General features: G+C 62.2%; 34 protein-coding genes and 2 tRNA genes (1 of these 36 cut by a window edge). 4 read left to right on the top strand and 32 right to left on the bottom strand.

Annotated features, from left to right (window positions below; genetic code table 11):
- Nucleotides 1–610: 610 nt before the first annotated feature.
- A complete protein-coding gene (locus ASD07_RS15265; RefSeq protein ID WP_156398000.1) occupies nucleotides 611–1,270 on the bottom strand; it encodes a hypothetical protein in 660 nt (219 codons plus the stop codon).
- A 537-nt stretch (nucleotides 1,271–1,807) separates the two neighbouring features.
- Between ASD07_RS15265 and ASD07_RS15255 the strand changes: the two genes are divergently transcribed.
- Nucleotides 1,808–2,665 carry a hypothetical protein gene (locus ASD07_RS15255; protein WP_055931705.1) on the top strand — a complete coding sequence of 286 codons (858 nt, stop codon included), beginning with the start codon at nucleotides 1,808–1,810 and terminating at the stop codon, nucleotides 2,663–2,665.
- Between the two features lie 156 nt (nucleotides 2,666–2,821).
- Here ASD07_RS15255 and ASD07_RS15250 read toward each other — a convergent pair.
- The 3 genes from ASD07_RS15250 to ASD07_RS15240 form a co-directional block, all read right to left on the bottom strand.
- Nucleotides 2,822–2,897, bottom strand: a tRNA-Asn gene (locus ASD07_RS15250).
- 52 nt (nucleotides 2,898–2,949) lie between these two features.
- On the bottom strand, nucleotides 2,950–3,645 hold the full coding sequence (locus tag ASD07_RS15245; RefSeq protein ID WP_055931701.1) for a DUF3334 family protein: 696 nt from the start codon (nucleotides 3,643–3,645) through the stop codon (nucleotides 2,950–2,952).
- Between the two features lie 102 nt (nucleotides 3,646–3,747).
- Nucleotides 3,748–4,797, bottom strand: a complete 1,050-nt coding sequence (locus ASD07_RS15240) for a polysaccharide lyase family 1 protein (protein ID WP_055931698.1) — start codon at nucleotides 4,795–4,797, stop codon at nucleotides 3,748–3,750.
- Between the two features lie 167 nt (nucleotides 4,798–4,964).
- Here ASD07_RS15240 and ASD07_RS15235 point away from each other — a divergent pair, with 167 nt between their 5' ends.
- Nucleotides 4,965–6,419 (top strand): serine hydrolase, encoded by a 1,455-nt coding sequence (locus ASD07_RS15235; RefSeq protein WP_055931695.1) that lies wholly within the window; start codon nucleotides 4,965–4,967, stop codon nucleotides 6,417–6,419.
- Between the two features lie 6 nt (nucleotides 6,420–6,425).
- Here the strand turns inward: ASD07_RS15235 and ASD07_RS15230 are convergent, their stop codons facing one another.
- The 5 genes from ASD07_RS15230 to ASD07_RS15210 form a co-directional block, all read right to left on the bottom strand.
- Complete coding sequence (locus ASD07_RS15230; RefSeq protein ID WP_055931692.1) at nucleotides 6,426–6,890, bottom strand: hypothetical protein; 465 nt, start codon at nucleotides 6,888–6,890, stop codon at nucleotides 6,426–6,428.
- 10 nt (nucleotides 6,891–6,900) lie between these two features.
- Nucleotides 6,901–9,150 (bottom strand): M23 family metallopeptidase, encoded by a 2,250-nt coding sequence (locus ASD07_RS15225; protein ID WP_055931689.1) that lies wholly within the window; start codon nucleotides 9,148–9,150, stop codon nucleotides 6,901–6,903.
- A gap of 181 nt (nucleotides 9,151–9,331) precedes the next feature.
- Nucleotides 9,332–9,709 (bottom strand): hypothetical protein, encoded by a 378-nt coding sequence (locus ASD07_RS15220; RefSeq protein ID WP_055931686.1) that lies wholly within the window; start codon nucleotides 9,707–9,709, stop codon nucleotides 9,332–9,334.
- Between the two features lie 209 nt (nucleotides 9,710–9,918).
- Nucleotides 9,919–9,994 (bottom strand) — tRNA-Asn (locus ASD07_RS15215).
- 37 nt (nucleotides 9,995–10,031) lie between these two features.
- On the bottom strand, nucleotides 10,032–11,234 hold the full coding sequence (locus ASD07_RS15210; protein ID WP_055931683.1) for an amino acid aminotransferase: 1,203 nt from the start codon (nucleotides 11,232–11,234) through the stop codon (nucleotides 10,032–10,034).
- 110 nt (nucleotides 11,235–11,344) lie between these two features.
- On the opposite strand from ASD07_RS15210, the gene uvrB reads away from it, so the two are divergent.
- Nucleotides 11,345–13,411, top strand: a complete 2,067-nt coding sequence (gene uvrB / locus ASD07_RS15205; RefSeq protein WP_055931680.1) for an excinuclease ABC subunit UvrB — start codon at nucleotides 11,345–11,347, stop codon at nucleotides 13,409–13,411.
- A 74-nt stretch (nucleotides 13,412–13,485) separates the two neighbouring features.
- Here uvrB and ASD07_RS15200 read toward each other — a convergent pair whose 3' ends face one another.
- From ASD07_RS15200 to ASD07_RS15155, 10 genes are all read right to left on the bottom strand, one after another.
- Entirely contained in the window at nucleotides 13,486–14,145 is a 660-nt protein-coding gene (locus ASD07_RS15200; RefSeq protein WP_055931677.1) for a peroxiredoxin, read from the bottom strand.
- A 71-nt stretch (nucleotides 14,146–14,216) separates the two neighbouring features.
- Nucleotides 14,217–14,468: a hypothetical protein gene (locus ASD07_RS15195; protein WP_055931672.1), complete on the bottom strand. Its 252-nt coding sequence runs from the start codon at nucleotides 14,466–14,468 to the stop codon at nucleotides 14,217–14,219.
- Nucleotides 14,469–14,527: 59 nt separating this feature from the next.
- A complete protein-coding gene (locus tag ASD07_RS15190; protein ID WP_055931669.1) occupies nucleotides 14,528–15,823 on the bottom strand; it encodes a hypothetical protein in 1,296 nt (431 codons plus the stop codon).
- A 195-nt stretch (nucleotides 15,824–16,018) separates the two neighbouring features.
- Nucleotides 16,019–17,014, bottom strand: coding sequence for a hypothetical protein (locus tag ASD07_RS15185; RefSeq protein ID WP_055931666.1), 996 nt, complete (start codon nucleotides 17,012–17,014; stop codon nucleotides 16,019–16,021).
- Between the two features lie 7 nt (nucleotides 17,015–17,021).
- Nucleotides 17,022–25,121: an RHS repeat-associated core domain-containing protein gene (locus tag ASD07_RS15180; protein ID WP_055931662.1), complete on the bottom strand. Its 8,100-nt coding sequence runs from the start codon at nucleotides 25,119–25,121 to the stop codon at nucleotides 17,022–17,024.
- A 33-nt stretch (nucleotides 25,122–25,154) separates the two neighbouring features.
- Complete coding sequence (locus ASD07_RS15175; RefSeq protein ID WP_162246560.1) at nucleotides 25,155–34,199, bottom strand: carboxypeptidase regulatory-like domain-containing protein; 9,045 nt, start codon at nucleotides 34,197–34,199, stop codon at nucleotides 25,155–25,157.
- A 203-nt stretch (nucleotides 34,200–34,402) separates the two neighbouring features.
- Nucleotides 34,403–35,320 (bottom strand): PD40 domain-containing protein, encoded by a 918-nt coding sequence (locus tag ASD07_RS15170; protein WP_055931639.1) that lies wholly within the window; start codon nucleotides 35,318–35,320, stop codon nucleotides 34,403–34,405.
- The gene (locus tag ASD07_RS15165; RefSeq protein ID WP_082507325.1) at nucleotides 35,317–36,621 is read right to left on the bottom strand and encodes an MFS transporter; all 1,305 of its coding nucleotides are present in this window, start codon (nucleotides 36,619–36,621) and stop codon (nucleotides 35,317–35,319) included. The genes ASD07_RS15170 and ASD07_RS15165 overlap by 4 nt, the downstream gene beginning before the upstream one ends.
- A gap of 113 nt (nucleotides 36,622–36,734) precedes the next feature.
- Entirely contained in the window at nucleotides 36,735–37,331 is a 597-nt protein-coding gene (locus tag ASD07_RS15160; protein ID WP_055931634.1) for a MarC family protein, read from the bottom strand.
- Nucleotides 37,328–38,323 carry a hypothetical protein gene (locus tag ASD07_RS15155; RefSeq protein ID WP_055931630.1) on the bottom strand — a complete coding sequence of 332 codons (996 nt, stop codon included), beginning with the start codon at nucleotides 38,321–38,323 and terminating at the stop codon, nucleotides 37,328–37,330. Before ASD07_RS15155 ends, ASD07_RS15160 begins: the two co-directional genes overlap by 4 nt.
- A 150-nt stretch (nucleotides 38,324–38,473) precedes the next feature.
- On the opposite strand from ASD07_RS15155, the gene ASD07_RS15150 reads away from it, so the two are divergent.
- Nucleotides 38,474–38,926 carry an FKBP-type peptidyl-prolyl cis-trans isomerase gene (locus tag ASD07_RS15150; protein ID WP_055931627.1) on the top strand — a complete coding sequence of 151 codons (453 nt, stop codon included), beginning with the start codon at nucleotides 38,474–38,476 and terminating at the stop codon, nucleotides 38,924–38,926.
- A gap of 55 nt (nucleotides 38,927–38,981) precedes the next feature.
- On the opposite strand, the gene ASD07_RS15145 is transcribed toward ASD07_RS15150, so the two are convergent.
- The 13 genes from ASD07_RS15145 to ASD07_RS32160 form a co-directional block, all read right to left on the bottom strand.
- Nucleotides 38,982–39,527 carry a phosphoribosyltransferase gene (locus ASD07_RS15145; protein ID WP_055931624.1) on the bottom strand — a complete coding sequence of 182 codons (546 nt, stop codon included), beginning with the start codon at nucleotides 39,525–39,527 and terminating at the stop codon, nucleotides 38,982–38,984.
- Nucleotides 39,528–39,541: 14 nt separating this feature from the next.
- Entirely contained in the window at nucleotides 39,542–40,852 is a 1,311-nt protein-coding gene (locus tag ASD07_RS15140; RefSeq protein ID WP_055931621.1) for an adenylosuccinate synthase, read from the bottom strand.
- Between the two features lie 5 nt (nucleotides 40,853–40,857).
- Nucleotides 40,858–42,018 (bottom strand): ATP phosphoribosyltransferase regulatory subunit, encoded by a 1,161-nt coding sequence (locus ASD07_RS15135; RefSeq protein ID WP_055931618.1) that lies wholly within the window; start codon nucleotides 42,016–42,018, stop codon nucleotides 40,858–40,860.
- Nucleotides 42,019–42,164: 146 nt separating this feature from the next.
- Entirely contained in the window at nucleotides 42,165–43,040 is an 876-nt protein-coding gene (gene hflC, locus ASD07_RS15130) for a protease modulator HflC (RefSeq protein WP_055931615.1), read from the bottom strand.
- Entirely contained in the window at nucleotides 43,040–44,278 is a 1,239-nt protein-coding gene (gene hflK / locus ASD07_RS15125) for an FtsH protease activity modulator HflK (protein ID WP_055931612.1), read from the bottom strand. Before hflK ends, hflC begins: the two co-directional genes overlap by 1 nt.
- A 9-nt stretch (nucleotides 44,279–44,287) precedes the next feature.
- Nucleotides 44,288–45,433 (bottom strand): GTPase HflX, encoded by a 1,146-nt coding sequence (gene hflX, locus ASD07_RS15120; protein ID WP_055931609.1) that lies wholly within the window; start codon nucleotides 45,431–45,433, stop codon nucleotides 44,288–44,290.
- Nucleotides 45,434–45,443: 10 nt separating this feature from the next.
- Complete coding sequence (gene hfq, locus ASD07_RS15115) at nucleotides 45,444–45,689, bottom strand: RNA chaperone Hfq (protein WP_055931606.1); 246 nt, start codon at nucleotides 45,687–45,689, stop codon at nucleotides 45,444–45,446.
- Between the two features lie 168 nt (nucleotides 45,690–45,857).
- Nucleotides 45,858–47,204 (bottom strand): ribosome biogenesis GTPase Der, encoded by a 1,347-nt coding sequence (gene der / locus ASD07_RS15110; protein WP_055931603.1) that lies wholly within the window; start codon nucleotides 47,202–47,204, stop codon nucleotides 45,858–45,860.
- 7 nt (nucleotides 47,205–47,211) lie between these two features.
- Nucleotides 47,212–48,375: an outer membrane protein assembly factor BamB gene (gene bamB / locus ASD07_RS15105; RefSeq protein ID WP_055931600.1), complete on the bottom strand. Its 1,164-nt coding sequence runs from the start codon at nucleotides 48,373–48,375 to the stop codon at nucleotides 47,212–47,214.
- A gap of 3 nt (nucleotides 48,376–48,378) precedes the next feature.
- Entirely contained in the window at nucleotides 48,379–49,026 is a 648-nt protein-coding gene (locus tag ASD07_RS15100) for a tetratricopeptide repeat protein (RefSeq protein WP_055931597.1), read from the bottom strand.
- Nucleotides 49,027–49,050: 24 nt separating this feature from the next.
- Nucleotides 49,051–50,388: a histidine--tRNA ligase gene (hisS, locus tag ASD07_RS15095; RefSeq protein ID WP_055931593.1), complete on the bottom strand. Its 1,338-nt coding sequence runs from the start codon at nucleotides 50,386–50,388 to the stop codon at nucleotides 49,051–49,053.
- 5 nt (nucleotides 50,389–50,393) lie between these two features.
- Nucleotides 50,394–51,656: a flavodoxin-dependent (E)-4-hydroxy-3-methylbut-2-enyl-diphosphate synthase gene (gene ispG / locus ASD07_RS15090; RefSeq protein WP_055931590.1), complete on the bottom strand. Its 1,263-nt coding sequence runs from the start codon at nucleotides 51,654–51,656 to the stop codon at nucleotides 50,394–50,396.
- 15 nt (nucleotides 51,657–51,671) lie between these two features.
- On the bottom strand, nucleotides 51,672–52,012 hold the end of the coding sequence (locus ASD07_RS32160) for a helix-turn-helix domain-containing protein (protein ID WP_055931587.1). It continues 847 nt past the right edge of the window; the window shows 341 of its 1,188 coding nt (coding positions 848–1,188); its start codon lies off the right edge, out of view; its stop codon occupies nucleotides 51,672–51,674.

Genomic DNA, 52,012 nt, shown 5'->3' with positions numbered 1-52,012 from the left:
CAAATTCGCCGGCGTTTAAACTCCGCTTCCCAGCGGTGTTGGGAACATCATCGGTTAAAGTAGCGTGGCGCTCAAGACGGCGCTGCGTTGACGCTTACACCTGTGCCACGCGAGCCCAGCCCCAAGGCCACGTCATCCCCACCGCCCAACGGCGTCACCTCGGACCAATATGCGCAAATAAACGGCCCCCTGAAACGCAAAAACCCAACCGGTTTCGGGCTGGGCTCTTGGCATGCTGCTGAATTCTGACTCCCCGACCTGGACTTCACAACAACGGTCCACGCAAACCAGTTTGCGGCAGTTTAGCGAAGCACGATCCGATATGTATATTTCGTTCTCAGTCAAATTCAATCGTCATCGTCATCATCATCTTGTTGCCGAACTTGCTCAGACTGACAAGTAGAGCAAAGCTGACCATTGACTACCGAAGTATATGAAGCACCGTAGGGCAACGCATCACCATACAGTGTTGTGTAGCAACTAGCGCATTGATAAAGATAGTAAGCCATGAAACAGTTCCTTATTCGATTGTAGAAGAGCACCGCAAAGACTTATCCGATCGCCGGAGATCAAAAAAGAATGCAAATAACCCAGCAGGTTGCGACGGATACTAATCTTCGGACATTCCGTAGAAATCAGGTTCAAATTCGGGCTCAAACTCTTTTGGTGAGCCGCTTTGCGCCACAGCCAAGACGGCACCCTGCCCATAGAATCGACGACCAACTCTAGGAAATGCGACGTCAGCTCTAACGGGGATTGCAAAATAGCATCCCTCATCATTGAAGGCATGAACCTCCCCCTTGACATTAAACGTCAACTGATCAGGGAGTAGCCCAACGTTGGATGTGTCAAAGGTGACCCCACACCAGTGCCCATCCTTCGCTCCAACCATGCCCGCAATTCTGTATAAGTCCTCGTGCGCGGAATCTTCGAATGCTACATGCGCCGCCCGATGCATCTCGCATTCTGATATCAGCCATCTGTCGCCGCTTACTCCACTTGGCTTTAGACGCAAAAATGCTGCATCCCATTCTGCTCGCAAAATCGAGATGCCTAGCTCTCGGGCACGGATGACCGCCTGATCGTGCGCAACCAGAATATATTTAGCCCCGCCTGCCAGTGTTGCCAAGTCATTCGACCGCAACGACGCATAAGTATTGTGGCCAAACGCCGCCGACAATATCTCTTGAACTTGGCCCCGCTTAATTGACGGGCATTGTTTGGCGAGGATCGAATGTACGATCTTGGACCATTGCTTGAACTTGCTCATGGCGAACATCTCCCTTGAGGACGATGAGCGTTTAGCGTCCGACTAGGAAAACACCATGGAACAGTGTGTTTGGATGATTGATTTTGGATCCCGTTCAAGCCGCTCAAAACTTAGGCCGGGAAGCCTAGACGCATTAGCACCATAAGCCAATTCTGCATCGTGTTTGGAACTTTGACAAGCCAGTTATGGAAAAAGTTGTGCAGCTCCGACCAAAACAATTATGCCCGGCATCCGAGCGTCACACTAGCCACGCCGCTGCGCCCTCGAGCCCCAGCCCCAGGGGTAGCCCATCCCCACCTGCCAGCGGCCTCACCTCGGCCCACTATGCGCAAATAAACGGGCTCTGAAACGCAAAAACCCAACCGGGTTAGGGCTGGGTTTTCGAGATACTACAAATTCGTGGCTCCCCGACCTGGACTCGAACCAGGGACCTGCGGATTAACAGTTCGGTGATCCCTCAAGGCCTTCTGGAAAATTGCAAAATTATTAATTTCGTGTTGTAATTCATTGTGATTTCTCCAACCTGAGGCCGTAAATATGAAGACACCCGCGTCGCTACTCTTCGCCACCATTGCGCTGGCGGCCCCGCTGGCATCCCAAGCCGCCGGCATCGATCTGAAACAGCTCGTCAAGGACGGCGTCAAAGCTGGTTCGCAGCAGCAGGCGTCCACGTCCACCCCGGACAACGGCAACAACGCCAACCAGGCGATGCTCGAACCTGGCCAACCCGGCAATTATGCCGTTCCCAAAGTGCTGGAAACGATGGGCGTGAAAATCGGCGACACCCGTCAGCAGGTCGACAAAGTGCTGACCAGCCAGGGATACAAGCTGGACGGAACCCACAATCATTTACTCGGTAATCATCTCCCGGGAATCTTGTTGAGCACAATGTACATAAAAAAATCGGGGCAGAATTCGCCATATTGGTCCGACCCGATGATCGATGTACGCTATGGTCCGCAATCGGGCAAGGTGCTGTCCATCCGGCGCAAGGAACGTTTCAACAATCCTGTGGTGAGCGAGGAAATCAAAAAGGCGCTGACGGAAAAATATGGCGCACCGACCAGCCAGTATTCGGGTGACATGAACTGGGTCGCTTACCGGCCAGGCTATGCGTACGGAAGCAAGAATTCGGATCTGGACGAGTGCAAGGCGCGCGGCAATGTCAATCTCACCGGATCGCTTGGCACCCCGCGCTTCCAGAACTGCCGGGTTGCTGTCAGTGTCGCGCTCGGTGATTCCAACAACAACGGGAAGGAATACCTAAGCATTGAAGTGATGATCACCGACTTCGCGACCAGTGAACCCGAGTTGTTAGCAGCACATGCAACCATGAAGCGCAAAGAAGCCGAGGAAATCGAAGCGCATAGAAAGGCACCAGTGCCGAAGCTGTAGCAGAAGGTAAGTTTAGACTTCGCTGGCGATCGGGTTCGTTCTGCTGACGGCCCACGCCATGCGAAGGCGCTTTGGACCTGATCTTAGTGCCCGCCCCACTCAACGACGCCGCAAAGCAAAAAGCCCAACCGGTTAAGGCTGGGCTTCTCTGAATTCTGGCTCCCCGACCTGGACTCGAACCAGGGACCTGCGGATTAACAGTCCGTCGCTCTACCGACTGAGCTATCAGGGAAAAGAGGCAATATTATAACTGCCGTTACGGCTTTTGCAAAGCCTATTTTAAATCACATGCCGAGCGACTTCAAAAGTTCGTCTGCATCATCTGCCGCGACGGCAGCAGCCGCAGCAGGTGCGGCAGCCGCTTGCGCAGCCTGTTCGCGTTCCAGCAGTGTATCCGGATCTTCGACTTCGGTCTTCTCGAAGTCGTGCAGCTTAATAAACTCGGTACGGTCAATGGCCAACTCGAGGTAGAAGATATTGTTACGCTCGGTGAAGAAGGAGACGCGGCGCATTTCCGGACGGTCCAGCGGCGTATCCACGCTCAGCGTCACCTGCTTGTTCAGCACCAGCATCTTCGGCTGGTTCTGGGTAATGTTGGTATGCAGCTCGCCGCGCACCTTGCCGGTGAAGTCGCCGACGATCTGGTTCATCAGCTCGCCCATGATGTTCGCCACTTCGTCAGAAGTGAAGGAACTGGCCAGCTCCGACTTCGGCATTCCCATGCTGAGCATGTAGCGCTCGTAAATCTCCATCGCCGCCTCGGCCGAGAAGTTCAGCACGACCAGGCCGGTAAAGCCGCCATCGAACAATACGAAGCAGCCGATATCAGGTTTCAGGCCGACCTTGGTGATACGCTGCACCATGGCCGAGTAGGTAATCCGGCTTTGCGAAGCCAGGTTCAGGACGCGGGTGACCGATGAGCACAGGGTAGTCAGCAGGTCCTCGGTACCGTACACCACCCGTTCTTCTTTTGTAATCATTCTTCAAATGCTCCGGATTAAATCTAATAGATAACTTGAAGAATAACTGATTCCACCCCAAAAGCAAAAAAGTTGCCGCCGCAACGTGCGGCGGCACCTGTTTTACTGGGCCAGGTTGGTACGCGCCCCGGCAGTGGCAATTGCCTTGGCTTTCACGTTGGCCCCGGCAAGCGGGGTATAGGAATAGCCGGTCGGGCCATACGACTGGGTACTGCCCCAGCTGGTGGCATTGACTGCACCGCTCGGGGAATCCCAGGTAATGCCGCTGCCCACATAGTTGTCGCGCAACTCCCAATATCCGATACGGCTGCTGTCACGCGAAGTGACCGGATTTTTGACGTTCTCGAAATAGTTCGCCTCAATCAGCGAAATGCCATCCATGCGCACATTGATGCCGGACGTTTGCACATCATTGAAATAGTTATTGAAGATGTGCGTCATGCCGAAGCGCTGCAGCGGCAGGCGCGATTTAACGTGCTCAAAGCGATTGTTATGGTAGGTGGTGCGGGCATTCGCATTGGCCGTATCGCTGTCGCTGTAGCCGTTCAGCGCCACCTTCTGGTAGTTGTACACGTGGTTGTAAGACACCGTGATGTGGTGCGCCCCCTTCTTCATGTCGATGCCGCCGTCGAACGACGCATCGCCTGCGCCAGGGCAGGAAGTCAGCGACGCGAAGATGGTGTTGTGGTCGATCCAGATATTGCTTGGCTGGCCGGAGGACATGCCTTCGATCGAAATCGAATCAGCCGCCTCCCCGCCCTGCAGCAGGCCGATCATCATGTTCTGCACGATCACGTTGTGCGCATTGCCTGCAATGTGGATGCCGAAGTTGGCGCTCGAATCGCTGGCGCCGATGAGCGTGATGTTGCTCTTGTTCTTGATTTCCAGCGTCTGCGCCGGTTTTTGCCACTGCGCGCACACGTCGGTGATGGTGTTGTAATCGAATTTGCCGGTGTACCGCAGGACCAGGCCCGAATTATCGGTATAGGCGTTGATTTTCGCCTGGGCATCGGCCAGCGTGGCGACATTGACCGGCGACTTACTCCCGCCGCCAGTCGTGGCGGCGCCATATCCAATCGGCCCTGCAACTGCAGATGTGGCTGCCGCGACTGCGGCCGCCAGGAAGACTACCTTGAGCTGTGTAACTTTCATGCGCTTGTCTCCTTCGCTTTCTGGTTTGAGGAGCGCACAGGATGCATTTAATTCAATTGATCGTCAATTGGCCGGACCAAAATACAACATTCGGACTTACCGCCTTTGTTTTGGCCGGACCAATATTCAAAAAGCAAACAAACTTTGCACTGTGTTATTGTTGCCGAATGAGAAAAATCTGGATCACCCTCTTCCTGCTGGCCGCCCTGCCCGCGAAAGCCGACCGCAGCGCTGACATTGACCGCCTCGCCGCCCGCTATCACGCCCTCGGCCAGCTGGATGGATCGGTATTGGTCGCCGACCACGGCAAGGTGGTCTACCACCGCGCCTTTGGCCTCGCCAACCGCGAATGGCAGATCCCGCACACCACGGACAGCGCCTTCCGCATTGCCTCCCTGACCAAGCAATTCACCGCCACGCTGATCTTGCAACTGGCCGAGCAAGGCAAGCTGCGGCTGGAAGATCCGATCGGAAAATACGTGCCGGAACTGCGTCCCGAAATTGGCAATCGCGTCACCCTGCACCAATTGCTGAACCATACTTCCGGCATCGTCGACTACGCGAACTACCCGGGTTTCTGGGCTAAGCGACTTGGCGAAAAAGTGTCCAGGGCCGACTTCCTCGCCATCATGAACCACCCATTGGAATTCGAACCGGGCAGCCAGGGCCACTACAGCAGTTCCAGCTACACGCTGCTCGGCTGGGTGATAGAAAAGCAGACCGGCAAGACCTACAGCGAAGCCCTGGACAGCATGATCCTGCGCCCGGCCGGCATGCAGCGCACTGCTTATGACGCGCCGGACCGCATCATTCCACGCAAGGCTTCCGGCTATGTGCGGGCGCTCGGCGAGTATCGCCCTGCCGACCCGCTCTGGATACCCAATATCGGCGCCGGCGGCGGCGTAGCCAGCACCACCGGCGACTTTTTCAAGCTTGATCGCGCACTGGCCGGCGACACCCTGCTCAGGCCAGAATCGAAACGCAGGATGTTCACCGCCTACATCAAGGACGATGTGTGGGGAGACCTGGGTTACGGTTACGGTTGGCTGGTTGGGACGCGCACCATTGCCGGCAAACCGCGCCTGGTGCACGAGCATGGCGGCAACGGTAACGGCTTCCGCACGCTGGTCACACGCTACCCGGAAGACGGCAAGCTGGTCGTCATCCTGCTCAACGAAGGCAATGGCAATAAGGGGCCGGAGATTTACCAGATGCGCCGCGATTTCACCGACGCGCTGTATGGGCAAGCCGTGGCACAGCCCAAACCGGCCCTGCATGACTTGCTGGCGGAAGAAATCCGCCGCACCGGCGCAGATGCGGACGCCGCTTTAGCGCGCTTCGGCGCCTTGCTGAAGCAAAGCGGCAAACCCCAGAATGGCGACGGCCTGAATCGGCTCGCCTACCAGTATGCCGAAGCGGGCCGCCCTGCCATCGGCATCGCGATCCTGCAACGCGCAATCGAGCTGTTCCCGCAAGACGGCAACCTGTACGATTCGATGGGAGAACTGCACCTGGGCCTTGGCGACCAGGCCAAAGCCCTTACCGCCTACCAGCGCGCACTGCAGCTGGATCCAGGCAACACGAATGCTGCCGCAATCCTGAAAAAGCTCGAGTCGGAATAGCGAGGCTCAATACTTGGCCTGGCAAGTCCGATACTTGTTGTCGACGATGTAGGAATTGGTGAGCGTTTTCTTGGCCTTGTTGACGGCCAGGTTGATAAACTCATCACCGCAGCGCGGCGCCAGCGCCACAAACTTCTTCTCCTTTGGCGAGTAGACGTAGACCTGCGAAATCTCATACGTTCCCATCCCGTCATCGGTGTGGGAAATGGCGAAGTCCTTGTAACCATCGAAGTTGTAATCTTCAACCTTGATGCGCAGCTTCTTCTCGGTTTCGACGGCTATCGTTTCAGTCGCCTGCATGCCCTCGCCGTCGAGATTGAGCTGCACCTCCTGCCCCTTCACGGTCAATACGGCCTGCACTCCCTTGGCGGGAGAAAACTCGGTCCGGCCTGGATCTGCCGCTTGAGCGCAGGCATTTGCCGAGCCGGCGGCGGCAGCGATTGCCAGCATGGCGGTAATTGTCTTCATCATTCCTTGCATGTCATGTCCTTGAAAAATTCACAGTGATAGCGTTCTTTGGCGCCGGCAGGGTAATCTGGCGCGTCACGTCGACTGATACGTCTTCCGTCAGGTAGCGCATCAGGTAAGCGGCGTATGCCTGCCGCTCGTAATAGCCATTGCCGCCGCCATTGACCAGGCGATTGACGCGCCCGACAACCGTCGTTGTAAACGCAGCATCGCAGGCCCGGTTGATATTGGTGTGGCCATCGAAGTGCTTGCTGATCCAATAATACCCTCCCGAATCGCAGGCAGAATGCGGATCTTCCCCGATAAAGTCCGGATCAAAACGCGGGCTCCACGTGATCAGCGTACCGCCGTCGTTTGGGTTGGACAGGTAATGCCGGGAAGTCGCCGTAATGCGATGCGACGCAGGCGTAAGGCGCTCGACATACGCCCCCGTATGGTTCGGCAAGGCGCGGAACTCGCCATACTCCTTGTAATTGCCGGCCCAGGTAAGCTGCATGATGCCGCGGCCATAGAAGGCCGTGTAGTACTGCGTGGCCGGATTGGCCGACGAATGCTGCCCGTAATACCACTCATGCATCAGGCGGCACATATTGCCGCCGCTGCGCCATTGCGCCGTCTCCAGCGTGACCTGCGCGATGAAGATTGCCAGGCGCTTGCGGCTGCTGCCGATGTAGCGGCGAATACAGACGTTCAATGGCGTCCTGTGCGTCGCCATGCGCGTCGTTGCAGTCTGCCGCGTCAGCGTATAGGTTGCACCGGCAGTGGTAATCGCGGTGCGCGGATTACCCGTGGCGTTATAGAACATGTGCTTCGGCAGCGTCAGCGCCATTTCGGCTGCGCTCAGCCAACTGCATTGGCGCATGTGCGCGATGAATTCCTGCGGATGGAAATGCCAATGCGCGCCGCGCAGCGGCACCGGCAAGTCGGCAGCAGGAACAGTCAGTGCACTGACATGCTGCTGGAAGGTCGCCCAGTCTTCGGCGGAAAGGCCGGCATCCGGATCGGTTTGCAGCCAGCCCCAACGCGCCGCGATGGTGTCGCGATTCCATTCACTCGGGAATTTGCAAACAGTACGCGACAATGCTTTGCGCACGGCCGGCAGCGACATCTGGCGTATCAACTCGTCGCGCGTCAACCTGCCATCGGCGTTGGCTGCGTCCTCGATGCGCGCTACCAGCAGCGCGGAGTTGCTTTGGCTGTTATCGTCGACATCGTCATCGATGAACTTCCAGCCGCGCCAGTGCGGAAAATCGGCATCGCTGAACTTGAAGACGTGTTCCGCGTTCAGGTTTACCCAGCCGCTGCCGCCGGGATAATTGACCTGGCGCCAATGCGGCGTGGTGGCAGGCGTCAGCGCATCGGGACCGATGATACGGCCGAAACGAAGCAAGTCGTAAACGGCACTGATTGTTGGCCGCGCGCCCGTTGCAGGGAAAGCAGCCCTGATGGCTGTAGCGCGTATCAGCAACTCGTATTCAGCATCGGCTACCCTGATCGCCGCTGCGCCAACAGTCGCGCCATCCAGCTTGTAAGTCGTCAACGTCATATCGCCGGGATGGTTGCCATCGCCTTCACCAAAGCGTATGCCGATGATCAAAGGATCGGTCGACGTATATGCGGCCGCCCCGGCTGGCGTAGTTCGGTTTGCCGCGGGCTCATTCTGGAAAAACCCTGTCCCTGCCGGCAGGTAGTAATAAATCTCGCCATAGACCGCGTCGCGCCGTCCATGCGCCGTGACAGCCAGGTCGCCGGTGATGCGCCCGGCAAGACGGCGCAGGGCGACGTCGTCGCACAGGATTTCGACATGGACGTGATCGGCCGCACCATACACCCTGCCCGCAGCGCCAATTTCGTCCTTGCGCGAAATACGCCTTTGCGCGGGAGTCGCCGTACCATCCGCCACACGTCCGCAGGCTGCGCTGAGCGAAGACAGGTGGGCGATGAGCGAGTAATAGGTCACATCAGTCGCATTGGCGCCATCGCCAATGTCGGTGACGTGGCGGATGATGACCATGCCATTGTCCGTCCATGCCGCGGTCTCGCCGTAAGGATTGTAGTTCTGCGCATGGGCAGCATCCGCATTTGCCGCTGTCGGCCGGCGCGCGAACACAATCTCGCCGTCGGCAATGGCGCGCGCCGGCAGCACTGGCGTGGCGGTCGGCACGTGCACGTGCGTCCCGCCATGCCATCCGAGGTTCAGGCTGACGGGAAAGCTGCCTTCGGGGATCGAGGTTCCGGGGCAATTGGTTGCCGCCACGGGCATCGCGTTTTCAACGTATGTGCGATCCGAAACCGCGGCTGCGCGGGCGGGTAAGAATGGAGGGCTGATCAGCATCGTGTCGCGGCAATCTCTATTGCGGAAATGAATGATTATTTTTCTCGCAACTTTACCGCAAACAACTGTTGGTGGCGCGCACTGTTGAACTTGCGCACCACGTTTCGCACTAGAGCTGGATTTTCAACGTTCCGGTGGCCCGCGGCACCAGGTGGATCTCCTTGCCCTCAACCTGCCAGTCCAGCATGAAGCGCCCGGTTGGCGGGAACCTCAAGAACACCATCCCGCCGCGTTCCAGCATGTTCCGCACATTGTCGGGTAACGGCTTGTCAAGGCTTGCACAGCCGCCGGTATCCACCCTGCCGTCAATCGTGAGGTATTCGACGAAATCAACTCCTACTCCGCCCATGCTCCAGTACGAGCCCGGAACTAACACCTTCAACCCGTACGGCCTGAAATTTTCGTTGAGATTGCAGGCCTTCAAATAAACCGGAAGGTGCGGCAGGGTCCGGCCGCGCGCTTTTTCCTTGGCCGGGAACTGCGCCAATTGTGCTCGTCAACCAGCTCTTTGCAAATGCCTACTTCCAGGCGAGACGGTAGTTAGCAATCAATAATGGTATATAGACCACATACAGCGCGAGAGCCGGCCAGGGTATCTGATAGCCAGGCATCCGGTGCTGCATCACGAACAGAAGGAAATACAGTGCGTTGGAATGCAAAAAGCCCAACCGGTTAAGGCTGGGCTTTTCTATATTCTGGCTCCCCGACCTGGACTCGAACCAGGGACCTGCGGATTAACAGTCCGTCGCTCTACCGACTGAGCTATCAGGGATCATTCTCTGACCGCGTTGCGATCAGAGAGCAGCATATTAAAGTACCTTGGCGATGGCGTCAACTACCACATCAATATTCTTCGAGTTCAGCGCAGCCACGCAAATGCGGCCGGTGTCCACAGCGTAGATCGACTGTTCGCGCAGCTTGCCCACCTGCTCCTTGGTCAGGCCGGAGTACGAGAACATGCCAATCTGCTCACGCACGAAGTCGAAATCGTGGCCCGGAGCCTTGGCTTTCAGTTTCTGCACGAAGGTTTCGCGCATTTCCTTGATGCGCACGCGCATGCCGGCCAGTTCATCTTCCCACATCTGGCGCAGTTCCGGGGTTGCCAGGGCGGTTGCCACGACCTTGCCGCCGTGGACCGGTGGGTTGGAGTAGTTGGTGCGCACTACGCGCTTCAGTTGCGACAGCAAGCGCGAAGCCTCTTCCGCGGAAGCTGCCACCACGCTCAGGGCGCCCACGCGCTCGCCGTACAGCGAGAACGACTTGGAGAAGGAGTTCGACACCAGCAGCGCAACGCCGGTAGCGGCGAAGCGGCGCACTACGGCGCCATCTTCCGCGATGCCAGCGCCGAAGCCCTGGTAAGCCATGTCCAGGAACGGCACCAGGCCGCCGGCGACGACAGCCGCGATCACCTCGTCCCACTGCGACTGGGTCAGGTCGGCGCCGGTCGGGTTGTGGCAGCAGGCGTGCAGCACGACGATGGCGCCGCGCGGCATGGCCTTCAGCGCAGCCAGCATGGCGGCGAAATTCACGCCATGGGTGGTCTCGTCGTAGTAAGCGTAGTTGCTGACCTTGAAGCCGGCGCTTTCGAACAGCGCGCGGTGGTTTTCCCAGCTTGGGTTGCTGATGTAAACCTCGGAATCCGGCGAAAAGCGCTTCAGGAAGTCGGCGCCGATTTTCAGCGCGCCGGTACCGCCCAGTGCCTGCACGGTCACTGCACGTTTCTCTTGAATTACGGCGCTGTCGGCACCAAATACCAGCTCTTGCACAGCCTTGTCGTAGGCCGCCAGGCCTTCGATTGGCAGGTAGGTACGCGGGGCGTGCTGTTCGATCAGGATCGCTTCCGCCTTTTCCACGCACTTCAGCAGCGGCACTTTGCCATTGTCGTCATAATAGACACCTACGCCCAGGTTAATTTTCGCTGGGTTAGCGTCCGCATTAAAGGCTTCGGTGATGCCGAGGATCGGGTCGCGCGGGGCCATCTCGATGGCGCTGAAAACGGAAGAGTTCGTCATGGTCAGATTGGTAACGTTTCGGGGCGGGTCGAAGCAAGAACAAGCCGGCACCCGAAGAATATCCGGTCAGGGCCGCCGACAATCGCATATTCTATCAAAGGTCTGCATTAATGTCTGATTCCCAAAATACAGCCGCTCCGGCAGCGGAAGTTATCACTTTCCCAGATTCGCCGTACCGGCTGCACCAACCCTTCCCTCCGGCCGGCGACCAGCCGACCGCCATTGATGCGCTGTGCGAGGGGATCGACGACGGTTTGTCGTTCCAGACCCTGCTCGGCGTGACCGGTTCCGGCAAGACCTACACCATGGCCAATGTGATTGCGCGCAAGGGGCGCCCGGCCATTGTGTTCGCGCCGAACAAGACCTTGGCCGCACAGTTGTATTCCGAATTCCGTGAGTTCTTCCCGGAGAATGCGGTCGAGTACTTTGTGTCGTACTACGATTACTACCAGCCGGAAGCCTACGTGCCGCAGCGCGACCTGTTCATTGAAAAAGATTCGTCGATCAATGAGCACATCGAGCAGATGCGCCTGTCCTGCACCAAGTCGCTGATGGAACGGCGCGACGTGGTGATCGTGGCCACCGTGTCGGCGATTTACGGTATCGGTAACCCTAACGAATACCACCAGATGATCCTGACGCTGCGCGCCAAGGACCGCGTGTCGCAACGCGACATCATCGCGCGCCTGATCCAGATGCAATACACGCGCAATGAGATGGACTTCGGCCGCGGCACCTTCCGCGTGCGCGGCGATACCATCGACATTTTCCCGGCCGAACACGCCGACCTGGCGGTGCGCCTGGAGATGTTCGACGACGAGCTGGAATCGATCCAGCTGTTCGACCCACTGACCGGCAAGGTCAAGCAGAAGATCCCGCGCTTCACCGTTTATCCTGGCTCGCACTATGTGACGCCGCGCGCCACCGTGCTGCGCGCGATCGAGACCATCAAGGAAGAATTGCGCGACCGCCTGGATTTCTTCCGCCGCGAGAACAAGCTGATTGAAGAGCAGCGCCTGGAACAGCGCACGCGCTTTGACCTGGAGATGATGGCGGAAGTCGGCTTCACCAAAGGCATCGAGAACTATTCGCGCCACCTGTCCGGAGCCAAGCCAGGCGAGCCGCCGCCAACCCTGGTCGACTACCTGCCGCGCGATGCGCTGATGTTCCTGGACGAATCGCACGTACTGATCGGCCAGTTTTCGGCCATGTACAACGGCGACCGTTCACGCAAGACCAACCTGGTCGATTACGGCTTCCGCCTGCCGTCGGCACTGGACAATCGCCCGCTGAAGTTCGAGGAATTCGAATCCAAGATGCGGCAGACCGTGTTCGTTTCCGCCACGCCTGCCGAGTATGAGAAGAAGAATGCCGGCGCCGTGGTCGAGCAGGTGGTGCGCCCGACCGGCCTGGTCGACCCGCTGGTGATCGTACGCCCTGCCCGCACCCAGGTCGACGACCTGCTGGGCGAGATCAACGACCGCATCGAAAAGAACGAACGCGTGCTGGTGACCACGCTGACCAAACGCATGTCGGAGCAACTCACCGAATACCTGGGCGACCACGGCATCAAGGTGCGCTACCTGCACAGCGATGTGGAAACGGTCGAGCGCGTGGAAATCCTGCGCGACCTGCGTATCGGTACCTTCGATGTGCTGGTGGGGATTAACCTGCTGCGCGAGGGCCTGGATTTGCCTGAGGTGTCGCTGGTGGCGATTCTCGACGCCGACAAGGAAGGCTTCCTGCGTTCGGAGCGTTCATTGATCCAGACCATCGGCCGTGCGGCGCGTAACCTGAATGGTGTCGCCCTGCTCTATGCGGACAATATGACCGACTCGATGAAGCGCGCGATCGATGAAACCGAGCGGCGCCGGGCCAAGCAGATTGCCTATAACGAGAAGATGGGCATTGTGCCGCGCGGCGTGAAGAAGATCATCAAGGACATGATCGATGGCGTCTACAGCTCAGCGGCACGCGAGCAGCTGGAAGTTGCCGAGGAAGCGGCGAAGTACGAGGCCATGAGCGAGAAGCAGATCAGCAAAGAGATCAAGCGGCTCGAGAAGCTCATGCTCGACCATGCGAAGAACCTGGAGTTCGAGAAGGCAGCGCAGGTGCGGGATCAATTGCACCACCTCAAAGAGCAACTGTTCGGCGCACCTGGCGCCGACGCACTCTAAATGTCCACTTCGGGGTCAGGAACGAAGGTGGACAATGTCCACTTTCGTTCCTGACCCCAAAAGGGACATTTCTATCAGGAAGGCTGCTTAACGATCCGCAGGTAAGGCTTGGGCGCTTTCCAGCCGCCTGGGAACAGGTTCTTGGCATCATCATCGCTCACCGAGCCGGCGATAATCACATCTTCCCCATCCTTCCAGTTCACCGGCGTAGCCACTTTGTGCTTGGCAGTCAGCTGCATCGAATCCAGCACGCGCAGGATCTCGTCGAAATTACGGCCGGTGGTCATCGGATACGTCAGCATCAGCTTGATCTTCTTGTCCGGGCCGACGATAAACACCGAACGCACGGTTGCATTGGTGGCAGCGGTGCGGCCATCCGAAGAACCTGGCTCCTCGGCCGGCAGCATGTTGTACAGTTTCGCAACCTGCAGGTCCGTGTCGCCGATCATCGGGTAGTTCACCTTGGCGCCCTGGGTCTCTTCAATGTCGCTGGCCCACTTGCTGTGGTTTTCAACCGGGTCGATCGACAGGCCGATAATCCTGGTATTCCGTTTGGTGAATTCCGGCTCGATCTTGGCCATGTAGCCCAGCTCCGTGGTGCAGACAGGCGTGAAATCCTTCGGGTGCGAGAACAGGACGGCCCACTGGTCGCCAATCCACTCATGGAAATCGATCGGACCCTTGGTGGTCTGGGCTTTGAAATTTGGTGCGGTATCGTTGATGCGCAGGGACATGACAGCTCCTTTAATGAATGGCATGGCGGGATCAGTATCGTGCCATGTCGTCATTATCAAAGCAATATGTTTTAGTCCAGCAGCTTCCCCACCAGCGAGAGGCCATCGCCAATCAGATCAATGACATCGAGCCCCGTCGCCATGCCATCGACGACGTCCGCCGCCTTGCTGCCTTCCGCCTGCACGCGCGGAGGCTGGTACTGCGCCAGGCGCGCGCGGTTGGCCTCCAGGCGCACATGTTCTGCATCGCGCTGTGCGACCTGTTCGGGCGCAAGCCTGGCCTCGGCCGGCAAATCCGCGCCGCAGTACAGGCAACGCGCCACACTGCGATTCAATACACCCCGGTCACACCCCGTGCAGCGGAACTTCGGCTCAAGCTGTTTCATGCAGGCATCTTATCATGCACCAGCACTGCCCCGACCAGGTCGCCCTGCGACATCAGCGAGGAACGGCCCTGCGCATCCAGTGCAAACAGGCCGCGGCCATTGCTGTAGACGATGGTGCCGTTTGGCGTGATATCGAAAGAGCTGACATTGCTGGCAACGACGGACTCGGCGCCGGCGCGCGTGCGGCGCACCAGTTGCCACGAGGATGGCACCAGCGAAGGAATCCCGCCAATGCTGGCTTCCTTGCGCAGCGCGCGTTCCGCATCGATACGTTTGCCCTGCAGGACGATGTCCTTCATATCCGCCTGCGTCGGCATGCCGCCCGCACCGGTCAACGGCTTGCGCGAGTACATCAGCGAGAAGAAGTTCAGGTAATGGAACACTGCGCGCAGCAAGCGGAATGGGAAGAACAGCGTATCGAGGGCGACATTTCCCGCGTTGTACTGCGGCAGTTCATATGGGCGGCGTATGAAGAACAGCGCACCATCCGGCGCCACGCGGGGCGACAGGAAATCGTAGCGCGGGTCCTCCAGCACTGGCGTAATGCGGCCGGTCGCAGCATTCAATTCCTGCAGCGTCACATGGCCGGTCGCAGCCCAGCCGCCATGCTGGTCACGTCCGATCGCTGCCGACTGGTAAATCACGGTGGCTTCATCGCCCGGCACCGGCGTCGGCGCCGAGTCGATCGTGTCGCCGCCGGTCAGTTCGCGCAAGCCATCGCCGTTGCTGCGCATGGTGGCGATATGGCTGACGCCACCGCGCCCATGCAGCGTGCACACGATGGTCTCGCCGGACGGCGACAGGCACAAGTCATCAAGCTGCAATTGCTGGCGGTGCAGCAAACGTTCTTCATGGCCGCTGGCGATATCGTAAGAGAACAAGCCACCCATGCCATGGTCGGCCTGAAAGTACAGCAGCTTGCCCTCGCCAATAAACAAGGCCGACGAGATCAGGAAAGGATCGGTATGGCGCTCGAAATCACGGTAGTTGCCCTGCGCGGCGACGCCGAAGGCCGTGTCCTTTTTCCAAGCATTCTTTTCGCGGCTGCGCTCTGCGCGCTCCATCGCCTGCTGCGCGTAGGGGCTGGTAATTTCCTGCACCGTACCGTAGCCGCCCTGTACGAACAGCTTGCCGTTGGACACCCAGCCGATCTGCACCGGCGGCGCGTTGCCGCCCATGGCTTGCGCCGGCGGCGGGCTTTGCGCACCGGCTGGCTGAACGTACTGGTTGGTCGACTTATAGAACAGCACAACCAGCAGCACAACGATTCCCAATATGATCAGGACATGCATGAATCACCTTCACTGAAAAGCCGCAGTACGGCAAATTCCGATGATTATATTGTCATTGCCTGACGGAAAAAGTCACAGAAAATCACGCCGCACCTTATTCCTTCACCGGCAAGCGATAGGGGTTTATCGGCCCCCTGCCCCAGGATCCTTACCTTCAATTCGATGGCGGCCACAATCTTGGCACCGAATTGCTCATCAGTCGACGTTGGGATTGGCTAGCAGCTTTGTCTGATATGCCTGCAATGGCTTTGCGTCCGCCAAGTCGCAGGGCGGTGAAAACTCGATCCTGATCGATGGCCTCAGGGCTTTCGGGAACCTCGTCACCTTGAGCACACGCTTGCCATGGGATTGCAACACCGGGACCAGGGCAGCATCGTCAGGCAAATCAAACCCGGCATGCGTTTCCAGCAAGATGTCATACAGGCGGGGAGACTTCGCCAAAATTGCGAAGTCGATCTGCCGCGTTTCCAACCACAAGCCGGCGCATTCCAGAAGCGGCATGTTGGCGATCCAGGCCAAATCGGTTTGCGTTGCTTGCTCGGCTTCTATAAACAGGTAGCGCAGTTTTTCAAGGGAATGAACCGCGCTGATATCGCGCAGCTTCTTCGCCTCGTCGATTTCGAGGATCTCAAGATTCCTCGCTTGGCCGATTTCCGACACATCTTCAAGTTTCTTCGCGCCCAACAGGCGCAATTCCCTGAGACCGTTCAGTGCTTTGCTGCCCTTCAGACCAGTCAGGACACAGCGGCGCAAACGCATTGCCTCCAGATCCTGCGCCTCCGAGAGGAAGGTGAGATCGGACACTTTCAATCCTTCCAGGTCCAGGTAGCGCAGGCGCGGATGATTCAAGTGCCGTTTATCCAAGCCCGATGCATCCTCACACTGCACGACTTCCAGCGCTGGTAACTGGCGCAAGTCAAATTTTGGCTGAGGCAGCTCGTCCCCGAAGGTAATGCGCCGCACAGCCGTCAACCGCTCAAGGCCCGCCGACGAATCGACGTCAGGGTAGTACAGCCAATGCACCCGGTCAGCGAAATCAGCCAGTGGTTCGAAGCTGCCTAAGGCGCTTTTAGGCTCAACGCCATCGTACTTCCATTGTGCAACAGCCTGGCGGCTTGCGTCATCCCAGTCGAACAATCGCAGGATTACACGACCGGGCTGCCCATTCAATTCACACATCTCAGCGCTCATCTAACCCTCAAATCTTTGGACACATCAATTTTTTGAAGACATTGTAATCGCGCTTCAGTGGATTGTCGGGTCCAATTGCACGGTTCTTGTTCAACAGGTCGTGGCCCGATTTTTCCAGGATATCCATGACCAGCTGTTCAACCTTGAACAATGCTTCCTTTCCGCCCGGGACATTGAAACGCATCAGGATCTTTGCGTTCGCCTTCCAAAGGTTCTTGCCTTTCTTGACCGCTTCGTCGATGTGCTGCTGCAAGCGATTTTCGATGCCAACCGACTGGCCAACATACAGCCCTCCACTCGCCATATCGATCAGGATGTAGATGCCGTAATCAACCGCTTGTTCTGCAATAGCAGCACCCAGGTCACAGCCAAAGCGGGAGAACGCCTGGCGGATCCCGGCGACCGCGCTGTTCTGCATCGAACTCTGGCCGTCCAATGCGGCCATCTGCCCGCCCAGCGTTTCATTTCCGCTCGGGTCAACCATGTTGACCGGATCGTCATTCGCATACGCATACCGATGCAGCGAAATCGGCTGGCTAGGGACACCGGTAAACCGGTCCATGGAAACAAAGCGGCCGCTTTCCAAGTCAACCCAGCGCGCACGGTTGTACTGCAGACCTGCGAGCGTATCGAAGTATTCGCCGGTATAACGGTAAGCAGTATTCGTCGTGCCGCTTTGCTCCAGCACCTGGCCGAAGGCATCGTAGCGGTAGCTCCCTGCTGCTTGTCCGTCGTCGCCGGTCAGGATCCGCACGCTGCCGTGCGGATCAGAGTGGTAGAACGTGCCCTGCCCGCCGCGGACTTCACGAATCAGTTCGGTGCCCCATACATAACGGGTAGACTCTGTGCTGTCTGCCGCAACTTCCGTTTGCTCCAGCACCTGGGCAAACGGGAACGTGGAATCAACCAGGAAGGTGGTCTGCCTGGTCTTTTCACCATTCTCGCCAAACTCGGCCTTCGCTACACGATTGCCATTGCCGTCGTAGGCAAATTGCGCGACCGTCCTGGCCTGGGCCTGGGACGTACCCCGTTTGACTTCAACCAGGCGATTATCGCCATCCCAGCCATAGAAGTTTTGAAGCCCGCCTACCGCTTTGCTCAGAAGGTTGCCGTTAGCGTCCCAGGCATAGGTGGTCTCCATCCGGCTGCTGCCGGTGCTCGTCGTTTCCGATAGCAGCCGGTCGTTGCTGTCGTAGTTGTAGTTCGTGATCGCAGTCACTGCGCCACTTGTACGAGTGCGCTCGATGCGGTTGCCAACCTTGTCATACTTGTATTGCGTATCACTGTCGGCAGCCGGGTTGCGGGCATGGACCTGTTCACGCGTCAGACGACCATAGGCGTCGAACTCAAAATCATTCGTCACGACAGGGTTTGACAGTGTTTCTCCGGCCAGCGTGCTGCCTGCATCGAATTCCGCGATCTGGGTGCGGCGGCCGTTTGCATCAAGCACGTACCGCACGCCGAACACAATGGAATTGTCGCCGCGGGACTGCAGCCCCTGCACCAGGCGGCCATTCGCATCGTAGCTGTAACGCGCTGTGATGCCGTCCGGCGTAGCTACCGTCGCCAGCTTGCCGTCCGCCGCATACTCGTAGGTAGTTGCCTTGCCATCGACATCGGTCACCTTCTCGAGGCGGCGCTGTTTATCGAAGCTATAGCGCACTGTGCCAGCTGCGGTGGAGCGGGCCACGATATTGCCAACCTGGTCGTACTCGTAAGCGATGAAGCCGCCATCCGGATTGGCCTGGCGCGCGAGGCGATCCGCATTATCGTAAGTAAATGTCGTCGTACCAGCAGCCAGCCCCTTGCCTGCCAGCGTCACGGCAGCAGGCTTGCCGGTCGCGGTGTACGTCGTACTGATGGTGCCGCCATCCGGGCGCACTACCATGTCAGTGCGGCCCACAACATCCACAGCGAAACGTGTCACCTTGCCTGCGAAGTCGGTCTTGCCCGTCTGGTTGCCTGCGGCATCGTATTCGAAGCGCTCCAACTTCCCATCCGGCAGCTTGCGTTCAGTCATGCGGGCGTTGCCATCATAGGTCCAGCGCGTGACCCGCCCTTCGGCGTCAGTCTGGCTGGTCTTATTGCCCAGCTCATCGTACTCGAAGACAGTCGCCTGGCCGCTGGCCGCGGCAGTCATGGTAACTTTCTTCAGGCGCCAAGCGCCATCGTACTCGTAGGTCTTTTCATTGCCGGCGTAGTCTTTCTCAGACTGCTTGGTGTTCGCCACAGTCCATACCGTCGTAGCAAACTTCCCATCCGGCAGCGAAGCCTTCACCAGGCGATCCAGGCCGTCGTACTCATACTTCGTTACGCGGCCCGAGGCGTCCGTCATGACGGAGACGTTGCCGTTTTTGTCGTATTCGAACTTGGTCTCTGCGCCACCCGGGGTCTTAAGGCTGGTCAGACGGCCGGCCGCGTCGTAGCCGTTAGCGGTGCGCTGGCCCAACTGGTCGGTCACGCCCACCAGGCGCCCTGCTGCGTCATACTCGCTGTTGATCGTGCCGCCATCCGGGAGAATTGTCTTGGCGCGGCGGTTCAATGCATCGTATTCGTGGCGCGTGACGCGGCCAGCCCGGTCGGTGCTGGCGACAAGGTTGCGCTCCGCGTCGTACTCGTTGAGCTCCGAGGTGCCGTCCGGATAAGTGATCTTGCTGACCTGTCCGCGCACCGTGTAAGCAAAGCTGGTACGGCGGCCAAGCGCGTCGACCTTTGCCAGCACCTGCCCACCGGCGTTATATTCAGTCTTGGTCACGAAGCCCAAGGCATCGGTTTCCTCGATCGCACGACCTTCTGCATCCAGCTTGCGGGTGATGGTGTAAGTCTTGGGCGCACCATCCTGAATGACCGTCCAGCTACGGCTAGTTTCCTGGTTATTGGTGTTATAGCCGTAAGTTATCTTGGTGCCGGCACCGTCGGTCTCTGTGGCCGGGGTGCCCTTGAGGTTATAGGTGAACGTCCTGCTGCGACCAGCCACTCGCACCGAAGTCATATTGCGGGCGCCGTCATACCCGACCGCACTGACCCGCCCCATCGGCTCGGTCACCGACTGCGACCCCATCAAGGAATAACCGAAACTGGTTATATTGCCATTCGGGTCGACGATCTTCTCAACATAAGTGCCGGAAGTGCTGTCGTATTCCCATTTCGTTTCATTGCCGACAGCGTCGGTTTCCGAGGTCTGCTTGCCGGTGCGCTGATTGAATACGCGGGCGGTACGGCCGCCTAATGGATCGGTCAGGGACGATTCATTGCCAAGCGCGTCGTACTCAAAGCTAGTTTTATTTCCAAGCGCATCGATCTTCTCAGTGACATTCCCTTTGGCGTCGTAAGCGTAGACGGTCTTGTTGCCGCGGCGGTCGGTGATCGTTTCGCGGTTGGACGTACCATCATGCTGCAACTGGATTGCCTTGCCTTCTGCGTCGTACGCAGCAACCAGCCTGCCCTCTTCGTCATACACGTAGCGCGCAGCGACATTCCCGTTCGGATCCGTGTACTGCACCAGCCCATGCGCACGGTTATAGGCATAACTCGAGTCGGCATTGACACGGTTGGTGGCTTTCACGAGGTCGCCGGCCGCATCATAGTTGTAGGTGATCGCTTTGCCGGAAGGATCGGTCACCGCCGTTATACGGTTCTGCGCGTCACGGGTGAAGCTGACCGACTGGCCGCCGCTGTGCAGAATGCCATTACGGCCATAGGTCAGCGTATTCCCGGCCGGATCCTTGACCTGTACGATGCCGATGCCTTCTGTGATGTAGTAGCTGAAGTTATCTTCGGTGACAAGCTTGAATTGCTTGGGGTTCCAGGTCTCCAGCGCATCCATGTCGAACAGTTGGCCACCCTGGGCGACCAGGTTCGGCACGTTGACGATTTCGAGCGTGCTGGTGGTGCCCGGCAGCGGAGTGAAGTAGACATCCACTGGTGGAATTGTTCCCATCGCACATTCCTGGCGATTGGCAGCGGTGAAGCGCTCTACTTTGCCGTCAGGAAGGGTAATGTTTATCTTGCGCTTACCAGCCGGCACGATGCACAACAAGAGCTGGGTTGAGCGTGCAATGACGTCCCATTGCAAGCCAATCACCATGTTCTTGCGCACCTGGACGTTCTGGTAGTCGACGCTCCAGCCGTAGCCAAAGTCCAGTTTCTCGTCCTTGCGGCGAGTATCGTAGGTACGCGAGACGCGGATTGGGACGCCGGCAGCTTCCAGGTCAAGGTCGATATACGTCAGTGCGAACTGGCCGATTTTCAGGTCGCGGTAGATATCGACGGTGATCATCTGGGTCTGCTGGCGGCCGTTGGCGTCGACCACGCTCAGCACCAGCTCATAGATGCCGTTTGCCAGCTGGGTCGGATCAAGCTTGCCCAGCACGCCGTTGGTCACTGCGCTGGTACCGCGCGCAATCTCGCTCCAAGCGCTGCCGCCGGAAGGGCGCAGCAGCAGCTGGTAGTAGGCCAGGCTGGCAGCCGTGGCGGTACCGGTCACGTTGACTGGTGCCGTCACTTCGGCGTCATCCACCGGGGCGGTAATCTGCGCCACTGGCGTGCTGCTGTCTGCCGGGTCACGCACGCTGTAGGTGCCAACGCGGGTGATGGTGCCCTGGCTGTCGGCGACCCTGGCGGTGATCTGGTGCGCGCCAATGGCGGCACCGGTCACGACCGCATGGCCTTCGACCGTCAGCGGCACGTTCTGGCCGTCGATGGACAGGGTGCGCGTGACGTTGCCGCTGCCGCCGGTGCTCAGCACGTCAACGGTCACGGTTTCGCCCAGGTTGATGACCTGTGGCGCAATACGCAGGCTGGCGTCGAGCGGGACTTCCTGGCCGACAGTCAGCTGGTAGCGCTGTTCTGCGTAAGCGCGGCCGTTGTCGGCGCGCACGGTGACGTTCCAGGTGCCCGACACCGGCTTGCTCCAGCTGATCACGCCATCGGCGGAAATCGCCATGCCGGTCGGCGCGTCGCGCAATGTGTACACCAGTGCCGCGCCCTTCGGATCGGTGGCCAGCACGGCATAGTTATACAGCTGGTTGGCGCCGCCGCTGATGACCGGGGCGCTGGTAATGACCGGGGCGCCGGTGACGGCGCCGGCATCGAAGCCACCGCTGGTGTCCAGTCCCGCGGCGATGGTGCCGGCCAGGATGTCGCAAGCACTGCTGCCCTGCACTGAGGCCAGGCGTGCCAGGAACAGGCCGCTGGCCACGTCGGCCTGGCCCGCATAGAAACTCCAGCGGGTGGTGCTGCCGGCCTCGCCCAGCACACTGGCCAGCGTATCGTTGACCGGTTGCGCGGCTTGCGCGGCTGGTACCGCGGCGGCGGCGCCTTGCAGCGGGCTGGCCAGCGCCAGCCAGGTGGTGCCATTCGGCAGGTACAGGGCGGAAGTGGCATAGCCGGTCTCGCCATTCAGGCGATAGCTGCCGGCGCCGCTGGCATCTTGCATTGCCAGGCCGTGACCGTTCCAGTTGCCGATATTGACCGGACCTTGTGCCACCAGCACGCGGCTGCCCGCTGCGGCGGCATTGCTGATGTCGGCGGCTGCGGTAGCGGCAATGTCTACCTGCGGCAGGATCGCCGCTGCGTTGGCGCCGGTCACGGCAAACACTTTGCTGCCTGCGCTTGCGGCGGCATTCAGTGCTTTAACCGGCGACGCTGCCTGGCCTGGCGTTTGTGCGCTGGTGAACAGCTTGGCCAGCACCAGGTGGCCGTATGCGGCATTGCGCTCGTTGGCTTGCTTGATATATGCCGATGGCGCCAGGCCGCCGCTGTTCTGCGCTACGGCGCTGTCCAGGCGATCGATGTCCAGCACTACGCCTGGGAAGCGCACCTTGTTGACAATGCCCATCACCATTTCGGGCTGGGCCTGCGCAACCGCGCGGCCGTACGACGGCTGGCGTACATCCACCACGCGCGCTGCGCGCTGGAACACGCCGGCATTGGCGTCCACCGTGGCGAAGTAGCCCAGTGCAGCGTGGTACAGCAGGTCGCCGCTGACGTCGTCGCGCGCCAGGCTGGCGCCCTGCCCGCCTGCCAGCTTGGCCTGGGTGGCGTTCAGGCGCGCCTTGACGGCGGCAAGTTGGCCGGCCGAGATGCCTTGCGCATCCACCGCGATGGCGTGGTAGTCGCCGGCGTGCGCGCCGAACGACGACTCGTTCCAGTCGCCGCTGGAGGGGTCGAAGCTGGCGATGCTGCCAGCCAGCTCGCTGCCCAGCACGAAGCTGCCGCCGCTGGCGACGACTGCGCCGTCAGCACGGATTTCCGCTTTCACGCGCACCAGGTAGCCCGGTACTTCGAGCGGCAATTCGTTCGGCTGGATCGGGCTGCCGTCGGCGTGCGGCTTTGGCATATAGGACGCCAGCACATCGGCATCGGCCTGGCTGGCCGGCACGAAACTCAGGGTCAGGCGTTTGTTGGCAACCGAAGCCAGGCTGCCGCTGTAGCTGACGGCTGGGCTATTGGCGGCCTGCTGCGCAGCCCCCGCAAACAGTTGCAGGCGCAGCTGCCAGCGCAGGTTGTCGGGCAGCGTGTTGACAATGGTGCCTTGCGCCACCTTGGTGTACGGCAGGCTGCCCAGCAGGATGCTGTAGTTGCGGGCGGCGATGCTGCGGTTGCCCAGCACATCGCCTACCGTCAGGTCGGCACCCTTCTGGCCCAGGTAGTTGTTCAGGCGCGATTTATAGTCGGTATAACCGGCTTGCAGGTTTGCCAGGTTCAGGTTCTGCGCATAGTCCGCGGTACAGACGGCGCCCTGGCGCACCTGGCCAAGCAGTCCGGTCTCATTCAGGCTGACGGCATTGGCCAGGTCCAGGCCCGGCTTGCTGTCCATTTGCTTGAAGCTGGCGTCCAGTGGTACCCAGGCGCCCGGCGCCTTGTTGACGCCACCGCGGCTTGGCGAGAAGTCGACAAACGCTTCCACCCACACGTGCTCAAGCTGGATGGCGCCCACCTGGCCGGCCTGGCTCACGGCGCGATTCGGGATGCCGGCCTGCGCCAGCAATGCCTGCGCGGCGGCGGCATTGTCTACGCCCAGCCAGTTATTGACTTTCGCGACCGGGACTTCAATGGTGCCATATACATAGCGCGAGGCGATGCCGGCGGCGCGGTTGAGCGCGATCAACAGGCTGGCGGTGTCGGTGGCGCTGCCGCGGCGCGCCAGCAGCGTGGCGTCCGCGTCCTGCCTGGCGCCGAAGCCCGGCGCATAAGCGACGTTGTTGCGTACCCAGTTGTAGATGGCGACCGGATTGTTGCCCAGCTGTGCCGCCAGCGCCCGCACGGCCGGCGACAGCACGACTTCACCCTGCTCGGCCAGGTCGCCCGGCTGCACGGCTTGCGGCAGGATCGCATCCGGCAGCGCAATGCCGCTCAGCGAACCGGCGGCGGCCAGCAGCACGGAGCGCGGGAAGCGCTTCTCGTGCTGGCGCTCGGTCATCGCAACATCCGGCGGCGCCTTTTTCTTCTTGCCCCATGCATGGCCCTTGCCCTGCTCACCCCGCCCCGGCAGGCTGGAATGGCGTTTCATCAGCCTGGCCAGCTCGGCCAGCGCAATTTGCACCGCGCCCTTGCCGCCTGCTGCCGCATCGAGGGCAGCCATTGCCGTTTTCAGTTCCGCATTGCGGGCGCCGAATTCCTGCATCGCCGCCTGGTGGCGCGCCAGGATTTCGCCGCTGGCCAGGCCTGCCGCGCGCAGGTGCGCTTCGGTGGCGGCAAAGGACTGCGCCATCACCGCCTCTTCCTTCCTCAGGCGCAGGTACTGCGCGCGCAGCGCATTGACCTGCGCCAGCGCATCGGCGCCGCGGCCGGCTGCCAGGTCGGCATCCGATTTATTGGCCATCTCTTCCATCTGCGACAGCGCAAAGCCATAGGTCTGCGTCGGCGCGGCCACGGGAGCTGCCTTGGCTGCGGTGGCCGCGGCGAGACGCCGCCAGCCTTTGCCGGTGGGGATGCCGTTGCTGTCCACGCCGGGCTGGCTGCCGCCCGTTGCGCCGGCCAGCGGCTGCAGTGTGAAGGGAGCTGGGGTCTGAGCAAAAGCGACTACCGGCGCTACCGTGCTGCTGGCAAAAGTGGCCAGCAGGGCGGAGGCAATGATGCGTTGCATGGTGCTGTTACGGAACATGGTCTTTTCCTGGCTATCTTCGTTCGTGTTTTCTTATTGCTGCGGCTGCAAGCGGCTCCAGCGCCATTCGGCTTCACGCAGGACGCAATCGATTTGCTGGCGGATCGCTGCCGTGTCGTTCGGCAGCGCCAGCAAGTTGTCGCTCGCGTCCAGCAGCGAGGCGATCGCTGCCGCGTAACCGGCCTGGGTACCGGCACTGAAGTAGCCCATGCCTGCCCGCACTGCATTGGCAGCGTTGTCGCGCGGCTTGCGGTACTTCGGATGGGTTACCGTCAGCTTGTCGATCGCACCCAGCGCCGCGTTGCCGTACAGGCTGGCGCTGTTGACGGTCACGCCGCGTTGCAGCTTGTCGCCGTACTGCACGGCGCTGCCTTTATCCAGCCAGCTCACCGTGGTCTCCAGCAGGTACTGGCCGGCCGTCTCCGGCGCCCTCACTTGCAGGTCCAGGTTGGCCGCCTGGCCGGCCGGCAGCGCCAGCGTCCAGCGTACGGTGTTGCTGGCCTGGTCGAATACCGCCTCCGGTGCCGACGACTGGTAGCTTGCGCCAGCCGGCAGCTTGACCGTCACTTCCAGTTCCACCGCTTCGGACTGGTTGCTGATTGTCGTGCGCATCGGCACCAGGGCGCCGCCCATCGGCACTTCGGCCACATTCGGCATGACTGCGGCCAGCGCCGAGCGCAGTACCGGCAGCCAGCCCTGCTCCCCGGCCAGGCTGCTGGCCAGGTCGAAGGCAAACAGCATCGAATGGCCGTTGCCATACGCATTGCTGAACACCGCAGGTCCGGCGTTCTGCGGCAGGACTGCGTCGAAGTCGGCCTGCGCCGTGCTGCCGTTCGCAATCGGCTTCAGTGCCCGGCCTACGGAAACCAGGCGCTGGTTCTCGAACAGCGGACCATTGAAGCGCACCGCCAGCCCGGTCTGGCCGATCTTGCCGCGGTACAGGATGCCGGTCACGCTGTCGAACACCTTGTTGCGGTTGTCGTGCACGCCGTCCACGATCAGGCCTTCGCCGCCGTTGATGCGTTCGCGCAGTTCGGCTACCTGCTGGGCATTCATCTTGTCCTCCTTGCCGGAGATCCAGTAGGTGTTGAACATGCCGCTGCGCAGCTTGGCCTGGAATGCTGCAGGGCTGGTCACCACCAGGTGCGGCACTTCCAGCTCGCTCAGCGCGGCATCGATCGCGTGCATGCGTTCGGTCTCGCAGACCGGCGGCTTGCCGTCATTGCCCGGCGCATCGTTCTCGTCGTCGTTGCAGGACACCAGGGCCAGCACGCGGTTGCCTGCCACCAGGTGCTGCTCGATGCCCAGCTTGACGTCAGGCCTGGACTTCGGCAGCAGCTGGAAGGCATCCTGGGCCAGCGTCATCTGCTTGCCACCGACAGTTGCACCCAGCTTGGCCACGTAGTTGCGCCCTGCTTCGCCGTCGGCCAGCCAGTTGCCGGCGCCGTTGTAGACGCCGCCCACGGCCACGCTGGCGCTGTACGGGAATTCCGCCCGCACTTGCTGCGCCACCGGATCGAGCAGGCTGACGGTCAGCGGCAGGTTATCCAGCGCGCTGTTGCCGTTGTTGACCACCTGGAAGGTGAAGGCCAGGCTGTCGCCGATCGGAACCATCTTGGGCATGGCGGTAATGCTGCCGCCCAGGCCGTAGCCGGTTTCCGCGCTCGAGCTGACGGCATAGGATGCGCTGCGGCGGTCGAGCACGCGGCCCGCGCTGTCGCGCAGCTGCTGCTCGACGCGGTAGGTGCCCGGCAGCGCATTCACCATGCGGAACGGCGAAGCGAAGTCCAGTTTTGTCCCAGGCGCCAGTTGCACGATGGCGTGCGCCTTGCCGAAGACCTGGGCATTGGACTGGTCGTAGACCTGGATCGCCAGCGTCAGGTTTTCCATCGTCACGTTGGCCGACTGGCCGATCACGCGCGAGGCGATGGCCACGCGGTCGGTTGGAGCGTAGTTCTGCTTGTCCACTGCCAGCGTGGACACGGCAGCCGCCTGCGACAGGTCGGCCAGCACGCGGAAGTCGACGCTGGCGCTGGCCACAGCCTGGCCGTTTTCGCTCAGCATGGCGCGCGCTGTATAGACGCCCGGCTGCAGCTGGCCGGCTGCATAGGCGCCGTTGACCTGCAGCGTGCCGCCGGCCGGAATGCCGACAGCCTGCTGCGTCACCGTGTTCACCAGTTCGCCGCGCGCATCGTAGACATCCACGCGCAGGTCGCCGTTGGCCACTTCGGTATTGGCGTTGCCCAGCGAGGTGGTGAGCAGGGCGCTCTCCCCTGCCAGGTATTCAGGCTTGTCGGTGGTGGCGCCGATATTGACCACGTTGGTCGCGCGCACCATCGGCACTTTCAGCGGCACGGTGACGTCGCCGGCTGCGAAAGTATTCTGGAAGCTGATGAAGCCCGAATCAAGGGTGGCGCGTACTTCGCCCAGCTTCATGCCATCCTGGTTGGCAGAGAAGCAGACCTGGGATCCCTGCGCAGTCACGTCGCGCAGGTTCCAGACGTACTCGGTGCGTCCATCAGGCAGCGGCACTACCGCGCTCGGCGGCTTGCTGGCGCCGGTCAGCTGCTGGCTTGGCTTGGCCACCAGGTGGGCTTGCACGCCGATCGCGCCGCAAGTCACCGGCACCTGCCAGATCGACTGGTCGTTGTCGTTCCACATCAGGATGCGGTTGTTGAAGCGGTCGAACGCCAGGTAATCGATGTCGGCCAGGTTCGGTGCGATGGTGCGGGCATCGAACAGGCGCGCGATCTGGCCAGTGCGCGGCACCACCTGCGCCAGCGAGTATTCCTCGCCGCTCTGGCCGATGCGCGACCACTGGTATGGCGCGATATAGAAATTGTCGGCGCAGTCGGCCGCGATGTTCGGGTAGCCGTCGCCTTCGAAGTATGGATGGTCGTTGCCGTCGGCCTTGCTGAAGATCGCCACCGAGCTGCCGTCCGGCTTGACCATCGACACCGAGTGGTTCTCGTTTTGCACGTACACGTTGTCGCGGCCGTCGACCGCAATGCCGCGCGGGCTCGGGAAGCCGCTGGTGGCAACTGTCGACACCACGCCCTGCTGGGTGACCTTGAGCAGCTTGCCCACGGTACCGACCAGCACCTCGTCGCGGCTGTTGACCTGCACACCGGCGGCGTTATTCACGCCCAGGTCGGCCACTACCGTCTTCACGCCCTCGCGGGTGATGCGCAGCACCTCGTAGCGGCTGGTGCTGTTATTGCGCGAAGCGACGTAGAAGTTTTCCTGCGAGTCGCTGGCCAGGCCGAACGCCAGGTTCATGCCGCTGGCGACCACGGTGCTGCTGCCCGAGGCGTCGGTGCGGTACAACTGGCTGGAATCGGTCACATACAGCTTGCCGGAACGGTCGCTGGCCATGCCGCGCGGGGTCAGGCTCTTGCTGACGGTACGCACCTGGCCCATCTCGACGCGCGAGATGGTGGTGTAGTCGGCGCCCTTCAGGTCCAGGCACATCTGCAGTGCGCTGTCGCCCGGCGGCAGTTCGCTGCGCGCGGCGGTCAGCTGGCTCTGGGCGTTCGGGCCCACGTGCAGGAAGTTCTGCATGGCGCCGTCGGTGCCGCTGCGGCTCATCTCGATGCGGAAGTCGCCGCCGTACGGCGGCACCCAGGTGCCGAAGTTCAGCTTCTGGTAGCTGCCGTCGATGCCCAGCTCCGCCATCGGCACAGTGGACTCGAATACCACGCTGCCGACGGCAGGCGGCTGCGCCGGTGCGCTTTGCGTCATCGCATACAGCACACCGACCGAGCTGTCGTTCTGCGCCACCAGGTAGGACTGGCTGTCGCTGGCCACGGCCACGCCGTTCAGTTGCCAGCGGTTGACCAGGTTGTTCACCAGCAGGTCCGAAACCACGCCATCGGTGCCGACGCGCACCACCGCACCATTGCTGCCGACGGCCAGCATGCTGCCGTCCGGCGCCAGGTCGAAGGCCGACATGCCGGAAGGGACATTGGCCAGGTGGTCCACCTTGCCGTCCTGGAAGCTGACGATGGTGTTGTTATTGATGTTCAGCGTCAGCGTCGCACCGCCAGGGGCCTGGCGCAGCGCGACCGGGTTGGACAGGCCGGAGGCAAATACCTCGGCCACCCAGCCCGCAGGCTGGCTGCGCAGCTTCGTCAGCTGGCTGGTGCTGCGGTTGGCCATCAGCAGCTGGCCGCCCTCCGCCAGCAGGCCGTTGATGCCGCCCATGTCGGACAGGTTGCTGACGATGCCGGCGGTGCTGATGCGGTCCACGCCGCTGGTGCGCGAGACAAACAGTTCGCCCGCGCTGTTGAACGCCAGGCCGACCGGAGATGTCAAGCGCGCGTAGATGCTGCCCGCCGGGCCGGCCGCCGGGTCGAAGCGCAGCACCATATTGTTGGAGTTGCTGGCCGCGTACAGCTTGCCGCTGGCGTCAAAGGCCAGGCCCTGCGGCGCGCGCAGGCCGGCAAAGTCGAGTTCCACCGTCTTGCCAGGCGACAGGACGACAACGCGGCCGTCATCCCAATACGAATATGCCAGGCCGCCGTCGTTGCGCAGCGCCAGGCCGCCCAGGGTATAGCTGCCCGGGTTGTAATACTGCTCGTAGACCTTGGCGCCGCCCACGTATTTGTTGATGCTGCCGCTGGAGGCCGTGCCATAGGTCACGCCGTTCACATGGGCCAGGTAGCGCGCCTGGAACTTGCCCATATAGCTTGGGTAGGCATCGCCGGCGTACCACATGAAGCGTTCGGCGTTGTCGGAGAAGCGCATCTCGCTGCCGCTGAACACGATTGCGGTCGGGTTCTCGAAACCGTGCAGGCGCGCCACTTCCTCGCCGGCCATGGTGTGCGCGGTAAGCATGTACAGGCTGTCGTCCACCACCCACAGCTTGTTGTCCGGGCTGACGGCGCCGAAGGAAATATTCCCGTTCGGGCCGACGGTGCCGCGCGCCATCAGCAGCGTGCTGGCGCCGGTCAGGGTATTGACCCGGTAAGTCTTGTCGTAGTTGAAGATGATGATCTCGTTTTCGCCGCCGGCGGTCCAGTTGTAGATATAGGACGACGAGAACGTGACCGGGGTCAGTGCGCCTTCCGGCGACACGCGATAGAAGCCGCCGCCGGTGCGCAGCACCAGGTTGCCTGCGGTATCGGTCTGCAGGTCGGTCATGCTGGCGGTGGACGGATAGTTCGCCAGCGTCACCAGTTCGCTCAAGGTGCCCGCGGTATCGAGCTTGTGGATCTTGCGGTTGGAATAGTCGCTCAGGTAAATATTGCCGGCCGGGTCGACTGCCACCGCGTAGGGGGTGAACGGCAGGTTGCTGCGCACGGTCGTCACCACGCCGGCCGAGTCGACACGCACCAGGGTGGAGCCGCTCAGGGCCAGCACCGAACCCGGGGTGATATCCGGCGTCCAGTTGGTATAGTTGAAGCCGCGGTGCCAGTATTTGTACTCGCCGCCGGCATAGCGCACCATGCTGCCCGAGTTGCGGATATAGATATCGCCGTTGGCTGCGGCGCGCACCTGGTAAGGACGCACCAGCAGGCTTTCGGTTGTCCCGAGCTTGCCGCCGTCCGGCGCGAACCTGGTGACGCGGTTGCCGTTGTATTCAGTCACGTGCACATTGCCCGAGCCATCCAGCGCAATGCCGAGCGGACCGCTCAGGCCAACGGCGAAGTTGCTTTTCACACCGTTGCTGATGCGGGTCACCTTGCCGTTGCCGTATTCGGTCACCAGGTAGTCGCCGTTAGGCAGCACCACCAGGTTGTACGGCTGCGACATGCCGTTGGCGACGAAGCTGACATTGTTCTGCGCATCCTTGCGGCGCAGCGTGCCGTCGCCGGAGTTGAGCAGCAGCAGGTCGCCGTTCAGGTCATACGCCATGCCGCGCGGCTGGTAGCCGAAGCCGCGTGCGAACAGGCGCACCGTGCCGTTCGGCTGCACGCTGTGGATCGAATCGTTGTTGGTGTCGCTGACGTACAGGATGCCGCTGCCGTCGAAGGCCAGTCCGTACGGCGTGCCCAGGCCGGTGGCATACACGCTGGCCTCCCCTGCCGGCGTAATCTTGGACACGCGCGCCAGGTCTGCCTCGGCCACGTAGAAGTTGCCGGCCGCGTCGCGCGCGATGCCTTGCGGGTTGCGCAGGTTGCGCACGAACGGCGAGATCTTGCCGTCGCTGGCCGAGACCTTCACCAGGGTACCGTCGCTGCTATTGGTCACCACGAAGTTGCCGGCATCGTCCTTCACCAGCGCCACCGGCGCCGAGAAGCCGTTGCGCGCCAGAATGGTTTCCTGGCCGTTGTCGGCGCGCAGCACCAGGCGGCTCTCGCCGTTGAAGCGGCCGGCCATCAGCAGGCCATCCGCAGTGGCACTCAGCGCCGCGATGTCATTGATCTGCGTAGTGTCGAAGCGCGTCTGCACACCCTGCGGCGTCAGGCGGTACAGCACCGCGTTGTAAGCGGCCCAGATATTGCCGGCCGCATCCAGCGTGACGTCGGCGAACGGCACATTGTTGGGCAGCTGGCCCAGCACTGTCTGCGTGCCATTGGTATCCAGGCGCAGCACCTTGCCTTCGTAATAGTTGACGGTGTACAGCCAGCCTTCCGGTGCGATCTTCAGCTTGCGCGCGCGCATCAGCGGCGCGCCGCTGGCCAAGGTGCGTACATTGGCTTCGGTCTGGCCGTTGACAGGTTCCTGCGCCGCCAGGATGACCTTCAGCTGCATATCGCCCGAGGCCAGCGCCTGGTTGCCGTTATTGACCACGTCGCCGGTGAAGGTGACCACGGTCTTGGCGCCAGCTTGCGCCAGCGGCGGGTCGGCCAGCACGCCGCCAGCCAGGCGCGGCGCGGTCAGCACTTCGAAATCGCCGTCCGCCTCCGCCACCACGCGGCCCGATTCGTCGAAGGCGCGCGCCTTGATGGTGTAGGCGCCGCCCGGCAGGCGCAGCGTATTCCACTCCAGCATCAGCTCCAGCGTGCTGTTGGCGCCCAGCGCCAGCGGACGGTTGTCCGGTTCCTGGCCGCGCCAGCTCACGCCAGGGTTGCCCAGGTAGGTGTGGACGATATTGCCTTCCTTGTTGATTACCTGCGCCGTCACCAGCACGGTGGCGGCCTTGGCGGCATTGTTGGCCAGCAGGATCTCGAGCGGAATCATGCCGGTCGCGTAGTAGCTGTGCTGCGGTGTTGCGACCTTGATGAAGCTGATGTCGGCCGCGCTGCTGTCGCGCTTTTGCAGCTTGACGTCGACCGTTGCATTGCCCGGCTGCGGCAGCGCCACGTTCAGCACTTGCGAGAAATAGTCCGCCGCGCCCACGTTCAGTGCGAAGCCGGTGCCGCTGATGCCGGCGATCTGGTACTTGCCCGCCGCATCGGTGACCACCGGCGTACCCTGCCCTTGCACCGCCACGCTGGCGCCGGCTACCGGGGCGCCGGTGGCGCCATCGGTCACCACGCCGCTCAGGGTGGAGGAAGTGGGCATCGGCGACAGCGCGATGTCGCCGATCGAATTCGGGCCGGCTACCGCCATGCCGCTGCCGCTGACTGCCTGGTAGCCTGCCGCGCTGGCCGCAATGGTGATTGCGCCCGGCGTCACATTGGCCACGCTGAAGGCGCCGCCGGCGGTGGTGGTTACAGTCTTGCCGGCCACTTGCACCGTGGCGCCGACGATGCCGGCCTTGGTGGCGGCGTTGACCACCTTGCCGCTGATGGTGGCGCTGGTCGGTTCAGGCTTGGAGGCCGGGGTCATGCCGGGCGAGAAGGTGTAGCTGGTATTGGCCACCACATCCAGGTTGACGCTGACCGTACGATAGTTCGGCGCGGTGACCGTGACCGTCAGCGGGCCCGGGCTCAGGTTGGTGATGGTGAAGGCGCCGCTGGCATTGGTGGTAGCCGCAGCGGTGCCTGCCGCCACCACGGCGCCCGCCAGCGGTTGGCCGCTGTCGTTGCGCACAATGCCGGACAGGGTCGCGCTCAGCGAAGCAGGCGCCAGCGCCACGGTGCCGATGCTCAGGCTCTGGCCGGTGCCGACACTCAGGCTGACATCGCGGCTGGCATAGCCCAGGCGGGCAAAGCGCAGCGTCAGGTTGCCGGCGCTGATGCCGGACAGGGTGAAATTGCCGTTGGCATCGCTGCCGGCAGCGGCGTCGCCGCCCGCCACCACTTGCACGCTGGCGCCGGCCAGCGGCAGACCGCTGGCGGCATCGGCCACCAGGCCGCGCACGGAGGCGCTGCCATTGCTTGCCGGCGGATGGTTGACCAGGTACAGCGCACGCAGGGCCACCGCGGTCAGGTAAGGATCGTCGTTCCAGCTGCCGTTGGCCAGCTGGGTGGCCAGCAGCGCATCGGAAGCAGGTTTCAGAATGGCCTGGTCGGCGGTCTGGGTGGCCAGCACCCACAGCGCCAGGGCATTGTCGAAAGGATTGCCGAAGTTGCCGGCCACATTGCGCTGCGCCAGCAGCCAGTTCAGCGACTGCGCGCTGAAGGAGCTCGCACCCTGCTGGCTGGACCAGGCGGCCGACGCCAGCATGGCTTTCAGCGTCGCGTACATGCTGGCCTGGCGGTTGACGGCAAACGAACCGTCTGCCATGTGGTTGGCATCGAGGAAGGCCAGCGCGCGCGTCACCGCAGCCGCGTCGGGCTGGGCGCCGCCGGCACGCTGGGCCAGCAGCATCCACGAGGTGTCGGCAATGTTCGAGCTATAGCCGCCGTCGCCGCCGTAACCGCCGTCGCTGTTCTGGCGCTTTTGCAGTTCTTCGATCAGGGCCGGCTGCGCCACGCCGCCGTAGCCCAGGGCCCAGGCGCGCCGTGCCATGTATTCGGTGCTGAGGTCTTGCTCGGCCGTAAGCGCCTGCCGCAGCGGCGCCTGGCTGGCGGCCGGTGCGCCCAGCAGCTTGAGGGTGTACAGCGATTCGCTGCGGGCCTGCAGCGGCGTTGCTATCGATGCCGCCTCGCCGCCCAGCGAGCCGTCAGGCTGGACCTGGGCTTGCAGCCAGACCAAGCCGCGGCTCAGGGGGGTGTCCTGCGCCGTGGCGGGCGCACTGAACAGCATGAGTTGGAGGAGCAATGCAAACGACAGGAGGCCGCTGGCGGCCGTGCGGACGAGTTTCACGTTCATTCCCTGGCTAGTAAGGTATTAATGCCTTTTGGCAATATCGCCCGCTAGCTTAGCAGAATGTCTTTTATGATATTTTTTTAAAAAGATAAATTTGTATTCTTCCCAGCACTAAAAAATAGTGCTAGGACTGCCTTTCCCTAGGGAAAAGGACGGATTACATACTTTGCAACTTGCAATGTGATAGTGTTGCAAGAACGCTAATCGTACAGGCTCGGCGAACCGCCGCCGGCGCGCAACACCGTGGACGGAGTGTTTCCGGCCGCAGCCCGCAGCACCACATCGGTTTCGCCGCCGTCCGGCTGGCCCGGGCGCGCCAGTTCATAGGCGATGGTGGCGTCGTCCAGCCACAGGATCTGGTCGTCGATGCTGCGCGTTTCCTGCAGCACCCATTCGCGCCCGTTGGCCGGCTCGTAAATGGCAGGCAGCCAGCCGCCTTCGGGCTTGCGGCGCTTGAAGGCGATGCGCTTGCCGTCCGGTGAAAACGATGGGCATTCCATCTCCTTGCGCAGCAGCACCAGGGTTTTCGCCGCCAGGTCGCCCTGCGCCAGGAACACCGCGCCGCCCGCCCCCACCGTGGCCACGAAGCGCCCCTGCGCATTCGGGTCGAAGCTGACGCCCCAGACATTGAAGCGCCGTGCCGGCATCTGCAACGTCGCGCTTTCTACCACGCGGAAGGTGGACAGATCGGCCAGCAGGCGCTTGCGCGCCACGTCGATCACATAAGTGCGGGTGGTGAAGTCGGTCCCGGTGTAGGTATGGCCGCCGGAAAAGCCGGTGAATGCAGCCAGGGCGCCGTTTGGCGCGACGCGCACCCGGCTCGCCAGCAGCACGTTCGGGAACGACAGCGTCTGCGTCACCTGCCCTGCCTTGTCGGCCAGGTCCAGCTTCAGGCCCTGTCCCGGCACAGCGCGCAGGCAGGCCAGTACGCCGGCGCTGTAATGCAGGCGTTCGCAGCGCAACCCCAGCTGGCCCTGCGCCTGCCCGCCGGGCATTTTCAGCACGTCGACCCGGCCGGCATCGGCGCCCAGCGTGTGGCGCGCCAGCAGCGAGGCTGCGGAAGCAGGCGCGACGGTGAATGACAGGCAGGCAAGTGCGGCTAGCAGCGTGGACTTCATGGCGTTTCGGGCAGCAGTTGGGCCGGCAGGCCGGCAAGGCGCAGCGGATTGAACAGGGCGAACAGGGCGAGTGCGCACAGCAGGCCGGCGCCGTATACCAGCACGGCGCCGTTCACGTCATAGCGGTCCCACAGCAGGCCAAACAGCACGGATGACGCCAGCTTGGCGGCAGCGATGCCGGCCGCAAACAATGCCAGGCTCATGCTGCGCGCCGCTGGCGGCACGGCAGCCGCGACGGCAGCCATCAGCACGCCATCGGTGGCGGCCACATAGCAGCCAAGCAGCAGCACCAGGCCGGCAGCCTGCCACACCGGCGGCGTAGCGCCGGCGGCGCCGCACAGCAGGCCATACAAGGGCAGCAGGACGATGTGGGCACCAAGGAAAACGCGCAAGCGGCCGGCACGGTCGGCCAGCCAGCCGATCGGCGCCGCCAGCAACAGGAAGGCCGCTGCAGTGCCAACCGGCAGCAAAGGCTGCATATAGGGTTCCAGCGCAAAGCTTTGCTGCATCTGCGCGTAGATCATGCCCTCGCTGACTGTGAACAGCGACAGCAGCATGGCAGCGGCCAGCAGCTTGCGGCAAGCCGGCGGCAGGCAGCGCTGCCAGTGCGCGCGCAGCGACAGGCGCTCCCGCGCGGCTGGCGCAGTCGCCGATTGGAAAGCGGGGGCAGTGGCGGGCACCAGCCGGCCGAAAATGGCGATGCCGGCCACGGCAAAGGCCAGGGCAACCAGGAATAACAGGGTGTACTGCTGCGGCGCCAGCCACAGCAGGCCCGCTGCCAGCAACGGCCCGGCCAGGGCCCCTGCCCCATCCATCGCACGGTGCGTACCGAAGGCCAGTCCCAGCTGGTGCGACGGCACGCTGGCGGCCAGGATGGTATCGCGCGGCGCAGCGCGCAGGCCCTTGCCCATGCGGTCCAGCGCCAGGCAGGCAACGATGGCGGCAAAAGTGCCGCTGGCCAGCAAGGCCAGCTTGGCCAGCACCGACATCGCATAACCGGCGCCTGCAATCAGTTTGCTGCGCCCGCTGCCGTAAGTAAGCGCGCCGCCGAGCAGCAAGGCTGCCACCGCCGCGCCGCCGCGGAACAGGCCGTCGGCTACGCCGAATTCGGCCGGCGACAGGTGCAGGGCCAGCATCAGGTAGACCGGCAGCACGCTGGCCACCATCTCGGTCGAAACATCCGTCAGCAGGCTGGTGGCGCCCAGCGCATATACCGTGCGCGGCAAGGCCTGTCCGGGCTGGCGCTGCGCGCCGCGGCGGCTGCGCCACTGGTTGTAAATCTCGGCGAAATACATCGGCATTCCTGATTAGCCCGGCGGGCGACGCGCTAGCTTAGCAGAAGAGCCACAACTCTCCCAAAGGCGCTGTTGTAAAAACTGGAATCGAATCGCTGCCGCAGTCCTGCCTGCCGCGCTTACAGCGTCTTGACGAATTCGCGCACGCCGCCCAGCAGCATTTCGATCGACATCGCGGCCAGGATCAGGCCCATCAGGCGTTCGAAGGCCGTCATCACCTGCGAGCCAAGGGCTTTCTGCAGGCGTTCGGCGCCCAGGAACACCACCAGCCACACCACCACCACGGCTGACAGCGCAGCCACGTGCGTGAGCACCTCGCCGGTGCTCTCGCGCGAGAACAGCAGCACGGTCGCCAGCGCGGAAGGTCCGGCCAGCGCAGGAATCGCCAGCGGCACGATGAACGGTTCGCCGCCCTCCTGCCTGCCCAGCACCCCGTCCGGATGCGGGAACACCATGCGGATCGCGATCAGCAGCAGGATCACGCTGCCGGCAATGCGCAGCGACGCTTCCGACAGGCTCAGCGCCTTGAGGAAGTGGCTGCCGAAGAACATGAACACCAGCAGCACCACAAAGGCGATCAGGCATTCGCGCACGACGATTTTCGGGCGCCGCTTGGGCGGCACCGTGGCCAGCGCCGATGCAAAAATGGGAACATTGCCGAACGGGTCGGTCACCAGCATCAGCAGGATGAAGGTCTGGAAGAAGTCTTGGGTCATGAGTGCGAGTTTACACCACTGGCTTGCGTCGGCGAAGTGGCAGCTGAACCGCCCTTGCCCAGCTTGCGGTCGCACGCTTCGACGCCGGCCACGTCCGGCCATAGCTCGGGCAAGATCCGCTCGCCCAGCTCCTGGCGCAGTTTGAGGTAGGTTGCGCGGTCATTGGCGCGGCAGGCGAAGGATGCGAACTTGTTGCGGCCGCGCAGGTCTTGCGGATGGCGCTGCAGCAGGTCTTCGAAGCCGCTCTTCACCATGCGCCAGTCCGGCAGGCCGCGCTGCTCGCGGAACTGGATCGCCTCGCTGCCATTGCCGTCTTCGCGCCAGTACAGGCGCGCATACATGGCGCCGCCCTCGACCGCCTTGGTGAAGAACATGGCGCGCCGCGCAAACTGGTCGAACTGCACCGCGCTGCCGCCCGAACGCGGACTGTAGGCGCGCGCCATGGCAAAGTGGATCTGCTGGTCATTCGGGAAGGCCTGCACCGCGTCCAGGTAGGCGCTGGCGGCGCCGCGCCGCGAGCCGGCGCCTTCCAGCTGGAGGCTGATGTTCAGGCTATGCCACAGCGGACAGGCATTGGCCTGCGCCTTGACATGCTGCAGGCGGGCGATGCCGCGCCCCAGCTGCTCCTGGTAGAACTGCATCGCTTCCTTCGGCAGGTGGCCGATAGCGCCCAGCCGCAATTGCGCGGCATAGGCGCGCCAGTAGATGGCCTCCACCAGGGCCTGCGCCAGCGCTTCGGGCGCCTGCTGGCGCCATTGCTCCAGCGCGTTGCGCTCCGCTTCCCAGGTTTGCGTGGCGCGGAAATAGCTGTCGAACTGTATTTCGAAAGCGGCTGCATCGGCTGCGCAGGTTTCGCGCAAGCCGCGCTCGATGCTGTCGAATTTGCGCTCGGCCCACTGCTTTTGCAGCACGGCCGGCTTCGCGGCCGGAGCGCCGCCTGGCTCCGCGGGAGACACCGCCAGCATCACAGAGAACAACATCGAAGGAAACATCGCAATCCCGGCAACTTGCAAAATGATGCCAAGAATTGTATAGGCATTTCTTTACGGAAATATCTCGAATTGCCACTGCCTGCCTTTTTTTTCGCACTTTGTGGCGGATTCAGTACACTCGCTTCTTTCCGTTTATTTTGAAAGAAAATAATGAAGCGATTGTTCTCCTCCTGCCTTATCGGCGTCGGCCTCACCCTGGCTTTGGCAGGCTGCGACCGCGGCAAGGCGCCGGCCCCCGCCTCCTCCCAGGCCGAGGCGCCCGCCATTGCCCTGCAAAAGATCGATACCGTGGTCGGCACCGGCAAGGAAGCGGTCGCAGGCGCCAACGTCGCAGTCAACTACACCGGCTGGATTTACGAACCGAACTCGCCGCAGCAGCACGGCGCGCAATTCGACTCCTCCATCGGCCGCAGCCCGTTCAACTTCCCGCTCGGCGCCGGGCAGGTGATTCCCGGCTGGGACCAGGGCGTGCAGGGCATGAAAGTCGGCGGCAAACGCACCCTGATCGTGCCTGCCAGCCTGGGCTATGGCAGCAACGGCGTCGGCCCGATCCCGCCCAATTCCAACCTGGTCTTCGACGTCGAATTGCTGGAAGTACGCTGAAAAAAAAAAGCGGAAGGACTTTCATCCTTCCGCTTTCATTTGAGACTGGCTGCTATTACGCGCCAGTTTCGCCTTTCTTGATCCAGGCCGCCAGCTGGTGCGGGCGCAGGCCGTCGTAGTCTTCGAACGGCTGGTGGATCCATGGGTTGTGCGGCAGTTCTTCCATCTGGTAGTCAGGCTTGAACGCGGAGCAGCCCTTGGTCCAGATCACGGCCGAACGCACTTCGGTCACGCCTTCGAAATTCTCCTTCAGGTGCTTCATCACCTTGGTCAGGGTCACGCCGGAATCTGCCAGGTCGTCGACCAGCAGAATCTTGCCGGACAGCGGGCCCTTGGTCATGGTCATGTACTTGGCGATATCCAGGTCGCCGCGCACGGTGCCGGCTTCTTCGCGGTAGGAGCTGGTCGACAGGATCGCCAGCGGCACGTCGAAGATGCGCGAGAACACGTCGCCCGGACGCACGCCGCCGCGCGCCAGGCACAGCACCATGTCGAACTTCCAGCCCGATTCATGGACCTTCAGCGCCAGGCGCTCGATCAGGCGGTGGTACTCGTCCCAGCTAACCCACAGGTGCTTTTGGTCGGATACAGGAGTGGTCATGCTCTTTTTCTTTCTTATTCAAATGGGTGGCGCAGGACGATGGTCTCTTCGCGGTCAGGGCCGGTCGATACCATGTCGATCGGCACGCCGACCACTTCTTCGATGCGCTTGATGTAGGCGCGTGCGGCTGCCGGCAGCGCGTCCATCGACTTGGCGCCGACGGTGCTTTCACTCCAGCCTGGCATCTCTTCGTAGATCGGCTGGCACAGCGCCGCATCTTCAGCGCCGACCGGGAAGATGTCGGAGTGCTTGCCGTTGATGGTGTAGCCGGTGCAGATCTTCAGGGTTTCCAGGCCGTCCAGCACGTCCAGCTTGGTCAGGCACATGCCCGACACGCCGTTGATCTGCACCGAGCGGCGCAGCAGCGCTGCATCGAACCAGCCGCAACGGCGGGCACGGCCGGTCACGGTGCCGAACTCGTGGCCCACGGAGGACAAGTGGTGGCCAACGCCTGCATCGGTCGGCAGTTCGGATGGGAACGGGCCGGAACCAACGCGGGTGGTGTAGGCCTTGGTGATGCCCAGGATGTAGTGCAGCATGCCAGGACCGACGCCGGCGCCGGCAGCGGCATTACCCGCCACGCAGTTCGACGAGGTGACGAACGGGTAGGTGCCGTGGTCGACGTCCAGCAGCGAGCCTTGCGCGCCTTCGAACAGCAGCGAGCCGCCGGCCTTGTGGGTGGCGTACAGGGCGGACGAGACGTCGGTCACCATCGGGCGCAGGCGCGGCACGTAGGCCAGCGCGTCGTCCAGGGTCTTCTGGTAATCGATCTTCGGTGCTTTGAGATAGTTTTCCAGGACGTAGTTGTGGTAGTCCAGGTTCTCTTTCAGCTTCTCGGCAAAGCGCTCTGCGTTCAGCAGGTCGGCCACGCGGATGGCGCGGCGGGCGACTTTGTCTTCGTATGCAGGGCCGATGCCTTTGCCGGTGGTGCCGATCTTGGCGGCGCCGCGCGCGGCTTCACGGGCGGCATCCAGTGCGGTGTGGTAAGGCAGGATGACCGGGCAAGCCTCGGAGATCTTCAGGCGGGAAGACACTTCCACGCCGGCCGCTTCCAGCTTGTCGATCTCGCGCAGCACGTCGGGCACGGACAGCACGACGCCGTTACCGATGTAGCAGGCCACGCCTGGGCGCATGATGCCCGAAGGGATCAGCTGCAGGGCGGTCTTGACGCCGCCGATCACGAGGGTGTGGCCCGCGTTGTGGCCGCCCTGGAAGCGCACCACGCCCTGGGCGTGTTCGGTCAGCCAGTCGACGATCTTGCCCTTGCCTTCATCGCCCCACTGGGTGCCGATAACAACAACGTTCTTTGCAGTTTTGTTTGACATCACAATTAACCTAAGTTTTTGAGAATCCAGTTACTACCACTTTCGTCGAGCACCAGCGCGCGATCGCACTCGAACTCGTCCTGTTCATCGTTGTGACCCGGCAGCGACTGGATCACAACTTCGCCGCACTTGCGCAGTTCGGCGATTTTTTCCTTCAATTCCGGTGCATTGCCCCACGGCGCGCGGATCGAATGCTTGCGCTCCGCGGTGGGCAGCAGGCGCGCCAGCTCGCGCAGGTCCAGCGAGAAGCCGGTGGCCGGACGGGCGCGGCCGAATGCTTCGCCCACGTGGTCGTAGCGGCCGCCGCGTGCCACAGCGTTCGGCAGGCCCGGCACGTACAGCGCGAACATGGCGCCGCTCTCGTACTGGTAGCCGCGCAGGTCGGCCAGGTCGATCGCCACTTCGGCGCGGCCGATGGCCGATGCCGCCAGCGCGGCCAGTTCGGCCAGCGCATGGGTGATGCCCGGCAGTGCCGGCAGCACCTCGCGCGCTCGCTTCAGCACGTCCACGTCGCCGTACAGGTTCGGCAATGCCAGCAGCGCGGCGCGCGTCGCGTCGTTGTAGCTGGCGGTCTGCTGCTGCAGGCCCGGCACGTCCTTGCCGCGCAACAGCGCCACGATGGCGTCGTAATCCCTGGTCGCCGCCGGATCCTGCGCCAGGATCGCGCGCAGCACGCCGACGTGGGTCAGGTCCAGGCGCATGTCGGTAAAGCCGGCCAGGGACAGCGAGCCAAGCGCCAGCTCCTGGATTTCCGCATCCGCTTCCAGGCCGGCATGGCCGTAGATTTCGGCGCCGATCTGGTACGGCTCGCGCGTCGAATGCAGGCCGGATGGACGGGTATGCAATACGGAGCCGGCGTAGCACAGGCGGGTCACGGTGGCGCGGTTCAGCAAGTGGGCGTCGATACGCGCCACCTGCGTCGTCATGTCGGCGCGCAGGCCCAGCATGCGGCCGGAGATCTGGTCCACCAGTTTGAACGTGCGCAGGTCCGTGTCGGTGCCGGCGCCGGCCAGCAGGGACTCGACGTACTCCAGCATCGGCGGCATTACAAGCTCGTAACCGTACAGCCGGAAGTTATCCAGCATCTGACGGCGCAGCTCCTCGATCTTGCGTGCTTCCGAAGGCAAGACGTCGGCAATATATTCGGGCAAAAGCCAATTCGGCATGGTTGGTGCTATTGAATTAAAAACAATGCAGGCGCAACGACGCCACCCACAAAAGTGGATGACCAAACCGCGTATTTTACGCGAAATTGTTGCGGTGCAGGTAAAAAAAATGGCGCCGCAGAGCGGCGCCACAGGTGCTGAATCGCTTACTTGCCCGAGCCTGCGCTCTTGAAGTATTTGAAGAAGTCGGACTGCGGATCGACCAGCATCACGTCAGCCTTGCTCTTGAAGGAAGCGCGGTAGGCTTCCAGCGAGCGGTAGAACTTGTAGAACTCCGGATTGCGGCCAAACGCCTCGGCGTAGATCTGCGACGCCTTGGCATCGCCCTCGCCCTTGATCTTCTCCGCTTCGCGGTAAGCCTCGGCCAGGATCACGGTGCGCTGCTTGTCCGCATCGGCACGCACCTGCTCCGACTCGGCGGCGCCGGTGGAGCGGGCTTCGTTGGCCACGCGGGCACGCTCGGCCTTCATGCGTTCGTACACGGAATTGTTGATCTGCTCAACGTAATCCACCCGCTTCAGGCGCACGTCGACGATTTCCACGCCTATCTGCTTGGCCTCGTCCACCACCTTGCTGCGGATCGATTCCATCACCTTGCCGCGCTGGCCGGAAATCACTTCGCGCACGGTGCGCTTGGTGATCTCGTCGTTCAGGGCCGCCTTCACGATCTGCTGCATGCGGTCGCCCGCCCTGCCCTCATCGCCGCCAAAGGAGACGAAGTACAGGCGCGGATCGGTGACCTTCCATTTGACGAAGGCATCGACCAGGATGTTCATCTTTTCGGCGGTGATGAAGCGGTCGGCCTCTTTCGGGTCCAGGGTCTGGATGCGCTTGTCCAGGTACACCACGTTCTGGAACGGCGGCGGCAGCTTGAAGTGCAGGCCAGGCTCGGCAATCACCTGCTTCACTTCACCCAGCGCGAACACGATGGCGTACTTGCGCTGGTCCACCACGAACACGGTGGACGACAGCAGCATCAGGGCGATAAAGCCCGTAATCAGGATAGTTGCAAAGCGATTCATTAACGGCCCTCCCGCTCACGGGACGATTCACGCGAACGGCTATCACGGCGGTTCGTGTCAGGTGTCGGTTCTGGCGGCAGCAGCACGGCCGCCGGCGGCGGCGGGGTCACGCTGGCAGCGCGTCCCTCGGTGGCAGCGACCTGGGCGATCAGCTTGTCCAGCGGCAGGTACAGCAGGTTGCTGCCGGCCTTGGAGTCCACCATCACCTTGCTGGTGTTGGAGAAGATCTGCTGCATGGTGTCCAGGTACATGCGGTCGCGCGTCACGCCCGGCGCCTTCTGGTACTCGGTCAGCACGGACTTGAAGCGGTCGGCATTACCGGTCGCGTTCTGCACCGTCATGGCGCGGTACGCCTCGGCTTCCTGGATCAGGCGGAACGCCGCACCGCGCGCTTTCGGCACGATGTCGTTGGCGTAAGCCTGGCCTTCGTTCTTCTGGCGCTCGCGGTCCTGGCCCGCTTTCACGGCATCGTCGAACGAAGCCTGCACCTGCTCCGGCGGCTGCACGCCCTGCATCGTCACATTGGTCACCTGAGCGCCCGAATTGTAGCGGTCCAGGATCGACTGCATCAGTTGCTGGGTATCGGTGGCAACCTTTTCGCGCCCTTCGTACAGCACGAAGTCCATCTTGCTGCGGCCGACGATTTCGCGGATAGCCGTTTCGGCCACCTGGCGCACCGTGTCTTCCGCATCGCGGTTGGCATACAGCCATTTCACCGGGTCGCTCAGCTTGTATTGCACGGCGAACTGGATATCGATGATGTTCTCGTCTTCGGTCAGCATCAGCGCTTCCGAAGCCATCTTGGTCTTCGCGCTGCCGCGGTAGCCCACCTCCACCGTGCGCACCTGGGACACGTTGACGATTTCATTGCCCTGGAACGGATACGGCCAGCGCCAGTTGAAACCGGCCGGCGTGGTGTGGCTGAATTTACCGAACGTGGTGACAACGCCAGTCTGGCCTTCCTGCACGATGAACGCACCGGAAGCGAGCCATACCAGCGCCGCCACCGAAGCGACCGCCCCAAAGGTGAAGCCGGCGCCCTTCATGTCGCCGCCGCCATTGCCGCCACCGCCGCCGCCCGAATTGCTGCCGCGGTTTTTGCCGCCGCCAAACAGGCCATTCAGGCGCTGGTTGAAATCACGCCAGAGTTGATCGAGGTCCGGCGGTCCTTCGCCGGGCTTTTTGCCTTCCTGGGCAATATAGTTGCCGAGTCTTTTCTTGAGAGAGGAAAAAGGCATATTTTTCTTTTAGTGAGATCCTACTTGGGTAAAGGTGAGAATACTGTCCGGCGCCACCTCTTCTTTGGGGTTGGCGAGCGCCTCCTGCTCATCCCGTGCTGCCTCACAGATTGCATCGCGCAGCAGGTTCAGGCCTTCGCCCGTGCGTGCACTGATGAATACGCGGGAAATCTTATCATACTCATTACGTTCCACCGCCGGCTCAAGGCCCGCGGCATCGATCTTGTTCCACACCAGAATCTGCGGGATATGGTCGGCGCCGATTTCGCGCAGCACCAGGTTGACCTGCTCGATCTGCTCCATGCGGCTGGGCGAAGCGCCATCCACCACATGCAGCAGCAGATCGGCGTGGATGGTCTCTTCCAGCGTGGCGCGGAAAGCGGCCACCAGCTGGTGCGGCAGTTCGCGCACGAAACCGACCGTATCGGACAGCACCACGTTGCCGATTTCCTCGCCCATGTAGACGCGGCGCGAGGTGGTGTCCAGCGTCGCGAACAGCTGGTCCGCCACGTAGACGCCAGCCTTGGTCAGCGAATTGAACAGCGTCGACTTGCCGGCGTTGGTATAGCCGACCAGGGACACCGAGAAAGTATGGTTGCGGCCGCGCGCACGGCGCTGGGTCTCGTGCTGCTTGCGCAGCTTGGCCAGCTTGGCACGCAGCATCTTGACCCGTTCGCCCAGCAGGCGGCGGTCGGTTTCGAGCTGGGTTTCGCCCGGGCCGCGCAGGCCGATACCGCCCTTCTGGCGTTCCAGGTGGGTCCAGCCGCGCACCAGGCGCGTGGCCAGGTGCTGCAACTGCGCCAGTTCGACCTGCACCTTGCCCTCGTGGCTTTGCGCACGCTGCGCAAAGATATCGAGGATCAGGCTGGTGCGGTCAAGCACCCGCACGTTCAGGCGTTTTTCCAGATTGCGCTGCTGGGCTGGGGACAGCGCATGATTGAAGATAACGATCTCGAGCTTGTAGTCCCGCACCGCATGGCCGATTTCGTCGGCCTTGCCGCTGCCCACGAAATACGCGGCATCCGGCGCCGACCGCTTACCGGTGATGGTGGTGACCGGCTCTGCGCCCGCGGAGCGGGCCAGCAGCATCAACTCCTCGATACTGGCAGCAAAGTCGCCCTGACCGAAATCTACCCCGACTAAAGCTGCACGCATACGAAGTGTCTTACTCCGCTGCCTCGGAGGAGTTATCCATGTTCAGGTTGACGGCGCGGGCAGGCACCACGGTGGAAATGGCGTGCTTGTAAACCATCTGGGTTACGGTGTTACGCAGCAGGACCACGTATTGGTCGAAAGACTCGATATGGCCCTGCAGCTTGATGCCGTTGACCAGGTAGATCGAGACTGGAACGTGCTCTTTGCGCAGCGCGTTCAGGAATGGGTCTTGTAACAATTGCCCTTTATTGCTCATAACAGCTCCGTTTTATGTTGTTGTGTACGAATTGGAGACGCTGCGCCTGTTTTTCAAGTGCTGGGGATGCTGCTCCAAAGACACTGTACCTTGTTTTTTTAAATCTTGCAGCCGGATAAACCTTAAGATCGACTTATTCCGGGGTCGGGTCCGATCAAACTCGTCTGATTAAGACTTTTCCCGTTTATCGAAAGGGTTTTTGCCGTTGCGCAACTCAATGCGCAGCGGGGTACCGACCAGTTTGAAGCTATCGCGGAAATGCTTCTCCAGATAGCGCTTGTACGGTTCGGACACCGCATCCAGCGAATTACCGTGGATAACGATGATCGGCGGGTTCTGGCCGCCCTGGTGCGCGTAGCGCATCTTCGGACGCACGCCGGCTTTACGCTTCGGCTCCTGCTTCTCCAGTGCTTCCTGCAAGGCGCGGGTCAGCTTGGGGGTCGGCAGGTCGGCCGTCGCGGCGGCATAGGCGCCGTTCACGGACTTCATCAGCGGGCCGATGCCGGTGCCGCGCAGGGCCGAAATGAAGTGGGTGTTGGCGAAGGACAGGAAGTCCAGCTTGCGGTCCATGTCCATCTTCACCTGGTCGCGGTCGTCCGACTGCAGGCCGTCCCACTTGTTGACCGCCACCACCAGGGCGCGGCCGGTCTCCAGGATGAAGCCCGCGATGTGGGCGTCCTGCTCCGAGATGTCCTGCTGCGCATCGAGCATCAGGATCACCACGTTCGCTTCCGAGATCGACTGCAGCGTCTTCACCACCGAGAACTTCTCGATCGCTTCGAACACCTTGCCGCGGCGGCGGATGCCCGCCGTGTCGATCAGGGTGTATTGCTTGCCCTCGCGCTCGAACGGGATCTCGATCGAGTCGCGGGTGGTGCCCGGCATGTCGAAGGCGATCACGCGCTCTTCGCCCACCAGGGTGTTGATCAGGGTCGACTTGCCCACGTTCGGGCGGCCTACCAGGGCGATCTTCACGCCGCGCTCTTGCGGCAGCAGCTCTTCCTCATCGGCCGGACGGGAGGCGAACGCCTTGTCCAGCGCTTCGGCCACCAGGTCGTGCACGCCGTCGCCGTGGGCGCCGGAAATCGCATACGGATCGCCCAGGCCCAGCTCGTAGAAGTCCGACACGGCAGCGGTGTAGCGCATGCCTTCGGCCTTGTTCACCACCAGCAGCACCGGACGGCCGGATTTACGCAGGAAATCGGTAATCGTCTTGTCGTGCGGGGTCATGCCCTGGCGCCCATCGACCAGGAACACCACCACGTCGGCTTCGGCCACGGCCTGCTTGGTCTGCAGCGCCATCTGGAACATGATGCCTTCCTTGGCGACCGGCTCGAAGCCGCCGGTATCGATGACCAGGAACGGGCGTTGGCCGACCCGGCCCTCGCCGTAGTGACGATCGCGCGTCAGGCCAGGGAGGTCCGCCACCAGCGCATCGCGCGAGCGGGTCAGTCGATTGAATAAGGTCGATTTCCCGACGTTCGGGCGACCTACAAGTGCAATTACCGGCTTCATATTGTTTTTATTCGACCGCGATAGCGGTCACAGTCCCATTCTGGGTTTGGAAAATCACATTCGGACCCGACAACAGCGGCGCCGACTTGATGGCGCTGCCGTCGGTGCTGATCCGACCTAATACCGTGCCATCTTCCCGCGACAGGAAATGCACATAGCCTTCAAGGTCGCCCACGGCCACGAAGCGGCCATAGGAAACCGGAGCGGACAAGCGGCGATATGCCAGCTTCTCGTTCTTCCATGCCGATGCGCCGCCTTCGCGGGCAAAGGCTTGTACGGCGCCCTTCTCGTCCGACACGAACACGAAGCGCTGGTCCACGCCCACGCCCACGTCCGACGACGCCGGTTTGGTCCAGCGCGCCACGCCGGTGTTCAGGTCCAGGCAGCCTACCTTGCCCTGGTAGCTTACGGCGCACAGGTCCTGCTCGAACACGGTCGGCGTGCCGCTGATATCGGACACGCGTTCCAGTTCGGTGGCGCCGCGCGGTTCGGACAGCGGCACTTCAAAGCGCGGCACGCCGTTCGACAATGCCAGCGCCAGGATGCGGCCCGCAGGCTGCGCCGCGTACACGTTGCTGTTGGCGATCACCAGGCCCGGCATGTTGCGCAGGGTCAGCGGCGGCGTCACGCGCTGGATGAACCAGCGCTTCTTGCCGTCGGCCGCGTCATAGGCGGTCACCTTGTTGTCCACGGTGCGCACGATCACCACGTCGTTGCCGACAGCCGGCGCCGACAGGATCTCGCTCGAAGCCTGGATCTTCCACAGCGCCTTGCCGCTGCCATCGAAGGCCATCAGCTGGCCTTTGACCGCGCCCACAGCCAGCAGCTTGCCGTCCGGGCTGACGCCGACGCCGGCAGTCAGGTCGGCGCCGGTCTTGCTGCGCCACTGCACCTTGCCGTTAGCCGCGTCCAGGCGTTCGATCACGCCATCCGCATCGGCCACGAACACGCTGTTGTCGGCCAGTGCCGGCGTGAAGACGCTGGCGCCGGCCTTGCCGGTGCTGTGTTTCCAGACGATGCGGGCCGGCACGCCGCCCTTCATTTCTTCCAGCTTGGCCGGTGCGAACTTGTCTTCCTTCTTGAACGGATTCAGGCTGCCGCAACCGCTAACCAGCACCAGTACGCCCAGCGCAATGACAGACCGGCGAGTTATCACATTAATGGCGCGCATGGCTTAGGCCTTCACTTCCGGCACGCTGCCGCCAATGGATTCGAGCTTGAGCTGGATCAGCTGGCGGCCAGGATAGTTCTTGTCGGCCGCTTCCAGCGCGGCCTTGTAGGCGCTGCGCGCTTCTTCCATCTTGTTCTGCGCGGCCAGGATGTCGCCCTTGCGGTCTTCCACGGAAGGCTTGAACTGCGGCAGTGCGGCCACGCCCAGCGCCTTCAGCGCAGCGTCGTAGGCTTTCTCGTCCAGCAGCACGCCGGCCAGGCGGATCGAAGCGATATTCTTGTGTTCGTCGTTGCCGTGCGCAACCACCCACTCCAGCTGGGCCTTGGCGGACTTCAGGTCATTGGCATCGAAGAAGGACTTGGCTGCGCTCAATGCAGCCAGCGAGGCGTAAGCCGATTTGCCGAACTTGCTCTCGATATCGCCGGCCACGCGCGCCACCTTGGTGTTGTCCTTGGCGGAAACAGCGGTCTGCAGTTCATCGAACAGCACGGAAGCCTGCGCCGCCTGGTTACGCTGATAGTAGTTCCAGCCGTTCCAGCCCGAATAAGCGGCCAGGCCTGCGATCACCACCCAGGTGCTCACGTTGCCGTACTTCGCCCACCAAGCCTTGAGGTTAGCAAGCTGTTCTTGTTCGTCGAGATCGTATGCCATGTTTCAGTCTGCCTGTTTCTTTAATTAATGGTGGTGGTGATGGTCGTGGTCACAATCGTCTCCGCATGTGATCTGGTCCACGACGTAATCGACAACGCCTTCAAACGCGACGGTCTGTTGCTGGCCCTCGCCTTCTGCAGCGCGCATTGCCTTGACGACGGCAGTGTTGTTGGCCACTTCGTCTTCGCCGATGATGACCGCGAAGGTTGCGCCGGAGCCGTCGGCTTTTTTCATTTGCGACTTGAAGCTGCCGGCGCCGCTGGCGCTGCCGCAGTGCAGGATCACGTCCAGGCCGGCGTCGCGCAGGCGCTCGCCGATGATGAACGCTTGCATGCGCGCCGCTTCGCCCTGGTGCACCAGGTACACGTCGCACTGGCGCGGCGCGGCGGTGTCGCCGGCGCCCTTCATCAGTTCGATCAGGCGCTCGATGCCCATGGCGAAACCGACCGCGGGGGTTGGCTTGCCGCCGAACATTTCGATCAGCGGGTCATAGCGGCCGCCGGCGCAGACGGTGCCCTGCGCGCCCAGTTCGTCGGTGACCCACTCGAACACGGTGCGGTTGTAATAGTCGATGCCGCGCACCAGGCGGGTGTTGACGGTGTACTGGATCGCGTTGGCGTCCAGGATCTTCTTCACGCCTTCGAAGTGCGCCAGCGATTCCCCGCCCAGGTAGTCCAGCAGCTTCGGTGCGCTGTTGACGATGCCCTGCAGGTCCGGGTTCTTGGTGTCCAGGATGCGCAGCGGGTTGGTATGCAGGCGGCGCTTGGCGTCGGCATCCAGGTGCTCTTCGTGCTGCTCCAGGTAGGCGATCAGGTCGACGCGGTGGCGTGCGCGCTCCTCGGCGTCGCCGATGGAGTTGATTTCGAGGCGGATGTTTTCCAGGCCCAGGTCATCCCACAGGCGGCGGCACATGGCGATCATTTCTGCGTCCACGTCCGGGCCGGTGAAGCCCACGGCTTCCGCGCCGAACTGGTGGAACTGGCGGTAGCGGCCGCGCTGTGGACGCTCGTGGCGGAACATCGGACCCTTGTACCACAGGCGCTTGGGGCCTTCGTACACCAGGTTGTGTTCCAGCACGGCGCGCACCACGCCTGCGGTGCCTTCCGGGCGCAGGGTCAGCTTGTCGCCATTCATGGAGTCTTCGAAGGAATACATTTCCTTCTCGACGATGTCGGTCACGGCGCCGATGGCGCGCGAGAACAGGCGGGTTTCTTCCACGATCGGGGTGCGGATCTGCTGGAAGCCGTAGCTCTGCACCACGGACTGCGCGGTATTCTCGAAGATTTCCCACAAGTGGGCGTCAGCCGGCAGGAGATCGTTCATCCCCTTGATGGCCGTGATTTTGTCTGCTTTATTGGACATGTTCTTTACGCTGCTTTGCTGTAGTTTTTCTGTACATAGTCGAGCACGATGGCCTGGAATTCCTGCACGATATTATCGCCGCGCAGGGTCGCAACTTTCTGGCCGTCGACGAAGACCGGGGCGGCCGGCGATTCACCGGTGCCCGGCAGGCTGATGCCGATATTGGCGTGCTTCGATTCGCCCGGCCCGTTGACGATGCAGCCCATGACGGCCACGTTCATCGCCTCCACGCCCGGGAAGGTTTTTTTCCATTCCGGCATCTGCTCGCGCAGGTAGCTCTGGATATCGTCCGCCAGTTCCTGGAACACGGTGGACGTGGTGCGGCCGCAGCCCGGGCAGGCAATCACCATCGGGGTGAACTTGCGCAGTCCCATGGTCTGCAGGATTTCCTGGCCCACCACCACTTCCCTGGTGCGGTCGCCGCCCGGTTCCGGGGTCAGCGAGATGCGGATGGTGTCGCCGATGCCTTCCTGCAGCAGCACCGACAGCGCGGCGGTCGAGGCCACGATGCCCTTGCTGCCCATGCCGGCTTCGGTCAGGCCCAGGTGCAGCGGGTAGTCGCAGCGCTTGGACAGTTCGCGGTAGACGGCGATCAGGTCCTGCACGCCGGACACTTTGCACGACAGGATGATCTTGTCGCGCGCCAGGCCCAGCTCTTCGGCACGTACCGCGTTCTCGATCGCGGAGGTGATCAGTGCTTCATACATCACGGCCTGCGCGGTCCATGGATTTTCCCGCGTCGCGTTTTCGTCCATGATGCGCGCCAGCAGCGCCTGGTCCAGCGAACCCCAGTTGACGCCGATGCGTACCGGCTTGTCGTACCTGGCCGCCACTTCGATCATCTGCGCGAATTGCGTATCGCGCTTGGCGCCCTTGCCCACGTTGCCCGGGTTGATGCGGTACTTCGACAGCGCCGCGGCGCAGTCCGGGTACTCCGTCAACAGGGTATGGCCGTTGTAGTGGAAGTCGCCCACCAGCGGTACGTCGATGCCCATCTTGTCCAGCTGGTCGCGGATGTAAGGCACCGCAGCCGCCGACTCGGGACGGTCCACCGTCAGGCGCACCAGCTCGGACCCGGCGCGTGCCAGATCCTTGATCTGGATCGCCGTCGCCACCGCATCGGCGGTGTCGGTATTGGTCATCGACTGCACCACTACCGGCGCGTCGCCACCGACCCAGATCTTGCGCTCGCCGTGCTGCACCAGCACGCGGCGGCTGGCACGGCGTGCCAGTGGTCCGGATGGGATCGGGTTGTTCGAAGAAGACATGCTTGGCTACTCTTATTACTTGATGTTCACGAGGGCATACGGCTTGCCCGCACCTTGCGTCAGTTCCAGCTTGCCGCCGGCCAGGCTGGCGCTTACCGCGCCTGGCTTACCGACGATCAGCACGTCATCCGCACGCACATTGAAGGTTTGCGTGCTGCCGGCCCGCACGGTACCGCGCGTCACGTTGGGCTGGCCGACACGGCGGATCTCGACCCACGAGTCTTCCTTCACAGTCAGCACCAGCTTGCCGCCCGCAGCACCTACCGCTGGAGCAGCACCCGCAACCGTCGCCGGCGCGGCCACCAGCGGCGCAGTACCCTGTGCCGGCGCCGGAGCCGGCGCAACTGCCGGCGGCT

This window comes from Duganella sp. Root336D2 (assembly GCF_001425005.1).
Classification (GTDB): Bacteria; Pseudomonadota; Gammaproteobacteria; order Burkholderiales; family Burkholderiaceae_D; genus Rugamonas.
Note: the sequence above shows the minus strand (reverse complement) of the source record. Positions and strands in the feature narration are given on the sequence as shown.

Excerpts from the sequence above, each read along its gene's own strand:
- ASD07_RS15170 (WP_055931639.1), bottom strand. The coding sequence starts at position 35,320 with ATGAAGTCCACGCTGCTAGCCGCACTTGCCTGCCTGTCATTCACCGTC.
- ASD07_RS15245 (WP_055931701.1), bottom strand. The coding sequence starts at position 3,645 with ATGATTACAAAAGAAGAACGGGTGGTGTACGGTACCGAGGACCTGCTG.
- ASD07_RS15145 (WP_055931624.1), bottom strand. The coding sequence starts at position 39,527 with ATGACCACTCCTGTATCCGACCAAAAGCACCTGTGGGTTAGCTGGGAC.
- ASD07_RS15185 (WP_055931666.1), bottom strand. The coding sequence starts at position 17,014 with ATGAGCGCTGAGATGTGTGAATTGAATGGGCAGCCCGGTCGTGTAATC.
- ASD07_RS15225 (WP_055931689.1), bottom strand. The coding sequence starts at position 9,150 with ATGCCCGTGGCGGCAACCAATTGCCCCGGAACCTCGATCCCCGAAGGC.
- ASD07_RS15210 (WP_055931683.1), bottom strand. The coding sequence starts at position 11,234 with ATGACGAACTCTTCCGTTTTCAGCGCCATCGAGATGGCCCCGCGCGAC.
- ASD07_RS15160 (WP_055931634.1), bottom strand. The coding sequence starts at position 37,331 with ATGACCCAAGACTTCTTCCAGACCTTCATCCTGCTGATGCTGGTGACC.
- hflX (WP_055931609.1), bottom strand. The coding sequence starts at position 45,433 with ATGCGTGCAGCTTTAGTCGGGGTAGATTTCGGTCAGGGCGACTTTGCT.
- ASD07_RS15150 (WP_055931627.1), top strand. The coding sequence starts at position 38,474 with ATGAAGCGATTGTTCTCCTCCTGCCTTATCGGCGTCGGCCTCACCCTG.
- ASD07_RS15140 (WP_055931621.1), bottom strand. The coding sequence starts at position 40,852 with ATGTCAAACAAAACTGCAAAGAACGTTGTTGTTATCGGCACCCAGTGG.
- uvrB (WP_055931680.1), top strand. The coding sequence starts at position 11,345 with ATGTCTGATTCCCAAAATACAGCCGCTCCGGCAGCGGAAGTTATCACT.
- ASD07_RS15240 (WP_055931698.1), bottom strand. The coding sequence starts at position 4,797 with ATGAAAGTTACACAGCTCAAGGTAGTCTTCCTGGCGGCCGCAGTCGCG.
- ASD07_RS15100 (WP_055931597.1), bottom strand. The coding sequence starts at position 49,026 with ATGGCATACGATCTCGACGAACAAGAACAGCTTGCTAACCTCAAGGCT.
- ASD07_RS15200 (WP_055931677.1), bottom strand. The coding sequence starts at position 14,145 with ATGTCCCTGCGCATCAACGATACCGCACCAAATTTCAAAGCCCAGACC.
- der (WP_055931603.1), bottom strand. The coding sequence starts at position 47,204 with ATGAAGCCGGTAATTGCACTTGTAGGTCGCCCGAACGTCGGGAAATCG.
- ASD07_RS15180 (WP_055931662.1), bottom strand. The coding sequence starts at position 25,121 with ATGTTCCGTAACAGCACCATGCAACGCATCATTGCCTCCGCCCTGCTG.
- ASD07_RS15230 (WP_055931692.1), bottom strand. The coding sequence starts at position 6,890 with ATGATGAAGACAATTACCGCCATGCTGGCAATCGCTGCCGCCGCCGGC.
- ASD07_RS15265 (WP_156398000.1), bottom strand. The coding sequence starts at position 1,270 with ATGAGCAAGTTCAAGCAATGGTCCAAGATCGTACATTCGATCCTCGCC.
- ASD07_RS15155 (WP_055931630.1), bottom strand. The coding sequence starts at position 38,323 with ATGTTTCCTTCGATGTTGTTCTCTGTGATGCTGGCGGTGTCTCCCGCG.
- ASD07_RS15190 (WP_055931669.1), bottom strand. The coding sequence starts at position 15,823 with ATGCATGTCCTGATCATATTGGGAATCGTTGTGCTGCTGGTTGTGCTG.
- ASD07_RS15165 (WP_082507325.1), bottom strand. The coding sequence starts at position 36,621 with ATGCCGATGTATTTCGCCGAGATTTACAACCAGTGGCGCAGCCGCCGC.
- ASD07_RS15235 (WP_055931695.1), top strand. The coding sequence starts at position 4,965 with ATGAGAAAAATCTGGATCACCCTCTTCCTGCTGGCCGCCCTGCCCGCG.
- hflC (WP_055931615.1), bottom strand. The coding sequence starts at position 43,040 with ATGAATCGCTTTGCAACTATCCTGATTACGGGCTTTATCGCCCTGATG.
- ispG (WP_055931590.1), bottom strand. The coding sequence starts at position 51,656 with ATGTCTTCTTCGAACAACCCGATCCCATCCGGACCACTGGCACGCCGT.
- bamB (WP_055931600.1), bottom strand. The coding sequence starts at position 48,375 with ATGCGCGCCATTAATGTGATAACTCGCCGGTCTGTCATTGCGCTGGGC.
- hflK (WP_055931612.1), bottom strand. The coding sequence starts at position 44,278 with ATGCCTTTTTCCTCTCTCAAGAAAAGACTCGGCAACTATATTGCCCAG.
- ASD07_RS15255 (WP_055931705.1), top strand. The coding sequence starts at position 1,808 with ATGAAGACACCCGCGTCGCTACTCTTCGCCACCATTGCGCTGGCGGCC.
- hfq (WP_055931606.1), bottom strand. The coding sequence starts at position 45,689 with ATGAGCAATAAAGGGCAATTGTTACAAGACCCATTCCTGAACGCGCTG.
- ASD07_RS15135 (WP_055931618.1), bottom strand. The coding sequence starts at position 42,018 with ATGCCGAATTGGCTTTTGCCCGAATATATTGCCGACGTCTTGCCTTCG.
- hisS (WP_055931593.1), bottom strand. The coding sequence starts at position 50,388 with ATGTCCAATAAAGCAGACAAAATCACGGCCATCAAGGGGATGAACGAT.